Source organism: Bacillus sp. FSL W8-0223 (assembly GCF_038006805.1).
In the GTDB taxonomy this organism is placed as follows: domain Bacteria; phylum Bacillota; class Bacilli; order Bacillales; family DSM-4216; genus Bacillus_O; species Bacillus_O smithii.
Map to the genome: position 1 here is coordinate 372,056 of NZ_JBBOVX010000001.1, position 57,671 is coordinate 429,726.

General features: G+C 40.0%; 55 protein-coding genes, 1 tRNA gene and 4 pseudogenes (2 of these 60 running past the window's edge). 47 read left to right on the plus strand and 13 right to left on the minus strand.

Features of this window, described 5'->3' with window-relative positions:
• The 21 genes and pseudogenes from NST81_RS01950 to NST81_RS02050 form a co-directional block, all read left to right on the plus strand.
• Positions 1 to 256 carry the final stretch of a phage tail tape measure protein gene (locus tag NST81_RS01950; RefSeq protein ID WP_341027993.1) on the plus strand. The gene continues 4,064 nt to the left of window position 1, outside the view, so the window shows 256 of its 4,320 coding nt (coding positions 4,065–4,320); its start codon lies beyond the left edge, outside the window; its stop codon occupies positions 254 to 256.
• Positions 256 to 819, plus strand: a complete 564-nt coding sequence (locus NST81_RS01955) for a LysM peptidoglycan-binding domain-containing protein (protein WP_341027995.1) — start codon at positions 256 to 258, stop codon at positions 817 to 819. Before NST81_RS01950 ends, NST81_RS01955 begins: the two co-directional genes overlap by 1 nt.
• 13 nt (positions 820 to 832) lie before the next feature.
• Positions 833 to 1,195: a phage baseplate plug family protein gene (locus tag NST81_RS01960; RefSeq protein WP_341027998.1), complete on the plus strand. Its 363-nt coding sequence runs from the start codon at positions 833 to 835 to the stop codon at positions 1,193 to 1,195.
• A gap of 14 nt (positions 1,196 to 1,209) precedes the next feature.
• Complete coding sequence (locus NST81_RS01965; protein ID WP_341027999.1) at positions 1,210 to 2,112, plus strand: phage protein; 903 nt, start codon at positions 1,210 to 1,212, stop codon at positions 2,110 to 2,112.
• Positions 2,109 to 2,459, plus strand: a complete 351-nt coding sequence (locus NST81_RS01970) for a hypothetical protein (RefSeq protein ID WP_341028001.1) — start codon at positions 2,109 to 2,111, stop codon at positions 2,457 to 2,459. The genes NST81_RS01965 and NST81_RS01970 overlap by 4 nt, the downstream gene beginning before the upstream one ends.
• The gene (locus tag NST81_RS01975) at positions 2,456 to 2,818 is read left to right on the plus strand and encodes a DUF2634 domain-containing protein (RefSeq protein ID WP_341028004.1); all 363 of its coding nucleotides are present in this window, start codon (positions 2,456 to 2,458) and stop codon (positions 2,816 to 2,818) included. The genes NST81_RS01970 and NST81_RS01975 overlap by 4 nt, the downstream gene beginning before the upstream one ends.
• Positions 2,811 to 3,989, plus strand: a complete 1,179-nt coding sequence (locus NST81_RS01980) for a baseplate J/gp47 family protein (RefSeq protein ID WP_341028007.1) — start codon at positions 2,811 to 2,813, stop codon at positions 3,987 to 3,989. The genes NST81_RS01975 and NST81_RS01980 overlap by 8 nt, the downstream gene beginning before the upstream one ends.
• The gene (locus tag NST81_RS01985) at positions 3,982 to 4,611 is read left to right on the plus strand and encodes a hypothetical protein (protein WP_341028009.1); all 630 of its coding nucleotides are present in this window, start codon (positions 3,982 to 3,984) and stop codon (positions 4,609 to 4,611) included. Before NST81_RS01980 ends, NST81_RS01985 begins: the two co-directional genes overlap by 8 nt.
• Positions 4,612 to 4,947: 336 nt before the next feature.
• Positions 4,948 to 5,016 (plus strand): annotated as a pseudogene (locus tag NST81_RS17570) (hypothetical protein); the annotation flags it as partial.
• A gap of 69 nt (positions 5,017 to 5,085) precedes the next feature.
• Complete coding sequence (locus tag NST81_RS01995; RefSeq protein WP_341028012.1) at positions 5,086 to 5,391, plus strand: hypothetical protein; 306 nt, start codon at positions 5,086 to 5,088, stop codon at positions 5,389 to 5,391.
• Positions 5,391 to 5,711, plus strand: a complete 321-nt coding sequence (locus tag NST81_RS02000; RefSeq protein ID WP_341028014.1) for a hypothetical protein — start codon at positions 5,391 to 5,393, stop codon at positions 5,709 to 5,711. Before NST81_RS01995 ends, NST81_RS02000 begins: the two co-directional genes overlap by 1 nt.
• Before the next feature lie 3 nt (positions 5,712 to 5,714).
• Positions 5,715 to 6,068 carry a hypothetical protein gene (locus NST81_RS02005; RefSeq protein ID WP_341028015.1) on the plus strand — a complete coding sequence of 118 codons (354 nt, stop codon included), beginning with the start codon at positions 5,715 to 5,717 and terminating at the stop codon, positions 6,066 to 6,068.
• Positions 6,069 to 6,079: 11 nt separating this feature from the next.
• Positions 6,080 to 6,508 carry a hypothetical protein gene (locus NST81_RS02010; RefSeq protein ID WP_341028016.1) on the plus strand — a complete coding sequence of 143 codons (429 nt, stop codon included), beginning with the start codon at positions 6,080 to 6,082 and terminating at the stop codon, positions 6,506 to 6,508.
• 12 nt (positions 6,509 to 6,520) lie between these two features.
• Positions 6,521 to 6,868, plus strand: a complete 348-nt coding sequence (locus tag NST81_RS02015; protein WP_341028019.1) for a hypothetical protein — start codon at positions 6,521 to 6,523, stop codon at positions 6,866 to 6,868.
• Between the two features lie 12 nt (positions 6,869 to 6,880).
• Entirely contained in the window at positions 6,881 to 7,021 is a 141-nt protein-coding gene (locus NST81_RS02020; protein WP_341028020.1) for a hypothetical protein, read from the plus strand.
• A gap of 119 nt (positions 7,022 to 7,140) precedes the next feature.
• Positions 7,141 to 7,404: a hypothetical protein gene (locus NST81_RS02025; RefSeq protein ID WP_341028022.1), complete on the plus strand. Its 264-nt coding sequence runs from the start codon at positions 7,141 to 7,143 to the stop codon at positions 7,402 to 7,404.
• A gap of 5 nt (positions 7,405 to 7,409) precedes the next feature.
• Positions 7,410 to 7,625 carry a phage holin gene (locus NST81_RS02030; protein WP_341028023.1) on the plus strand — a complete coding sequence of 72 codons (216 nt, stop codon included), beginning with the start codon at positions 7,410 to 7,412 and terminating at the stop codon, positions 7,623 to 7,625.
• The gene (locus tag NST81_RS02035; protein ID WP_341028024.1) at positions 7,612 to 8,799 is read left to right on the plus strand and encodes a GH25 family lysozyme; all 1,188 of its coding nucleotides are present in this window, start codon (positions 7,612 to 7,614) and stop codon (positions 8,797 to 8,799) included. The genes NST81_RS02030 and NST81_RS02035 overlap by 14 nt, the downstream gene beginning before the upstream one ends.
• Positions 8,800 to 8,911: 112 nt before the next feature.
• Positions 8,912 to 9,751 carry a DUF3800 domain-containing protein gene (locus NST81_RS02040; protein ID WP_341028027.1) on the plus strand — a complete coding sequence of 280 codons (840 nt, stop codon included), beginning with the start codon at positions 8,912 to 8,914 and terminating at the stop codon, positions 9,749 to 9,751.
• 223 nt (positions 9,752 to 9,974) lie between these two features.
• Positions 9,975 to 10,199 carry a hypothetical protein gene (locus NST81_RS02045; RefSeq protein WP_341028031.1) on the plus strand — a complete coding sequence of 75 codons (225 nt, stop codon included), beginning with the start codon at positions 9,975 to 9,977 and terminating at the stop codon, positions 10,197 to 10,199.
• Positions 10,200 to 10,201: 2 nt separating this feature from the next.
• Positions 10,202 to 10,555: a YolD-like family protein gene (locus NST81_RS02050; RefSeq protein ID WP_341028032.1), complete on the plus strand. Its 354-nt coding sequence runs from the start codon at positions 10,202 to 10,204 to the stop codon at positions 10,553 to 10,555.
• A gap of 664 nt (positions 10,556 to 11,219) precedes the next feature.
• Here NST81_RS02050 and NST81_RS02055 read toward each other — a convergent pair.
• Positions 11,220 to 11,447 (minus strand): annotated as a pseudogene (locus NST81_RS02055) (tyrosine-type recombinase/integrase); the annotation flags it as partial.
• A 63-nt stretch (positions 11,448 to 11,510) separates the two neighbouring features.
• On the opposite strand from NST81_RS02055, the pseudogene NST81_RS17575 reads away from it, so the two are divergent.
• Positions 11,511 to 11,938, plus strand: a pseudogene (locus tag NST81_RS17575) (phage terminase large subunit); the annotation flags it as partial.
• Between the two features lie 490 nt (positions 11,939 to 12,428).
• On the opposite strand, the gene NST81_RS02065 reads toward NST81_RS17575, so the two are convergent.
• Positions 12,429 to 12,932: a hypothetical protein gene (locus NST81_RS02065; protein ID WP_341028034.1), complete on the minus strand. Its 504-nt coding sequence runs from the start codon at positions 12,930 to 12,932 to the stop codon at positions 12,429 to 12,431.
• A gap of 87 nt (positions 12,933 to 13,019) precedes the next feature.
• On the opposite strand from NST81_RS02065, the gene NST81_RS02070 reads away from it, so the two are divergent.
• From NST81_RS02070 to NST81_RS02115, 10 genes are all read left to right on the plus strand, one after another.
• Entirely contained in the window at positions 13,020 to 13,568 is a 549-nt protein-coding gene (locus tag NST81_RS02070; RefSeq protein WP_244878030.1) for a hypothetical protein, read from the plus strand.
• Between the two features lie 81 nt (positions 13,569 to 13,649).
• On the plus strand, positions 13,650 to 13,997 hold the full coding sequence (locus NST81_RS02075; protein WP_341028036.1) for a S8 family serine peptidase: 348 nt from the start codon (positions 13,650 to 13,652) through the stop codon (positions 13,995 to 13,997).
• A gap of 510 nt (positions 13,998 to 14,507) precedes the next feature.
• Positions 14,508 to 15,743 (plus strand): purine-cytosine permease family protein, encoded by a 1,236-nt coding sequence (locus tag NST81_RS02080; protein WP_341028037.1) that lies wholly within the window; start codon positions 14,508 to 14,510, stop codon positions 15,741 to 15,743.
• A 144-nt stretch (positions 15,744 to 15,887) separates the two neighbouring features.
• On the plus strand, positions 15,888 to 16,748 hold the full coding sequence (locus NST81_RS02085) for an acetamidase/formamidase family protein (RefSeq protein WP_341030465.1): 861 nt from the start codon (positions 15,888 to 15,890) through the stop codon (positions 16,746 to 16,748).
• A 386-nt stretch (positions 16,749 to 17,134) separates the two neighbouring features.
• Complete coding sequence (locus NST81_RS02090; protein WP_341028038.1) at positions 17,135 to 18,415, plus strand: right-handed parallel beta-helix repeat-containing protein; 1,281 nt, start codon at positions 17,135 to 17,137, stop codon at positions 18,413 to 18,415.
• Positions 18,412 to 18,894, plus strand: a complete 483-nt coding sequence (locus tag NST81_RS02095; RefSeq protein ID WP_341028039.1) for a nitrous oxide reductase accessory protein NosL — start codon at positions 18,412 to 18,414, stop codon at positions 18,892 to 18,894. The genes NST81_RS02090 and NST81_RS02095 overlap by 4 nt, the downstream gene beginning before the upstream one ends.
• Before the next feature lie 160 nt (positions 18,895 to 19,054).
• Complete coding sequence (locus NST81_RS02100; protein WP_048622511.1) at positions 19,055 to 19,867, plus strand: ABC transporter permease; 813 nt, start codon at positions 19,055 to 19,057, stop codon at positions 19,865 to 19,867.
• The gene (locus tag NST81_RS02105; protein ID WP_327798056.1) at positions 19,867 to 20,586 is read left to right on the plus strand and encodes an ABC transporter ATP-binding protein; all 720 of its coding nucleotides are present in this window, start codon (positions 19,867 to 19,869) and stop codon (positions 20,584 to 20,586) included. Before NST81_RS02100 ends, NST81_RS02105 begins: the two co-directional genes overlap by 1 nt.
• A gap of 139 nt (positions 20,587 to 20,725) precedes the next feature.
• Positions 20,726 to 21,280 carry a glycerol-3-phosphate responsive antiterminator gene (locus tag NST81_RS02110; RefSeq protein ID WP_003353108.1) on the plus strand — a complete coding sequence of 185 codons (555 nt, stop codon included), beginning with the start codon at positions 20,726 to 20,728 and terminating at the stop codon, positions 21,278 to 21,280.
• Positions 21,281 to 22,182: 902 nt separating this feature from the next.
• Positions 22,183 to 23,379 carry a trans-sulfuration enzyme family protein gene (locus NST81_RS02115; protein ID WP_341028042.1) on the plus strand — a complete coding sequence of 399 codons (1,197 nt, stop codon included), beginning with the start codon at positions 22,183 to 22,185 and terminating at the stop codon, positions 23,377 to 23,379.
• Positions 23,380 to 23,482: 103 nt separating this feature from the next.
• Here NST81_RS02115 and adhP read toward each other — a convergent pair whose 3' ends face one another.
• A complete protein-coding gene (gene adhP / locus NST81_RS02120) occupies positions 23,483 to 24,499 on the minus strand; it encodes an alcohol dehydrogenase AdhP (protein ID WP_048622515.1) in 1,017 nt (338 codons plus the stop codon).
• A 1,266-nt stretch (positions 24,500 to 25,765) separates the two neighbouring features.
• On the opposite strand from adhP, the gene NST81_RS02125 reads away from it, so the two are divergent.
• From NST81_RS02125 to NST81_RS02140, 4 genes are all read left to right on the plus strand, one after another.
• On the plus strand, positions 25,766 to 26,596 hold the full coding sequence (locus NST81_RS02125; protein ID WP_048622516.1) for an MIP/aquaporin family protein: 831 nt from the start codon (positions 25,766 to 25,768) through the stop codon (positions 26,594 to 26,596).
• A complete protein-coding gene (gene glpK, locus NST81_RS02130) occupies positions 26,596 to 28,089 on the plus strand; it encodes a glycerol kinase GlpK (protein ID WP_048622517.1) in 1,494 nt (497 codons plus the stop codon). The genes NST81_RS02125 and glpK overlap by 1 nt, the downstream gene beginning before the upstream one ends.
• A 143-nt stretch (positions 28,090 to 28,232) precedes the next feature.
• The gene (locus NST81_RS02135; protein ID WP_048622518.1) at positions 28,233 to 29,906 is read left to right on the plus strand and encodes a glycerol-3-phosphate dehydrogenase/oxidase; all 1,674 of its coding nucleotides are present in this window, start codon (positions 28,233 to 28,235) and stop codon (positions 29,904 to 29,906) included.
• Positions 29,907 to 30,131: 225 nt separating this feature from the next.
• Positions 30,132 to 30,219, plus strand: a tRNA-Ser gene (locus NST81_RS02140).
• Between the two features lie 833 nt (positions 30,220 to 31,052).
• Here the strand turns inward: NST81_RS02140 and NST81_RS02145 are convergent.
• On the minus strand, positions 31,053 to 32,348 hold the full coding sequence (locus NST81_RS02145; RefSeq protein WP_156179195.1) for a D-alanyl-D-alanine carboxypeptidase family protein: 1,296 nt from the start codon (positions 32,346 to 32,348) through the stop codon (positions 31,053 to 31,055).
• Positions 32,349 to 32,633: 285 nt separating this feature from the next.
• Between NST81_RS02145 and NST81_RS02150 the strand changes: the two genes are divergently transcribed.
• Positions 32,634 to 33,389 carry a sulfite exporter TauE/SafE family protein gene (locus tag NST81_RS02150; RefSeq protein WP_004439552.1) on the plus strand — a complete coding sequence of 252 codons (756 nt, stop codon included), beginning with the start codon at positions 32,634 to 32,636 and terminating at the stop codon, positions 33,387 to 33,389.
• A 172-nt stretch (positions 33,390 to 33,561) separates the two neighbouring features.
• On the opposite strand, the gene NST81_RS02155 is transcribed toward NST81_RS02150, so the two are convergent.
• From NST81_RS02155 to uraA, 3 genes and pseudogenes are all read right to left on the minus strand, one after another.
• Complete coding sequence (locus NST81_RS02155; protein WP_155814572.1) at positions 33,562 to 33,723, minus strand: hypothetical protein; 162 nt, start codon at positions 33,721 to 33,723, stop codon at positions 33,562 to 33,564.
• A gap of 435 nt (positions 33,724 to 34,158) precedes the next feature.
• Positions 34,159 to 35,348: pseudogene (locus NST81_RS02160) on the minus strand (ISL3 family transposase).
• A 475-nt stretch (positions 35,349 to 35,823) separates the two neighbouring features.
• On the minus strand, positions 35,824 to 37,092 hold the full coding sequence (uraA, locus tag NST81_RS02165; RefSeq protein WP_004439556.1) for a uracil permease: 1,269 nt from the start codon (positions 37,090 to 37,092) through the stop codon (positions 35,824 to 35,826).
• Positions 37,093 to 37,309: 217 nt separating this feature from the next.
• On the opposite strand from uraA, the gene NST81_RS02170 reads away from it, so the two are divergent.
• The 6 genes from NST81_RS02170 (at position 37,310) to ltrA (ending at position 45,676) form a co-directional block, all read left to right on the plus strand.
• The gene (locus tag NST81_RS02170; RefSeq protein WP_048622531.1) at positions 37,310 to 37,888 is read left to right on the plus strand and encodes a hypothetical protein; all 579 of its coding nucleotides are present in this window, start codon (positions 37,310 to 37,312) and stop codon (positions 37,886 to 37,888) included.
• Positions 37,889 to 38,949: 1,061 nt separating this feature from the next.
• Positions 38,950 to 40,383, plus strand: a complete 1,434-nt coding sequence (locus tag NST81_RS02175) for a putative bifunctional diguanylate cyclase/phosphodiesterase (RefSeq protein WP_048622532.1) — start codon at positions 38,950 to 38,952, stop codon at positions 40,381 to 40,383.
• A 469-nt stretch (positions 40,384 to 40,852) separates the two neighbouring features.
• Positions 40,853 to 40,990 (plus strand): hypothetical protein, encoded by a 138-nt coding sequence (locus NST81_RS02180; RefSeq protein WP_004439564.1) that lies wholly within the window; start codon positions 40,853 to 40,855, stop codon positions 40,988 to 40,990.
• A 428-nt stretch (positions 40,991 to 41,418) separates the two neighbouring features.
• A complete protein-coding gene (serC, locus tag NST81_RS02185; protein ID WP_048622534.1) occupies positions 41,419 to 42,528 on the plus strand; it encodes a 3-phosphoserine/phosphohydroxythreonine transaminase in 1,110 nt (369 codons plus the stop codon).
• A complete protein-coding gene (locus NST81_RS02190) occupies positions 42,515 to 43,690 on the plus strand; it encodes a phosphoglycerate dehydrogenase (RefSeq protein WP_048622535.1) in 1,176 nt (391 codons plus the stop codon). The genes serC and NST81_RS02190 overlap by 14 nt, the downstream gene beginning before the upstream one ends.
• Before the next feature lie 723 nt (positions 43,691 to 44,413).
• Complete coding sequence (gene ltrA / locus NST81_RS02195; RefSeq protein ID WP_327805004.1) at positions 44,414 to 45,676, plus strand: group II intron reverse transcriptase/maturase; 1,263 nt, start codon at positions 44,414 to 44,416, stop codon at positions 45,674 to 45,676.
• A 124-nt stretch (positions 45,677 to 45,800) separates the two neighbouring features.
• Here ltrA and NST81_RS02200 read toward each other — a convergent pair whose 3' ends face one another.
• The 4 genes from NST81_RS02200 to NST81_RS02215 all read right to left on the minus strand — a co-directional run bounded on the left by NST81_RS02200 (position 45,801) and on the right by NST81_RS02215 (position 50,126).
• A complete protein-coding gene (locus NST81_RS02200; protein ID WP_244878059.1) occupies positions 45,801 to 46,106 on the minus strand; it encodes a PqqD family peptide modification chaperone in 306 nt (101 codons plus the stop codon).
• Positions 46,107 to 46,132: 26 nt separating this feature from the next.
• Entirely contained in the window at positions 46,133 to 48,019 is a 1,887-nt protein-coding gene (locus tag NST81_RS02205; protein ID WP_048622537.1) for an OPT family oligopeptide transporter, read from the minus strand.
• A 224-nt stretch (positions 48,020 to 48,243) separates the two neighbouring features.
• Complete coding sequence (locus tag NST81_RS02210; protein ID WP_048622538.1) at positions 48,244 to 49,449, minus strand: efflux RND transporter periplasmic adaptor subunit; 1,206 nt, start codon at positions 49,447 to 49,449, stop codon at positions 48,244 to 48,246.
• A 17-nt stretch (positions 49,450 to 49,466) separates the two neighbouring features.
• A complete protein-coding gene (locus tag NST81_RS02215; protein WP_004439591.1) occupies positions 49,467 to 50,126 on the minus strand; it encodes a hypothetical protein in 660 nt (219 codons plus the stop codon).
• Positions 50,127 to 50,378: 252 nt separating this feature from the next.
• Between NST81_RS02215 and NST81_RS02220 the strand changes: the two genes are divergently transcribed.
• A complete protein-coding gene (locus NST81_RS02220; protein WP_341028058.1) occupies positions 50,379 to 50,942 on the plus strand; it encodes a 3D domain-containing protein in 564 nt (187 codons plus the stop codon).
• A gap of 1,103 nt (positions 50,943 to 52,045) precedes the next feature.
• A complete protein-coding gene (locus NST81_RS02225) occupies positions 52,046 to 52,975 on the plus strand; it encodes a 3D domain-containing protein (RefSeq protein ID WP_174521032.1) in 930 nt (309 codons plus the stop codon).
• Positions 52,976 to 53,388: 413 nt separating this feature from the next.
• Here NST81_RS02225 and NST81_RS02230 read toward each other — a convergent pair whose 3' ends face one another.
• Complete coding sequence (locus NST81_RS02230; RefSeq protein ID WP_048622541.1) at positions 53,389 to 54,543, minus strand: MFS transporter; 1,155 nt, start codon at positions 54,541 to 54,543, stop codon at positions 53,389 to 53,391.
• A 123-nt stretch (positions 54,544 to 54,666) separates the two neighbouring features.
• Entirely contained in the window at positions 54,667 to 55,077 is a 411-nt protein-coding gene (locus NST81_RS02235) for a helix-turn-helix domain-containing protein (protein WP_048622542.1), read from the minus strand.
• Between the two features lie 221 nt (positions 55,078 to 55,298).
• Between NST81_RS02235 and NST81_RS02240 the strand changes: the two genes are divergently transcribed.
• Both NST81_RS02240 and NST81_RS02245 read left to right on the plus strand, forming a co-directional pair.
• Positions 55,299 to 55,796 carry a hypothetical protein gene (locus tag NST81_RS02240; protein WP_341028062.1) on the plus strand — a complete coding sequence of 166 codons (498 nt, stop codon included), beginning with the start codon at positions 55,299 to 55,301 and terminating at the stop codon, positions 55,794 to 55,796.
• Between the two features lie 330 nt (positions 55,797 to 56,126).
• A protein-coding gene (locus NST81_RS02245; protein WP_341028065.1) for a penicillin-binding transpeptidase domain-containing protein crosses the window boundary here: on the plus strand, positions 56,127 to 57,671 show its 5' portion. 480 nt of this gene lie beyond the right edge of the window; 1,545 of the gene's 2,025 nt are visible here — the first part of the coding sequence; it begins with the start codon at positions 56,127 to 56,129; the stop codon falls past the right edge of the window.

Here is a 57,671-nt window from a genome sequence, read left to right on the forward strand (position 1 = left end):
AGTAATCGTTGGAGAAGATGGGCCGGAAATTGTTGATCTACCTTTTGGAAGTCAAATTCATAACAATAGAAAAACTCAAGAATTACTCAAACAAAAAGGAAACATCACGATCAATTTTGCTCCTGTCATCAATATTAAAATTGAGGGTAATAGTAACGATACAAACGAATCTAAAATTCAACGTGCTGTTAATGCGGCGTTAGAAAAAGCGTTTAAAGACTTTAGAGGTATCCTGGATACGGGGGTGGTGTATTAATGGGAAAATTAGCAGGTTATACAATCGCTAATATACAAGAAACCTTTACAAACGCCGTTAATGTCACCTCTTATCCGACCGAAAAAGGGCTGCCTATTACGGATTCCGTGCAAAGGCAGCCCAAAACTTTTACTATCACCGGTAAAATTCTCGGAAAGACCGATGTAGAAGCAATGAATATTTATAACGCTCTTGAGAAATTACAAAATGCCGGAACAGTCGTCACTTATGTTGGAAGAACTACTGCAAAAAATGTGGTCATCACTAGCATGCAGCCAACATTTGATTCAACAATCGGAAATGGCATGGGCATATCAATTGAGTTGCAAGAAATTCGTATAGCGAATAGTCCTTACATTGTGAACAAAACAACTACAACTACAGCCGGGAAAAAGCAGGTCGTTAGCCAAAAAAGTTCAACGCCGGTTTACCACATCACGAAAAAAGGCGATACCTATTGGGGGTTGTCAAAAAAATACGGAACATCAATTGCCCAGCTGAGGGCATGGAATAAGTATCCTGACACCAAAATCCCCATCGGGGTAAAGCTTCGGGTTAAATAAGTTAGGTGATCATATGGCCAAAAGAGATTACATCGATATTGATAAAGAAGAAGTGCCCGTTGTGTTTGATATCGACTTGGCAGAAGATACATTCACAATGGGCATTAATTATAATCAGACGAATGATTTTTTTACCGTAGATTTGTGGGACAGCGAGGGAAATGTCATTGTCCGTGGTGAAAAGATGGTGTTAAATCGTCCTCTTTTTGAGGATTTAGTCGATGAACGATTGCCGGCACCTACACTCGTGCCGATGGATGAGGCCGGCAGAGAAGACCGTATCACCTATGAAAATTTTGGTGTTACGGTTTTTCTTTATATTGATGACATTGGGGACGAGACAGATGAACCAGATCCAGATGATTATGCGAACTGAATGGGATGATTTTTATGGCTACTAGTCCTTTGCTGTATGGAAGAATTATCAAAGTAACTATCGATGCTCCGGGCGGGCATCTTACCTTTACAAATGACGATCTTGAGGTTCGATTTGAAGTGAACTTTGATGATGACGCAAAGCCAAATATCAGCACGGTGCAAGTATATAACTTAACGAACCAAACCATTAATAAGATTCAAAAGAACCAAAATATAACCGTAGTTGCAGGATATAAAAGCGATTACGGTGTTTTAACCGAAGGCAAAATCACTTCTGTTATTACGAAATATAGTGGAGTGGATAAAGTGACCACTATCACCTTTAAAGAGGGCACAGATTACAGCGGAATTAAGGTCACGCCGGATGTGGCGGACCCTGCTGAAAAATATTATGTGAAAAAGAAAGTCAATGGAAAAACAGTCAAAGTGGCCAAGTATCGAAAACAGACAATGCAAATCACCTTTAAAAATGGCGTGAGGGCTTCGCAAATTATCAAACGACTAACGAGTATTTTGGGTATTAAACTGGCCACATTTAGTTTACCGCGGGACAAGGTATATAAAAGTGGATATAAAGTAACTGGCTTAATCGAGAATAACTTGGAAACGGTCGTGAAAGACTGCGGTGCTAGTATGTACTGGCGCCGAGGAAAGATGGTCATTCGTTCGATAGAGGTCGGAAACGACGAAAGATTTACTCTTTCTGAAGAGACAGGACTTATCGAACCGCCAGAGCAATTTGAAGATGATGAACAAAATGGATATACAGTTAGGTGCCTTCTTCAACACAGAATTACTACTGCTTCTATCATAACGATTAAAAGTTCCACAGCTAACGGGACTTACCGTGTAAGAAGCGGCAAGCACTATTATGACGGAACGGACTTTCTCAGCGAATTTGAGGTGATCTCATGAGCGAAATGGCTAAGACTTTCGAGGCATATAAGAAAAATATTTTGCTTAACATCCACACATTAGCGCCGGCTAAGGTTCTAAGCTATGATTCTGGCACTCATAGAGCTAACTTACAACCCTTATTTTTAACATCAGACGAAAGTGGAGTGGTTTATAAGCAATCACCAATCAACGACGCCCCTGTTTTGAAGCATTGCCAAGATGATATTAGGGTTGGGTGTTTAGTCTTTTACATGTGTGCTCAAAGATCACTGGCAGATTTAAATGGTACAAATTTCATTGATCCGGATTCGGAGAAATTTTTTAGCGACAATGATGCGGTCGTTGTGGGGGTGTTTGATGGATGAAAGGACTAAAGCTAGTGAATGGAGATCTAGTTTTTGATGAAAACGGCGAGTTAGAAATGGTCAGCGATGATGAGGAATTTAAACAAAACCTAGAAATGATTTTAAAAATACAACTTGGAGAATTCCAGTTGGATGAAACAATCGGATTAGATCGTAGCAATATTTTAACCAAACAATTTGATGAAAAAGCTGCCCACTATGACATCGTTGAAGCTTTAATGCAAGAGGATCGAGTTCAAGAAGTCCGTGATGTTACATTTATCCCGGATAAAGAAAATCGTCTTATGACCGTAAATGTAACGGTCGTTAAGACCGACGGGACCACCGTAACCGTGGAAGGGGTGCCGATCAATGCTTGATGAAAATGGTTTTTCCAAGAAAACCTATAGCGACCTCCTTTCGGAAATGGAAGCAAAGGCGAAGGAATTGTTCGGAGAGGATGTAAATACCAAAGCTTATACACCACTTGGAATTATTCTTCGTATTTTTGCTTGGTTTCTATCAATTGTTTGGGATAATATCGAAAGAGTATATAACAGCCGTTTTATAAAGAAAGCAGAGGGCGTTCAATTAGACTATCACGGCGGAAACCGAAATTTGCCGCGTGAACCTGCTACAAATTCGTATACTACTCTTCAATTTACTGGCGTGCCTGGGTATCTAATTGAAACAGGAAGAGAGTTTTCAACTAAAAGTGGTATCTATTTCATGCTGATTGAAGATGTAACGTTGGATTCCAATGGTAATGGTAGTGGACAGGCTGTCAGTGTTGAAACTGGAAGCAGCAATAATGTTGCTGCTAATACAATCACCGAACAAGCTGAACCAGTTGAAGAAATTATCTCTGTCACAAATCCAGTTCCCGCAACCGGCGGAACAGATAAAGAAACAAATGATAGTTATAAAAAGCGTCTATTACAGGCGAATGAAGGGGGCGGTAAATCAACTGCAAATGCAGTTATTTCCGCCCTTTTAAACGTTCCTGGAGTTCAATCGGCAACAGCCGTATTTAACAAGACTATGGACGTAGATGCCGATGGTAACCCTCCCAAATCGGTCCATGCCTATGTATTAGGAGGAACGAAAGAAGATATTGCTACAGCACTGTTTGATAGTGTTAGTGGAACAAGCCAAACTGTTGGACAAGAAGAAGTTATTGTTAAAGATATCTCTGGTGACGATCATGTGGTTCGATTTGATTACGCTGAGGAAGTACCGATATATGTACGTTTGAGTATTAAAACGAATCCAAAATTTGAAACGGATGGAGTCACTCAATTAAAAGATTGCATTGTTGGTAAAATCGGAGGGACCGACAGTAAGGGTGTTATTCAAAATGGTTTGGGAATGGGGCAAACTGTTGTTATTTCCCAGCTTTATAATGCTGTCTACCAAGTTAACGGGCTTGATGATGTGACCATAGAGATAGGAACCGATTCTACAAATCTAGGAACTTCAAATATCACGATAGCAAAGCGACAAGTTGCCCGTGCTTCTTTCGATAACATCGAGGTGATCACAAGTGCTTAAAGATCTATTGAGTATGCTCGTGGATGCCATTACGAAAAATGGGGATTCCAATATCGGGAAACTCTTTACTATTGTTGATGAGCAGTTAACCGATATCGATAATACGTTGAACACAATGGAAGAATGGATTCAGATAGATAAAGCACAGGGAAAAGCCCTGGATGACATAGGAGAGGACTTAAACCAATATCGAGGTAAGGCAACGGATGAAATTTATCGTGTTATGATCCGAGGGAAAATGGCTCGGAGTGTGAGTGATGGAACCATTAATAGTATGATTGACGCTTTATCCAAGACGTTGAACTGTAAGCCAACTGATATTCAAATTGCTAGTTCCATTGAATTAGGAGAAGGAGAACCTAATTCAATTGTGGTGAAAAAAGCTCCGTTAGAAGCATTAAATAAGATTGGTTTAAGTGCAAATCAGTTTGTCCAGTTCGTTGAGCAAGTGGTTCCTGGTGATGCATCTGTTGCAAGAGTTAACTTAGAAGGAACTTTTTCTTTTGCTAGCGGAAGCACAGTGGAAAGCAGTGAGTTTGGATTTGCTGATATAGACGGGACAACCGGCGGCACTTTTGGGGGAGTCTTTACTTCATCAGATGACTATATATTACCAATTTAATAAAGAGAGGTGAAACATATGCCATTTGACCAAAACCAATTACCAACATGGAACAAAGAAGGAGTGGAGCCACCGCAATCGTTAAAAGATGAAGGTTGGCAACCAAGCCAGAAACCGCCTGCGGACTATTTCAATTGGTTCTTTAACAAAACCTTTAAAGCACTGCAATCACTATTTTCAAGCGCCCAGCACAAAGAAGAAAAAGGCCAACCCAACGGTTATGCCGCATTAAATGCAGACGGAAAAGTGGTAAATGCAGATGGAAGTCTTCCTGGCGGCGTTACGAGCGTCAACAACAAAACGGGAGCCGTTACCCTTTCGGCCTCTGATGTGGGGGCGGAAACACCGGCGGGAGTGCAGGCAAAAGCGGATCAGGCGGAAGCCAATGCAAAAGCTTACACCGATCAACAACTTGCTGCACATTCTGCACAATCAAATGATTTAGAAATAATGTACTGGATGGGGGCGATGTAATTGGCGGCAAATCCAAAACGATTGTATAAAGGAACATCTGATACGACTTCAACTACTGCTTATACCGTACCCGAAAATACAACAACAATTGTAAAAAATATTGTGCTTACTAACAAAACACCTAGTGCTGCGACAATCACGATTGCGGTTGCAGGAACAGAAGTGGTTTACGGATATTTCGTTGCGGCAAACGATACGGTTGTAATTGACTTGTCTCTTGTCATGAACGCAACAGAAACAATTACCGTGCAGTCAGATACAGCTAATGCTGTTAATATATATATTTCCGGCGTGGAGGTGGCGTAATGTCAATTTCCAGTTTACAGAAATCTACTGCTAGGAATGTGCACGAATATTTTGAGTCGAGTGTAGGAACGACAGAAGTCGTTTACGATATGGGAACGCGAAATTTGACCAAAATATCGTTTCTCTCAAATGACGATCTGTCCAATGATTTATTTGTGTCGTTTGATGATATCGCGGCGACCACGACCCCCGGAAATGGTGCCAACGGGGTGATACACCTTCTACCGGGTGAGACCATCAACGATTTAGGAAGAAAATGTTCCAAAATTCGCTTTATCCGGGCGGCAGGGAATGGAAACGTCCGAATGTTAGGGGTGTAGGCGATGGCACTTGAAAAACCGAAATTGAATGTAGGGAAAAAAGTAGCAAACGGTTCCGGTATAACCGCAACTAGTAGTCCTTATGTGACGACCGTTACTGGATTATCATTTCAGCCACGCCTTATTGTTGTAACAATCAATTCGGGAACTGTTTATAATAGAATCGTATATGCCGACCCTATTCTTAATACTGACCATGATATTAATGACTTAATAGGATCAATAGATACATCAGGGTCAGGCAGTCCTATAGCAAACACTCAATATTCTAAAATATGGCAGGTAACATCAAATTCATTCTCTTTTCAACAAGGTCTTTTAAATGGATGTAATTTTACATGGATAGCCTATGAATAGGAGGTGCAACGGTGGGATTACGAAAATTTACGGGGACGATCGGAAAGAAATGGGCGAGTGGAACGGCTACGCTATCATCTGATACAACGAATTTTAAATCTGGTGATGGAAGCACTGTCATTACAGGCTTGCGATCAATCACCGTGTCCGGTTTATCCTTTACCCCAAGTATCATCATTTTATTTAAAAATGAAAATTCTGTTGTTAGTTCTAGTATTTACGGAAACTTTTCCATTTATCTAAAAGACTTAGATTTATCAAACTATCCCGGTGCGGATATTTTAACAGGTTATTTACAACCGAATGGAAATATCGGAACCATACGATCATATGCCGCTAATTTTCCACCTGTTTCCGTAACCAACAATGGTTTTACATTACCCTTTGAACAGACCAACTATAATCAAATAAACACCGTGAAATGGATTGCCATAGAATAGGAGGAATGTGAAATGAGCCAAATCGGACGAAAAATATATTATGATAAAGCGACAGGAAATGTTCTATTGATTACAAGCGAAATGGTGGGGGACGTAAAGGAAACGTCGACGGAACAAGACTTTGCCACCTATACAGAATTAAAGGACCGCGTACCGGATACGGTGGGAGTCATTCAATTAGAATATGGAGAACTAGCTGAATCCTTTGCCAGAACGGCCAGTGTTCGAGTCGAAAATGGAGAATTGATTTTTACCTACCAAGACCCGACACAACCGACAGGGGAAACATCCCCAAGCCCTAGCTTAGAAAGCAGAATATCAGCTGTTGAAGATGCTATTAACTCTTTATTAGGTTTGTAAGGAGGTTATAACATGTCTTTACTATATAAATTCATTCTCAACCAATGGATTATGGGAAAAGACGAAACCTACGTTAACAATGCAGTTGCAAAGGGGTATATTACACAGGATGAGGCTAATACCATTTTAACTACACCCAAAGCAGTTCAATGAACAAATAAGGTTGTCACGAACACCACTGAAAAGTAGGTGTATTTTTTATGGTTTTAAACAGAGAAGGAGCCACTTTTTCAAAGTAGGCTCTTTTGTTTTTTATGAGAGGTGCTTAAAAATTGGAACAAAAAGAAAACGAAAGAATTTCCGTATTAGAGACCCAACTCTCAGCCCTTACAAAAAGTGTCGATAGAATCGAAACGAAATTGGATTTGCTAACTTCCACTTTTATTACAAGGAATGAAGCAAATTTACGGTTTGACAGCATGGAAAAAGAGATTACAGAACAAAAGCAAAACAAACGTGCAAATATTTCATTGACAGTGAGCGTCATATCTGTGGCGGTCACTTTTATTTTTGCACTAATTAACATTTTGAGGTGATAAATATGAAAATGGATAAAGCAACTTTAGCAAGAACAATTGTATTGATTGTAGCTTTATTGAACCAAGTGTTGACGTCTTTTAATCTCAACCCACTGCCTTTTTCGGATACTCAAGTATATGACGCAGTGACCGTTGTATTTACAGTCGTAACATCTTTGGTCGCTTGGTATAAGAATAATGAAATTAAGAAAAAAGGTGATACAAATGCGCAAAACTAAAGCTATCACAGCGCTAGTCCTATCATTGGGGCTGGCGTTTTCTTTTGGATTCAGTGCGTTTGCGGATCAACCCAAAGTTGACTTCATTGATGTTTCTCATTGGAATGCTCAAAATGGGTTACCCCTATCCTTCTATCAAACTTTGAAGGCTGACGGAATTAATGCAGTTGTCGTTAAGGTAAGTGATGGACAAACAGTTCTTGACCCTGCTGCAAGTGTAAATATTGCTAATGCAAAACAAGCAGGGATGGCAGTACATGCTTACCACTATGCTAGATTTAAAAGCAATGCCGATGCTGTGGTAGAAGCGAAATGGTTTGATAAAAAATTAAAATTAACTGGGTTTGATAAGAAGAAGGACGGTCAAGTTGTTGTTGATGTCGAGGACAATTCTTTAAAAAGTATTAGTCCATCTAAATTGACGGAGTACACTAATACATTCGTTAAAACAATGAAGGATTTAGGATACTCAAAAATCGATCTTTACACAGGATCAGCCTTTTATAATGAAAATCTTAAACCTAAGAGTCTATCCGTTTCAAAGCCTTGGTTAGCGAGATATTCTGCTTCAAATTTATTACCTAATTTCTCAAATGGTAAGGGAGCATGGCAATGGTCACAAACTTACAAATTCATTGGAATTAGTGGTTATTTTGATGTATCGCAAGATTTTGCAGGTAAATTTACAAACGTATCAACTGTTCCAAATGCTACCCAAGGAGTGAAAAAGATCGGTTCAGTATCGTTAGTAGATTATATGAAATCAAAAAATATGGATGCCTCCTTTAATGCTCGTAAAAAATTAGCAACGCAATACGGAATCACCAATTATACTGGCACTCAAGCGCAAAACTTAGCTTTGTTGTCCAAGCTAAAAAGCGGTGTGAAACCCGCAAAGACAAATCTAAGCAATAGCAAGCTGATTACAACTACGAGCGAAGTTGCAAAAGAAACGAAAAAATTCCGTCTGATTACGGGAACATTCAAGAATAAAACCGATCTCCATTCCGCAGCGGGTAAACTCAAAAAAGCCACAGGTTGGGCAGTGTATGAAAAGGAAAGCGATGGCTTGCGACTAATGACTGGTACATTTACAGGAAAAGCAGAAGCAGAACAGGCGGCGGCTAAAGTGAAGAAACAATTCAGGTGGATAGTCTACGTGAAAGAAGTGTAAAATGATGCCCTTCTCCTTATGGAGAGGGGTATTTTTTTGTTTAAAAAGGTAAATAGTGTTTTTGGCATAGGAAATAATGTATAATTTTGAATAGTAAGAGGAGGGGAACTTTTTGGAATACCTTATTTATTGCGACGAATCAGTTAAACGAGGAAATTTATTTAGCAATTTTTATGGTGGAGCCCTTGTTAAATCTATTGATTTAAATGAGGTTGTTTCCCGCCTTAATCAATATAAAAATGAACATAATATAAATGGTGAAATGAAATGGACAAAAGTTACAGCTCAATATTTAGAAAAATATATTGGAATTATGGATGTCTTTTTTGATTTAATAGCTGAGAATAAAGTTAAAATGAGAATTATGTTTCAACAAAATTCAGTTAGCGATAAAGTTACAAGTAATTTTACAAAGGAAGAGCATGAAGAATCATATTTCAAGCTTTACTATCAGTTTATCAAACATGCTTTCGGATTAAAATATTCCAATAAATTAGGTGAGGAAATTAATATAAGATTATTTTTTGATCAATTTCCAGATAAAAAAGAAAAAATAGAAAGATTTAAGGAATTTATCTTTAGGTTACAATTTTCGGATGATTTTATGCATGCAAACTTAAAGATAAGATATGATGATATCGTAGAAGTAGTATCTCATGATCATGTAATATTGCAATGTGCGGATATTGTTACAGGAGCTATTTTTTTTAAATTAAATAAACTTAATCTGGAAAAAAATCCTGAAACCAATAGAAGAGGCAAAAGGACAATTGCAAAAGAAAATCTTTATAAGCATATCTACCGAAGGATATGTGAAATTAGACCACGTTTTAACATTGGTGTAAGCACTGGTATTGATGGGGATAGTTATAATAGATGGGAATATCCGTACCAACATTGGTTGTTTACGCCCTCAGAATTAAAAAGAAATAAAAATTTATTGCATTTTTAAATGTTATTTTCTATAATGAAATTAGAAAATTTGAAAAAAGCCCTGTCGATCCGAAGGCTTGCGTGCCTACGTGAGCTACTTATGTAGGTGAGATGGGGCGTTTTATTTTATACATAAATGAAAATGAGTAATGCTCCTCCTGTAGAGGAGTTTATTTTTTACCTTGAATAAGAACTTATGTTCGTAATATAATAAGAACAAACGTTCTTATTGGAGTGGTTCGATGAAAGGGTTGCTCTTGAATGCTAAAGAGAATGGAACACCTTTGCTGATGGTCTATATGAATGATCAAGGAATTATTACTGAACGATTTATTACTATAAAGGATTTTGATGAAATTCATATAAAAGCTTTTTGCCATTGGAAAAAGCAGTACCGTACATTTAAGTGCTGCAACATCCTTTCCATCGGACCAGGTCGACAAAGACAAAGAAGAGTGGGAGCTTAAAAATGGATACAAGATATCTTAATTACGATCGAGGGAACAAGAAATGGACATCTCTTATGATACCGGAGCACGTGGAGATGCTGCGGCAATTCGCCAATGAGGAATACTACAAAACGCCCAAGCCAATTATTGACGAATATCAGCTACAGGAGTTTGAAGAGAAGATCCATTACGCAATGGAGTATCATTATCCCATAAAGTTTGGAGTTTGGTATGACGGATTTGTAGAAGAAGTTCGTGGATTCGTGTATTATTTGGATCCAATTCGAAAAGAGATCCGCGTTAAGGACAATGAAGGAAATATAGAGTATGTGAAATTCGAAAACATTGTAAACGTGGAAGTAGAGGATACATAAAAAGCATCTCTTTGTGAGATGCTTATTTTTCAAGGAATATTGACCTACTCCTAGGTCATGCCCGATAAATTGTAAGTCGAGCACTAAACCTAGAAGTTGAGGTTCCACAACATAGCTGAAGTTATGCATGTCTATTGTATAATGTTGGTTTTTGATTGACAACCATTTTTTGGTCCTTTTGTAATAGTCTTTTAATCTTAATAAATTTTGTCAGATGTATGTCAATTCATTCCTTGGTAATTGACAAAATAATGCGATAATTTATAATGGAATTAATTAACCACTTTTTTTCAAAGAGCTTTTTTGGCCACTGGATCAGTGGCCGTTTTTTATATATAAAAAATCCTTCCCATTTAAGATATATTTTTTGCAAACAAAAATGCAAACATAACTGCTAACACAGTATGGAAAAAACGACTTGTACATATTAAAACGATAGTTATAAATAGAGGAAACAATAACTATTTGGAGTTATAAAAATGCATTAAATTATAACACTCCGAACTCGTAATGAAGGGGTCGCAGGTTCGAGTCCTGTCACCAGCATAAGAAAAATGTTGATATAACGCGGTTTCTCATTAACTGAGAGACCGCGTTTCTCTTTTCTAAAATAAAGTTGGTGACCAATTGGTGACGAAATCATATTTTTACTCTTTTTTTCCTCTTAAAATGGCTTCAAATTTTTCTGCATTGTTGTCCTAATATCAGCATGACCTAAACGACTACTAATTATTTTGGCATGTACACCACGATTAATTAATAAAGTAGCGGATGTGTGGCGTAAATCATGGAATCGAATAAATCGAAACCCGGTTCTTTTAATAAATCTTTTCCACCATCTTGTAGCAGCCATAGGAGTGTAAGGTTGTCCATTTAATTTGGAAAATACAAAATCATATTCACCGCCTTCCCAAAAATCGCCTAATTTTTCTTTTTCTCCAGCCGGGGAGGGATTTTGAAATCATCGGTCATTTCTTTGAAATTGCTGACTGATTTGGCAATGTGGTTGTCTTGCGGAAAGTTGGAAAATACCTTTCAACATCAGTTTATGAGCAAATTAAATGGGCTATCTACATGTGAAATTGGAGAATGAATTCTATTTTGGTAAATCTCCTCTAATCATTAGACACAAAAGAACAAACACAGCTTTTTATTTCTACTGTGTGGATGACCCGATGAAAATTAAATCAGCGAAGATTGCTAAAGGCTATGTTATGGATTCGAAAAATTGAGAAGTACAAAGAAAACGACTACGACTATTGGCGATGGATGTACAAAGGCGAGGTCATCGTGCTTGGCGACATGGTTTACAATATGAATCTTTTCTACTGGATTGATGAAATGCCGAGCGATGATGATCTGTTGTTGATTGACATTGCTATTTAGAGTGGTTACCAAACGTCAGCAATCACATTGCTGTCGAAACTACAAAGCAATACAAAGCCGGCCAAGACAAATCTAAGCAACAGTAAATTAACCACAAATCCAAGTGTAGTTTTGGGTAAATTCCGTCTGATGACTTGTACATTTAAAAATAAAACTAATCTTCACAATACGGCATTAAAGTTGAAAGCTAAAGAAAAAATTGCGGTTTATGAGGTCGACAAAAATGGTTTACGATTGATGACTGGAACCTACTGAAAAAGAAGATGCCGATCAGATGGTAGTCAAAATTAAAAAGGAATTCGGATGGGTTGTATATGTGAAAGAAGCGTAAATTAGACAATATTAATGCGAAAAAGCGAGCAAGACAGTTAAGCACTAACACACTGTCTTTAATAGAGTGTTAGTGCCCTCTCTATAATACATAATAAAAATGGTATTATATTGTCCCGATTATTACATTTGTCTTTTAGACTAAGGGAATTTTTAATTAAACATTTTTATTGTTGTGTTTATTTTGTATACGATTAATCATAATTGTATACAGCTTTTTAGATGCTATGTAAATTAAATGCAACGTTAAATACAAAACTAGTAAGAATAAAGCAACGTACAAGTTACCATTATGTTTTATGATGATATCATCATTTACACGACAATATATCATGACAAATAAATAAAAAACTAAAAACATTAGGGCTACTTCGGACAGAGTATTAATAACTCCACTTTTTGTTTTAATTAGCTGAGAAAAAATAACATCTACAATACCTGTAATAACAATTGTAGTAGCAAAAAACTTAAAAATAATCTTCAAAGAAGAAAAAGTACCCGATGCATTTATATCTACATCTGGGGTTAAAGAGATACAATACAATACAAAATAGAAACATAGAAATGGTATTGAGATAATTACTAAGCACATTAAGGTTACAGTAGTTATAGCAAAAACATGATCCGATACAGTATATTGTTCCCGGCTATTTTTTGTCATTTTTTCAAAATTCTCCTTTTCCTTTCTTTTTTATATGGTAACATTTTACATGTGATAATACCATATTTTTGAAAGGAAGGGAATTATATGGAAAGTAATCGTTTTTTTAAAGGAATTGTTTTAACAACCTCTTTATCAATTCTAATAACAGGTCTAGCACCCGTAACAGCGACATTCGCGGAAGAATATGATAATACTCCTGTTGTGAACAGCAACCAAAATACAACAACGCCGAAGTCACTTTTAGACTACATATACGCTGAAGGGCAACCAACTAGTGTTGAAGATACTAGAGACTTTATACAATATGCTTCTACTACAAAAGAATTTAAAAGCTATATTGGAAAAGATCAAGAAGATGCTGTACATGCTTCTGGTGTTGTTGGTGCTTCCTTGAAAGCTATTAAAGCATTTGGTTGGATTTGTAGAGTAGGCGGCAAATCTTTAAAATATGCAATTAAACCACTTTCTCCATCAAAAGCAAGATTAGTTGATCACTATGCTAGACAAATTGCTTATGCAACAGAAAGACTAAACAGCGCTACAAAAGGTGCTTTAGTTAAAGCTCTACAAGCTGCCGGAGTACCTGGCAAAACTGCTGAATCTTTAGCAGAAATCATTTTATGGTTAGTATAGGGTTCAGGGTTCCCGATGGCTCAAGTTAATTTTTGAGCCATTATTTTTTATATTATTTGATTTTCCATTAAAATTAAAGAGGTGATTATCCTGATTAAAGGAAAAAAGTACATATTAGTATATACTTCACTATTAGTTTTAGTAGTATCCATTTTTTATATCCAAAATATGCATAAACAAAAGGAAATAGAAAGTAATACTAAACTATTAAAAGATACAACAAAGAAAACTACAGACTTAGATATATTAAAAGAAAAAAATTATAATCAAATACAAACTTGGGGATATAACAAAGTAATAAACTCAAATGTTGGTAATAATGGAACGGGAGTTAAAGTAGCCATTTTAGATAGTGGAGTAAATAAAAACCACGAAGACTTAAAAGGACAGATAATAAAAGAAATTAATATCCTAGAAAAAGGAACTTAGAAGCCTATCGATACATTACGATAGATAATATAACATAAATGTTTTGACAAATCTTTGTCCAATAAAATTATATGGTGAATTTAAAGGTGTTTATAATTTTATGTAATAAAATATAACATATATTGTTGTTGAATGTAACAATATTCAGTATAATGAAAATAGCAAGTAGTTGATCTGAACCAATCATCATAGTAAACACAATTACAAAAAGGAGGAGAGAGTTATTTCATCTAATGTAAAAAAGGGGGATTAAGTTGAGCAAATTTAAAGAATGGTTTCAAGGTCCGGAAAATATCACCAAAGCTGAAGCGGTTGAAGATTATGCTGTTGGTCGTGACCGAGTCGATATCGTTGGCCGATACCAGCCATAATCCTAGTACTTTTAGGAAATTCAACGGCCATGTTTTTTTTAGTTTCGGTGCGAATTTAAGTTATCAGGTAGGATGGCCGATGGTTATATGACCTATTTTGTACATGCTCATCGGGACAACGATAATAGGCTCTTGTACGATGAAAATCGCAAGTAAAGAGGGGTTATCACTAAGCTTGCTTACTAGAGGTCTAGGCTTTGGATACATGGGTTCTGCCGTTACGTCATTGATTTACGCCGTAAACTATATTTTCTATTTCTTATTTGAAGGAACTATAGTTTCGCATGCTATTGCAAATTATGCGGGAATTGAAATCAATTCCCCTGCCGGTATCACAATCTTTGCTATCATCGGTTTGATCACGATATGGTTTGCTTGGAAAGGAATGACTTCCATGCAATTTCTGCAAACATGGGGCGTTCCGATTTTTTTGATCCTTTTCCTATTTGGTCTCTATGAATTATCGGTAAACTATTCTATTATCGGTCCAAAATCTTGGATGCCAAAAGATGAAATAACGGCTGCCTCTATTTGGACAGTCATGAACATGGCGAATGGCCAAGTTGCTTTCCAAGGACTGATGGCAACGGATTATGGACGTTTTGCTAAACCTACCATCACTTATAAAGGAACTGCAATAATCATGATTGGAATGCTAGTTCCGGCTATTCTTGTAATGTTGTTTGGAACTATGCTAGCCTATACATTAATTCCTCATCTCGGAAAAGCAAACGCTGCCTCTTTGGCTTCAGATCCAGGATTTACATTTCCATTTATAATGGGCTTTATGGGAATGGTATTCGCCGTAATTACTCAAATTCGAATCAATGTAATGAATCTTTATTCAGGTTCACTTGCATTATCGAATACGATGGATATGGCATTAAACTTTCGTCCGGGACGACAATGGTGGATGCTTTTAGTTTGGCTGCTGGGAGTCATATTCTATGCGTTCAATGTACCCCAATATACAAGTACATTTTTGGCTATAACAGGAATACTGACAAATACATGGGTATTTATAATCTTAGCAGACTATTACATTTGTAGGAAATGGTTGAATCTTGTTCCGTCTGATTTCGTGGAATATCGCCGTGAATATCTTCGTTCTTGGAATCCCTCGGGGATTGTATCTTTGTTGATTGCGGTTGTCATTGGGGCAATGGGGGTATTTGAGTTGTACCCAATTTATTATGCCTCCTTCTTATCAATGATTATTGGGCCGATTTTACATATTTTCATTACAAGGGCAACAAAGGGCCGCTATTATTTTAGTCAATTTCCTACTGATATGAAAACAACATGGATTCCTCCTTATTTTTATGAGGAACCACATCACAGAAAGGAACTTGTTAAACGTTCGGTAACTAAATAATTATATTATATTTTTACTGAAAATTCATATTATTTGTTAATTTGATAAACAAACGAGGAGTATAAATATGAAAAATATAAAAAAATTCAGGAAATCAAACAAACCAGTTCTTATAACTATTCTATTGGTCCTTATTCTACGCCCATTGTAGAAATTGCACCTGGGGAAATTTTCAAAGTCTATACTGATGATGCTTTTGAAAGTAGAATAACAAAAACATCGGATTTGCCTAGTGAAAAATTAAAAGATATTCCTAATTTAAACCCAATGACCGGACCTATTTATGTAAAAGGGGCAGAAAAGGGAGATTCTATTATCGTTGAAATCATTGATATCCAGCCTGCCCGAGACTTTGCTGTTAGTGCATTGATTAAAGATTTTGGTGGATTGACAGGAACGGATATGACAGCTCTTTTGAATGAACCACTTCCAGAAAAGGTTTGGGTTTATCCAATAAGAAACGGGAAAGTTTGGTACAATGAGCAAATTGGCATTCCGTACAAACCGTTTTACGGAAGTATTGCAACTGCCCCCGAAAATGAACAAATTTCTTCTTTGGCACCTGGCAATTACGGAGGAAATATGGATTGCCCTGATGTTTGTGTAGGGAATAAAATTTGGCTCCCGGTAAATGTAGACGGTGCTTATTTTTATGTTGGAGACGCGCACGCAAATCAGGGTGATGGTGAACTTTGTGGGGTAGCTTTAGAACATACTGCCGTTGGGACTTTTCGAATTGAATTAGTCAAAGGGAAGAAAGTCGCTTGGCCACGTGTTGAATCGAAAGATGAGATTATGGTCATAGGCAGCGCTCGCCCGATGGAAGATGCGGCAAGAATAGCTTATAAGGAATTGATCATGTGGATGCAAGAGGATTATGGATTTGATCCTCTTGAAGCCTATCAGTTGTTAACACAGGTAGGAAAACTCCACGTTGGAAATATGGTAGATACTTTTTATTCATTAGTTGCTAAGTGTCCTAAAGAGTATTTGATAAGCAAATAATGAAAATTTCATCAGTGAATACATTGGGCGGCTATAAAGTCCTATAGGATGTATGATTTATCTTAAGTTTTACAAACAAATATGTAAAATAAAAGCCCTAGCAATTCAATTACAGTCGGGATGTTCTATCATGATTAATTCAATAATTGTGAATAAAAATGCGGTTTTCCCCAAGGAAGAACTGCATTTTTTAATGAAAAAATTGGGACAGCAAACAATGGGAGCTCTTTTGTGGGCTTGTATAGTAAGGTTCCCATTTGGGCAAAATAACATATTAACGATTACTTTGCACCTATGTTCACAAAATTTCCACAACCGTTGCAATTTCTTGAATTCTTGGTTGGTATAATAAAATTGTCAATAAGAAAAGTTAAGGGTATGGTGAAATGAAAACAAGAATTTATGTTGTTTTTTTCCTTTTGTTGTGCTTTTTGTTTCCGAATTCGAAAGTTCATGCGGAACAAAATTTGCAATCCATGATTCAGCAGGCTAAGCCGGGTGATGTGATTCAACTGAAGGGAAAGACGTACAAAGGACCTATTACGATTTCAAAGCCTATTACCCTTGTAGGCCAAAAGAACACGGTCATTCAATCGAACGGTAAACGTCCGACCATTGCTTTAAAAGGAAACTCCATTCAGTTGAAACAGTTAACCGTTCAACAGCTGTCAAAGGACCCCAAAATTCCTGCCATCTCTGTAAAGGGGAACGGTCATCTCATAGAAGGAGTGACGGTCCATACGAAGTCGTTAGGAATCGATATGGAAAATGTCCACCGCTCCAAAATTGCCCGCGTCACCATAAAAGGCAGTGGCAAGGAAAACGGGATCATTGTTTCGAAATCTTCCGAAAATATCATTCAAGATTCGTTTATATCCCGTATGCTGGATGCCATTTATATTGAAAACAGCGATCATAACCGTTTCCTGAGAAATACATTGGAGAATTCCCGATACGGTTTTCATTTGATGTTTTCCAAAAACTTAACCATAAAAGAAAACAAATCAGAGAAAAACTATATTGGGGCTATGATCATGGAGACGGCGAAAAGTACTATTGAAAACAATACGTTTTCTTACAATGCGCAAAATGTGAATTCCTACGGCTTGCAATTGTTTGACACCACTTTTACGAAAGTGGCTCATAACGACTTTTCTCATAATAGAATCGGCATGAAAGTGGAAAAATCGGAATACAACCAAGTATTTCAAAATACGGCATTATCCAATTTTATTGGTATTCAATTTTATAAAGCCCATTCTAATACTGTGACGAAGAATACATTTGTAGGAAATGTGAATGATATTCAAGCAGTGAACAGTAAAGAAAATGATGTTAATAAAAACTATTGGGATGGTGCTTGGAAGCTGGATATTCGAAATTCCGGTGTCAGTATGATTCCGTATAAAGCAGATCCTTTTTTTCTATCCTTAACTGAGGAAGTTCCTGAATATCAGATTTTTTTTCAATCGCCCGGAATGATCCTTTTGCAAAAGATGCTGAAAAGCCCGGATCAATTGGTTTTATCAGATCATGCGCCTTTAATGACAGCCCAACTGAACGAAAGCAAAAATACTTCCACCTCTCCTATAGGGGTATGGATCGTTAGCATTGCGATGATAACGATTAGTTTTTCACTTATTACATTAGGGAGGAAATCAATATGAAAAAAGTATGGTATGCGATAGCGTTATTAGGTTTGTTTTTGATCATAAGCGGCAACGGGAAAAAAGCCGAACCGGTGGCCATTAATCCAAAAACGGATACTTGCGAATATTGTCATATGGGTATTATGGACAACCAGTATGCAACAGAGGCTGTGCTAGCCAATAATAAGACGATGAAATTTGATGATCTTGGCTGTATGTATAAATGGATAAGCGAAAATAAAGATCAAAAGATCCAGGCGAAATTCGTTCGTGATTTCAATACGAAGAAGTGGCTCGAAGCTGAAAAGGCTACCTATGTTTATGCAAAATCCTTGAAAACTCCTATGTCTTACAATGTCGTTGCTTTTAAAAATAAAAACGATGCCCAATCCTTTGCAAAGAAAAATAACGGAACAGTCTTATCCTATGATGACCTGAATTCTCATAAATGGGTAAAGAATAAAGATATGATGAAAAAGATGAAAGGCAATATGTGATCATACGTATGACGAAAATGGCCATGCCTGCCAAAGGCTTCTTAACGGGTTTCATCATTAATAAAAACGGGCTTTAGTGTAAAAGACAATCGAAAGGTTGTCTTTTACACTATTTGTATGTAAGAAGAAAGATTATGTTCACCTGAGGGGAGTGAGAATCATGCGGAACATTTGGCGCTCAGAACTTATGTTATCGTTCAGACAGCGAACGTATTATTCTTTTGTGATTTTGTGGGTGGTGATTCTCGGGTTTTTATTTTTGCTTCAAGGGACGTCCCCTGCTTTTAGCGGATATACCAATATAACCGGAACGATCATGAACCTTCTTCTCTATATCATTCCGTTGTTTATGCTGATTAACGGGTCGTTCTCGATCGCAAACGAAATGGAAAATGGCCAATTTCGCTTATTATCCACCTATCCGCTTTCCAGTATTTCTTATGTCATTGGAAAAGTGGCGGGCCAATTTACTTCGCAGTTGCTGATTTTTACCTTAAGTTATGGGATAAGTTTGATGATTGGATTGATTTGCGGAATACCCTTTTCCATGAAATGGATGCTTGCGCTCTATTTTTTTGCCGTGGGTCTTATATTTTTTTTCCTCCTGATGGGGATCGTCATAGGCTCTTTTACTTCAACGCGATGGCAGGCATTGTCAATTTCGGTTTTTGTCTGGTTTTTCCTTATCATGCTGTGGCCTACAGCTTTGATTAGTGTGTTAAACCACATCCCTTATCAGATGATTGGTCTCGTTCTAAAAAGCCTTCTTTTTGTGAATCCGGCTGAACTCATTCGATTCATTTTTGTGATTCAGCTAAATGGAGGTTCTATTTTCGGCCAAGCATATGACTCGCTTGTGTCCTTCTACGAACATTGGCTGTCATGGGCGGTGCTTTTCTATTACACTGTAGTGGTTTTGTTTATCAGTATAGTAGTTTCTGATACCAATCTAACGATGAGGAGAAGAAAATAATGTTTGTTGTCCAAAACATATCGAAAAAATATAAACATCATGTCGCATTGGCTCCTATGTCTTTTGAAGCCGATAGTGGAGATTGCGTTGTACTTTGTGGCGGCAACGGTGCGGGAAAAAGCACACTGATTGATATGTTGTCTGGAATCTCTATTCCTTCCAGCGGCACCGTTTCATTCAATGAATTATCTTTGGAAAAAAACCGGAAGGAATATTTGTCTCAAATCTCTTATATGCCGGATGATTTTTTTGCACAAGGCCACTTGAAAGTGAAAGAATTTCTCTCATTTTACGGTTCTCTCCGAAAAATTCCAACAAACAGAATAGACGAAGTGTTATCGATTGTCGGGCTGCTGGAAAAGAAGAACGTGAAAGTCAATCAATTATCAAAAGGGATGAGGCAACGTCTATTATTTGGCCAAGCGCTGTTGCCCGAGGCGAAAGTGATCTTGTTGGATGAACCGACAAACGGTTTGGATCCATATTGGATTAACCAATTTGTTCAAATTATGAAAAAGCTGAAAGAACAAGGAACGATTATTATTTTTTCTACGCATATGATGGATGTGGCGGCCGAATTAGGAGATCGGATTATCTTTCTGGAAAGCGGTAAGGTAGTAAAAGAATTGGAAAATCCTCATGATAACGTTCAAGAATTTACGTTCAAACTTCTTACGATGTATCGGGAAATGAAAGGCGGCCCTAATACGGTTAGCTGAAAAATTTTTTGAAAAACAAATTTCCATCTATGAAAAAATGCGTTTCCTGTGATTTTGAGCTCTTCTATATTCTAAATGGTGATGTTAAAATGAGTCAGAAAAGAATAATTTGGAATTAGGGGATGTAGGAGGCTTTAGCATGGGATTTCATGGGCAAAAAATTTTACCGGCGATTCGTTCCATGAAGGATTTTGAAAAAATGCTGGAGATGCCGTATCAATATGGGGTATTTCTTGACCTTCATCTTGGAATGGTAAAAAGCGTGTATGAGTATGCACGCCGATACGACAAAAAGATGTTTTTACATATTGATTTGATACATGGTTTAACGAGCGATGAAAATGCGACGGAATTTATCGTCCAGTACGCCAAGCCTTACGGGATCATCTCCACAAAAGGCAGCGTCATTTTGAAAGCAAAGCAAAAAGGGATTTTCGCGACACAACGCGCTTTTATCATCGATTCCAGCGCTCTTGAGAGAAGCGTTAAATTAGTTGAAAAAACCAATCCGGATTACATAGAAGTGCTTCCCGGTGTGGTGCCGAAAATTATAAAGGAACTGCATGTAAAAACAAAAAAGCCAATATTTGCCGGTGGGCTGATCGAATCCGCGGAAGAGGTGGAACAGGCTTTAGCAGCAGGGGCTTGTGCGATTACGACTTCCAATGTGGATTTATGGAAACAATTTATTTAGGGCGGCTGAAAAATGCCGATCGGATTGCCCGAACGCCTTACCGGAGGACATACACAAATTCCTTTGGAATTAGTGTTTCCTGGTGAAGACGAAGTCAATTAGCGGTATCGGATTTATTTTTCCTATTTATTTCCGACATCTCAATCTAGCCTTATCTAGCGGCAATATTAAATTTATGAAAATGACGTAAAAAAGTTTCGTATAAGCAAGCAACCTTGAATGATGTCCGTTCTTTTAAGCACTTAACAAGTGCATATCCTAAAAAATTTAAGGGTCGAAAAAAAGAAAGCAGTCTGGACCTTCTTTAATTCAGGTTTTAGGCTGCTTTTTAATCCATTTCCTACTCTTCTATTGAAATAGTAAAGCATTTAATGAATTTTGTTTTTATCTGTTCATTGTCCATGCCATGCTTTAAAGAGCGTATAGGTATTATGTCAAGAAACGGACACGTTAAATCGAGAATCGCCTCTCGTTATCTATTGATTCCATTGCGTACTAGCTTCTTCATGGTTCATCTCTCTTAATTCTGTTGAAGCGATTTGGTGATCGATCAATGATCACGGAAAAGGAACTGTTTCTCGTTTTGGATGAGGGTTTTCCGCTCCAAAGCATGAAAAAAAGGAAGGTTATGAGCATTCGTGCAGAAATATGAGCCGTTATTTTCATGAATGAGCCTCTATTCAAGAATATGAGCTTCATTTTTCGAAAAAACGGGCTTTTTTTATTTCTTTCGCTTTGCCAATGAACAAAATCATTTTTATTCTCGATTTCCAACCCGTTAACGAATACACGAACTTTGAAAGTTGAGTAATTAATAGTATAATTTTTATATTATTTATTATATTCTTAATTTAAGGATAATTCCCGGAATGTTATTAAGAAAAATAAAGAGGAGGGGGAGTATGAATAAACGTAAAGATCACAATCTCGAGGAACTTCAAAATGAAACTTTGGCCGTACATGCTGACGACTGGGTGACCAATGATCGGACGGTAGCTCCGGCTATTTATTACTCTGCTACTTTTCGTGCAGATAATGCCTCCGAATTTGCTGATATGGCGGGTACGCCGCGCCATCCGCAATATTACACGCGTTACGGCAATCCATTGCATGAGCGTGTAAAGAAAGTGATAGCTGAGCTCGAAGGTACAGAAACCGCACTTGTAACAGGTTCTGGGATGGGAGCGATTGCTACGACGCTTCTAGCGCTTGTCAGTGCAGGCGACCATGTGGTTGCACAGACACGCCATTATATGAGCACTGCCAAAATTATGGATGAGATGCTGCCGCGGTTTGGTGTCGAAGTGACGGTTGTGGAGCAATCTGATGTGGCAGCTTTTGAAAAAGCCATTCGCCCTAATACAAAGCTTATTATGATTGAAACTCCGGCCAATCCGACGTTGGTGTTAACCGATATTACCGCAGTAGTAGAGTTGGCCCGTCCACTGGGCATTATCGTCGTGGCTGATAACACATTTGCATCGCCGATTAACCAGCGGCCCCATGATCTGGGTGTCGACGTGGTTATCCACAGCGCAACAAAATATTTGGGCGGACACCATGATTTGACCGCCGGCGTCATTTGCACAAGCGAAGAATTAGCTGAACGTATTTGGCACACGCATATCTCAATCGGTTCTGTGCTCTCGCCAATGGACGCATGGCTGCTGTTACGCGGTTTGCGTACACTTCCGATGAGAGTTGAACGCATCAACGCCAATGCCCTCGCCTTGGCCGAATTTCTGGAGAAGCAGCCGCAGATTGAACGGGTGTATTATCCCGGTCTTGCCAGCCATCCGCAGCATCAATTGGCGAAACGCCAGATGCGCGGTTTCGGCGGAATGATCGCTTTTGCAGTCAAAGGCGGTTATGAAGAAACTCAGCGCTTCGTTTCTGCTTTAAAACTGTCGCTTAACGCAGTCAGCCTCGGTGGGGTCGATTCACTGGTTGTACATACAGCTGCGATGTGGGAAGGCGTGATGAACGAGGAGCAAATGCGGACTGCCGGGATCCCATCTAATTTCGTACGCTTTTCGGTTGGCATTGAGCATATCGATGACTTGAAAGCGGATATTTTGCAAGCTTTGCAGGCGATATAAAAGTCGATTCACGAGGTGCAAAAAGAGGCAGAATGAATAGGAAAGATCCCCTTAGACAACTAAGGAGACCTTTCCCTTTCATAAAATATGAAATTCCTTTGTGTTATTTTGTCATATCAATCACAATGCGTCCATTAATTTTGCCCTTTAACATGTCATCAAAAATATCATTGATTTCCTCTAGCGTACGGGTTTCAATGATCGTTTTTACTTTTCCTTCTGCGGCAAATTGCAGAGCTTCTTGCAAATCCTTACGCGTCCCAACAATAGAACCGACAACTTTGGTTCCATTTAAGACTGTATCGAAAATGGGGACATCTATTGATTCTGGTGGCAGTCCCACCATGACGCAAGTGCCTCCGCGTCGAATCGAACGATAAGCTTGATCGAATGCTTTTTTCGCAACAGCCGTACTAACAACACCATGCACACCGCCAATTTCTTTATGGATCCACGCTGCTGCATCCTCTTTTGCTGCATTGACCACTTTATCAGCACCTAGTTTTAAGGCAAGTTCTAATTTTTCATCATGCATATCAATGGCCACTACATTCATTCCCATAGCTTTAGCATATTGGACCGCAAGATGACCTAATCCGCCGATGCCAAAGATGGCTACCCATTCACCTGGTTTGACATCGGATACTTTCAATGCTTTATAGGTAGTCACTCCTGCACAAAATATAGGAGCGGCTTCTACAAATCCTAAATTGTCAGGAATCTTTACTACATAATCGGCAGCTGCGACACAATATTCTGCATAGCCGCCGTCTACTGAATACCCTGCATTTTCTTGGTTTAAGCAAAGAGTTTCGCGTCCTGACAAACAATATTCACAATGCCCGCACGCTGAATAAAGCCAAGGAATACCCACTCGGTCACCGACTTTTAAGTGAGTAACACCTTCTCCTACTTCTTCTACTATTCCGACACCCTCATGCCCTGGAATGAGAGGCAGCTTTGGTTTCACCGGCCAATCTCCATGAGCGGCGTGCAAATCTATATGGCATACGCCGCATGCTTGGATATGGACTAATATTTCATTGAAACCTGGCTTTGGCTTAGGAACGTCTTGCACTTCTAACCTTTCCTTAAATTGTTTTACTACTGCCGCTTTCATACTCCCACTCCTTTTAGAAAATCTTTCGAAATGGACGTTGCATTCGAGTTTTCCGTGATTAGTAGAATTCTACCTTTGTTAAAAAGCAGTGCTAAGCAGTTTCCATTTTTTTAGTTCAAATAATGCCGGCTACACTTTGAAATAATGTGAAATATTTCACAAATATAAGGGTAAATGAAAGCAAGAATGTTAGGTTCTTGCTTTCACATTATGTGCGCCCGGCATGTACATGAACTATAGGGTGTAAGTCCCGAACCCCGAAGACAGAAGTAGAGGTTAGCCAAGAGCAAGGGTGTCCGTGGTGACGCGGAATCTGAAGGAAGCTGGAGGCAAAACACCGGTCCGAGGAACACGAACCTCATATAAGGCTAGGTATGATTGAGTGAGTTTGCATAACAAAACAAAGCTCTTTCTGTCGAAGGTCATATCGAGTAAATGAGGCGGATAGATGGTGTGAAAGTGCATGTACTTACCCGGGGAGGTCTGGCGGATATGTGAAGTACTCTTCATAACCTACTTAGTGATAAGTAGCTGAACCGTCAGAAGTCAGCAGAGGTCATAGTATTAGTTGGTCTAGAACAACTAAGAAGGACCGAACAATTAAGAGAGAATAGCCCTTGGTATTCAGTGAGTCATGATGAACACAGAAAACGTAGTACCTCACTTGAGGGAGGAAGCGGTGAATCCCGTGGGAGACCTCTTGGAGGGTGGAGTGACCACTGGCATAAAGAGAACAGCTATTCACGGAAGTTATAAAGACTTGCGTCAATTATCTTAATTGAACCGCCGTATACGGAACCGTACGTACGGTGGTGTGAGAGGACGGGAGTTAATCGCTCCCTCCTACTCGATTAATATAAATCAGTTTTTTGCAAAAATGTATGACAAACTTGTGAAATATTTCACAAATTAAAAGGCAATATTTGCTTGCAGGCTGATCGAATCCGTGGAAGATGCGGAACAGGCTTTAGCAGTTGGGGCTTGTGCGATTACGATTTCCAATGTGGATTTATGGAAACAATTTATATAGGGCGGCTGAAAAATGCCGGGAACGCCTTAGACGGGAAAAGAAAGGCATTCCGCATTTTTTATAAAAAGTAGATTGAAAATTTCAAATTACCGTTGACAACGCTTTCATCCGTCGTTATGATGGAGTTAAGTTAATAAATCGTGACGGAGAAGAAGAGACTCACAAAATCCTCATATGAATGGGTGATTTCGTGGGTTTTTATTTTTTTAAAATGAAAATGTAAAGGGGATGATGGGATGTCATATATTGGCGAACTAGTAGGTACGGCCATCCTGATCATATTTGGAGCCGGTGTATGCGCCAATGTGAATTTGAAGAAAACATTTGCTCACAATGCGGGTTGGCTTGTTATTACTATTGGTTGGGGGCTTGGTGTCACAATGGGGGTTTATGCGGTTGGAAAATTCAGCGGTGCCCATTTAAATCCGGCGGTCACCATCGCCTTGGCCTTCAATGGAGATTTTCCGTGGTCCAAGGTGCCAGGCTATATTTTGGCTCAAGTCATCGGAGCCTTTATTGGAGCCTGTATAGTGTATCTTCATTTTCTGCCGCACTGGAAGGTGACGGAAGATCCCGCCGCGAAGTTGGGAATTTTTGCAACGGGGCCGGCGATTCCCAATATTTTTGCTAATTTATTGAGTGAATTTATCGGAACTTTTGTATTGATGCTAGGAATTTTGACAATCGGAGCTAATAAATTTACTGATGGATTAAATCCGTTGTGTGTTGGGCTTTTAGTTGTAGCCGTCGGGGTTTCTCTCGGAGGAACAACTGGGTACGCGATCAACCCGGCGCGCGATTTCGGACCGAGGCTTGCTCACTTTTTGCTGCCCATCCAAGGAAAAGGCTCTTCTAATTGGGGATATGCCTGGATTCCCATTGTCGGTCCTATATTAGGAGGTTCTGTCGGAGCTTTATTCTATCGAGCTGTTTTTCTAGGAGAAGCAACAGGGGCCTTATGGGGAATGTTGGCTGTATCTGTGATTCTATTATTCAGTTCTTTTTTAGCAGAGAAAAAAAGAAATCACCGCATCCAAGTAAAAAGTGAAAAATGGGAGGGAATCTAATGGAAAAGTACATTTTAGCATTAGATCAAGGAACGACTAGTTCCAGAGCGATTTTATTCGATAAAGAAGGGAAAATTGTCCATACGGCGCAGAGAGAGTTCCATCAACTGTTTCCGCAGCCGGGCTGGGTCGAGCATAATCCTAATGAAATATGGGGTTCTATTCTTGCTTGCATCGCAGCCGTACTCTCCGAAGCAGGGATTGAGGCAAATCAAGTAGCGGGGATTGGGATCACCAACCAACGGGAAACGACGGTCGTTTGGGAGAAGGATACCGGAAAACCGATCTACAATGCTATTGTATGGCAGTCAAGGCAAACAGCTGACATATGCGAACAATTAAAGGAAAAAGGGTATAATGAGCTGTTTCATAAAAAAACGGGATTATTGATTGATCCGTATTTTTCCGGAACAAAAATCAAATGGATATTAGATCATGTGGAAGGTGCGCGCGAACGGGCGAAAAAGGGAGAGTTGCTGTTTGGAACGATTGACACTTGGCTGATTTGGAAACTATCCGGCGGAAAAGCCCATGTGACGGACTATTCGAATGCTTCCCGCACGTTGCTTTACAACATCCATGAGCTGAAGTGGGATGAAGAGCTGTTGGAAATTCTGGACGTGCCGAAAGAAATGCTGCCGGAAGTCCGACCGTCATCGGAAGTTTATGCCAAAACGGTTTCTTATCATTTTTTTGGCGAGGAAGTGCCGATTGCCGGGGCTGCCGGGGACCAGCAGGCAGCGCTGTTCGGTCAGGCATGCTTTGAAGAAGGGATGGCGAAAAACACGTATGGAACCGGCTGTTTTATGCTCATGAATACAGGCGATAAAGCGGTAGAATCGAAACATGGTTTGTTGACGACCATTGCCTGGGGGATCGACAATAAAGTCGAATATGCGCTGGAAGGCAGTATTTTTGTAGCCGGTTCGGCCATTCAATGGCTTCGGGATGGATTGAGAATGTTAAAAAGTGCTCCGGAAAGCGAAAGTTATGCGACTCGTGTGGAATCAACGGAAGGAGTTTATGTCGTACCGGCTTTTGTGGGTCTCGGAACGCCCTATTGGGACAGCGATGTCCGGGGGGCTGTCTTCGGGTTGACACGAGGTACGTCCAAAGAGCATTTTATTCGGGCCACGCTGGAATCGCTGGCTTACCAAACAAAAGATGTACTGACTTCCATGGAAGCAGATTCGGGAATCTTCCTGAAAACGCTCAGAGTCGACGGGGGAGCAGTCATGAATAACTTTTTGATGCAGTTCCAAAGCGATATCCTTAATGTACCTGTCGAACGGCCGATTATTAATGAAACAACAGCCTTAGGAGCTGCTTATCTGGCTGGGCTTGCTGTTGGCTTTTGGAAAGATCGCCAAGAAATATCTTCTCAATGGAAACAGGATCGGCAATTCTCGCCGACAATGGCTCAAGAGACGCGTGAAACATTGTACAACGGTTGGAAAAAAGCGATTGAAGCGGCACAGGCTTTTAAATGGTAACAAAGTATGCTATAATGAAAACAAGTTAATAATAAGTCTAGAGATTAGGAGAGACCAAGAAGCATTATAGGTTGCTGTAATGTTTTTTTGGTCTCTCCTTTTTTATGGGCTTATGTACATTCGGTAAGGGGAGGGAGCTGTCCATGATTTTTTCCTCAGAAAATCGTGACGAAGTGATAGAGAAGATGAAAACAGATACATTTGATTTGCTAGTGATTGGCGGCGGAATTACCGGCTGCGGGATTGCTTTGGATGCTGCCGCAAGGGGAATGAAAACGGCATTGGTCGAAATGCAGGATTTCGCAGCAGGAACGTCAAGCCGTTCTACCAAACTCGTGCACGGCGGTTTGCGGTATTTAAAACAATTGGAAGTAAAAATGGTGGCCGAGGTCGGGAAAGAACGGGCGATCGTCTACGAAAACGGGCCGCACGTGACGACACCGGAATGGATGCTTCTTCCTTTTCATAAAGGCGGGACGTTCGGTGCGTTTACGACAAGCATTGGGCTGCGTGTTTATGATTTCTTGGCAGGGGTCAAAAAATCGGAAAGAAGGACGATGCTTTCCGCTGAGGAAACCTTGCGCAAGGAACCTCTCATTAAGAAAGAAGGCTTAAAAGGCGGTGGATATTATGTTGAATATCGCACGGACGACGCCCGGCTCACCATTGAGGTAGCGAAAAAAGCAGTGGAGAACGGCGCTTGCTTGCTGAATTATGTCAAAGCGGAACAGTTTTTATACAGCGGCAAAAAAATGATTGGTGCCCGCGTAAAAGATTGTGTTACAGGAGAAAGTTTTGAAATTCGTGCCAAAAAAGTGGTCAATGCCGCCGGGCCGTGGGTGGATGAAGTGCGAAAAAAAGACCATTCGATGAATGGTAAACATTTGCGTTTGACAAAGGGAGTTCATATTGTCATCGATCAATCTGTATTCCCGCTAAGGCAGGCGGTATACTTCGACACCCCTGATGGTCGAATGGTGTTTGCTATTCCACGAGCAGGGAAAACGTATGTTGGTACAACCGATACGTTTTATGACGGCGATGCTCGCTATCCTAAACCGCTTAAAAAAGACTGGGAATATTTGTTGAACGCTATTCATTTTATGTTTCCGGATGTCCAAGTAAACGAAAAAGATATTGAATCCAGCTGGGCAGGAGTAAGGCCGCTTATATACGAGGAAGGGAAAGACCCTTCGGAAATTTCCCGCAAAGACGAAGTATGGGAAGGAGACAGCGGCCTGATTACCATCGCCGGTGGAAAATTGACCGGATACCGCAAAATGGCGGAAACCGTGGTAGATCTTGTGGCAAAAGAATTAGCGTCAGAAGAAGGAAAAACGTTTAAGCCTTGCCAAACCCGCTATTTGCCGATTTCCGGAGGTGATGTCGGCGGATCGGACAACTGGCCGATTTTCGTGGCGCAAATGGCAAAAAAAGCGACGCAGTATGGCTTGAAAGAAGAGGAAGGCCGCAGACTGGCACAGCTGTACGGTTCCAATGTCGAAATTTTATATAAGATAGCCAGTGAATATCAAAAAGCATCCGGTGAAAAGCTGCTGCCGGCTGCTATATACGCTCAGCTCCTGTATGCCATCCGTTATGAAATGGCTGTAAAACCTGTCGACTTTTTTATTCGAAGGACTGGATCTGTTTTCTTTGATATAAAATGGGCAAAAAAATGGAAAGAACCAATTGTAGCGACGATGGCCGAAATTTTTCATTGGGATGAAGAAACGAAAGAATCTTATATGGAAGAATTGGAAAAAGAAATCACCGATGCCGAAAGACCGGTGGATGCAACGGACATACACAGTTAAATCGATTTTGAAATCGAAATCTTTGGATTAGAAAGGGCAATGGAAATTTGCTTCATCCTGCCCCGACACAACTTCTTATAAGTCGGGGCTGCCTTAATTGCGTGGAATGACAAGTTTTTGCCTTTTCGACAGATTAATAAGAATTTTTCGTCATTTATTGAAGGGCTGTACAAAATAGCTTTGTTTCGTATATAATATATTTTGCGCTAATGAAAGAGGTCATATGGAGAAGTACCCAAGCGGCTGAAGGGGACGCACTCGAAATGCGTTAGGACGGGTGACCGTCGCGTGGGTTCAAATCCCACCTTCTCCGTTACCCATTTGACAAGAGGTTCTCGGGTTGATCCCGGGAACCTTTTTGATTTTATGACATTAGTCAGTTGAGCTTGCGATATTGTGCGAAACAATAAACCACCTGCTATGCGGTGGTGCCGATTTATACTAGATCATATAAAGAAGTCCCTCCTGCATTGTCAAGGAGGGACTTCTTTATGTGCGCCCGGCATGTACATGAACTATAGGGTGTAAGTCCCGAACCCCGAAGACAGAAGTAGAGGTTAGCCAAGAGCAAGGGTGTCCGTGGTGACGCGGAATCTGAAGGAAGCTGGAGGCAAAACACCGGTCCGAGGAACACGAACCTCATATAAGGCTAGGTATGATGGAGTGAGTTTGCATAACAAAACAAAGCTCTTTCTGTCGAAGGTCATATCGAGTAAATGAGGCGGATAGATGGTGTGAAAGTGCATGTACTTACCCGGGGAGGTCTGGCGGATATGTGAAGTACTCTTCATAACCTACTTAGTGATAAGTAGCTGAACCGTCAGAAGTCAGCAGAGGTCATAGTATTAGTTGGTCTAGAACAACTAAGAAGGACCGAACAATTAAGAGAGAATAGCCCTTGGTATTCAGTGAGTCATGATGAACACAGAAAACGTAGTACCTCACTTGAGGGAGGAAGCGGTGAATCCCGTGGGAGACCTCTTGGAGGGTGGAGTGACCACTGGCATAAAGAGAACAGCTATTCACGGAAGTTATAAAGACTTGCGTCAATTATCTTAATTGAACCGCCGTATACGGAACCGTACGTACGGTGGTGTGAGAGGACGGGAGTTAATCGCTCCCTCCTACTCGATGGAATTCATCACTTTAAAAGATTCCGTCCATGAGGGCGGCAAACCAGTTTTCCTTCTGAATTTCTTCTTTTACCGTTGCTTTTACTTGAGCCTTTTTCTCTAATTTTGTCGTTAAATATCCGTAAGAACCATCCCGCAACGTAATTTTCCCAATAACGGTCCCTTTTTGAATAGGAGATTTAAGTTTCTTTTGATCTGTTAAAAATTTAGGCATAAGCGTCAGCTTGGCTTTGATCGAATGGCCGTTTTTAGGAACCAATTCAGTAACGGTTGTTTTAGATGTAATGGCTGCTTTTTCTTTCGTCCCGTTTTCTACGGGGATCTTTTGCTGGTTCGTTGGTAAGAATTTTTCCGGTGAAATTTTTTCATAGTCCCAATGGGTAAAGCCGTAGTCCAGCAATTTTTGAGCCTGCATGTAACGGGCTTTTGAAGATCGTTTTCCTTTTTTATTTTTGGCGTCTATGATGACGGCAATCAATTCGCGTTGCCCTCTTTTAGCTAATGCTACGATGCCGTAGCCTGCTGCGTCATTCATGCCCGTTTTCAAACCGATGGCGCCTTTATAAGGATATTTGCCATTTGGCAGCAATTGATTTTTATTGCGAAGAGGGATGCTGTACGAATCTGTAACAGGAAACTGATCAAGTTCTTTTTTTTCGATATCCATTTCATTTGGGAAAGAATGAATGAAATGGTATGCCAATAAAGCGAGATCACGGGCTGACATCTTATTTTCGCCATCGGAAGCTGTTCCTTTCACTTGGTACGGAGCAAGATCCTGGTTGTTTAATCCGGAAGTATTCACAAAAGACGAATGTTTCAAGCCAAGCTGTTTGGCTTTGTTATTCATCATTTGGACAAAGTGCTTGTCCGATTTGCCGGCCATTCGACCAAGAGCACGGCTGGCGGCGTTGGCCGATACCAGCGTCATGGCATTATATAAATCACGCACGGTGTACGATTGCCCTTGATACAGAGGAACATTTCCCAGCCCCGGCCTAGTGGACAAGTCTTGGTCGGTGGCATCCGCATGGTAGACATCATCCCATTTGAGATCGCCTTTTTGGATTTTTTCTAAAATGAGATATTGCGTCATCAATTTAGACATGCTAGCGACCGACAGCGATTCATCCATATTTTGGCCAAAAAGAATTTTTCCGGACTTTGCATCCACTAAAATCGCCGCTTTGGCATGAACGCTCATGTCACTGGCTGCTTCTGCTTTCGAATGGCGGCCGCTTGGAAACGACATACTGATCCCGGCGACAAGAAGGATCGCTACCAAATACATATGTACATATCGAATCATAAAACTTCCCACTCCTTCCCCCTTATTATATCTCGTTTTCTGTATAGCCGAATAAAAAAATAGAAGTACTTGTTCTCCTTGCTCCCTTTGCTTTCCAATTGTCACAAGGATTCGCCGCTATTTAGGAATAGCAAGAGAAGGTTTGCGGGAAGAAAAACAGCCAAAAGAAAAAATCCATTTTATAGAGAAGAGTGCTCTTGGAAGTTTGTGAAAAAAATGAAACTAGTATACCATAATAAGAAACATGATCTTTGGGAATGTGGAGAAAGAAGGAGGAAACAGAAGTTGGCGATTGTTTTGACCATGTTTGCCATGGGGCTCTTGCTCGGTTTTATAGGAGCAGGGGGGTCTGGCTTTATTATTGCTATATTGACTGTTCTATTTAACATCCCAATACATACGGCGCTGGGAACGTCGCTTACGGCAATGGCGTTTACCAGTTTATCAGGAGCTTATAGCCATTTTAGAGAAGGCAATACAGCTGTCGGTGTCGGACTGGTTGTCGGAATTTTTGGCGCGATAGGTTCTTACATCGGATCTAAAATTGCGACTGTTATCCCTGCCGGTGATCTTCATTGGCTGACAGCGGGAATGCTGTTTTTATCCTCCATTTTACTGTTAGTCCGTTTATCTCTGTCTAAAAAGGCCGAAGAGACAAAAACGAAAGAAGTGAAGTGGAATCAGCCGCTGACAATGATAAAGGCGATAATACTTGGAATAGTGGCCGGAATTTTATCAGGAACATTTGGAATCGGAGCCACTCCATTTATTCAGTTGGGTCTCTTGACGATGCTTGGTTTGACGATCCGCCAATCGGTCGGGACTACTATGCTGGTGATTTTGCCGATAGCGATTGGAGGCGGAACGGGGTATAGACAGGCTGGATACTTGGACTGGATATTGCTGTTGGAAGTATTGGTAGGTACCATGACGGGGGCTTATGTAGGAGCTAAATTTACCAATTTAGCCCCGAAAAGTGTTTTAAAAGTAGCCATGGTTTTAACGCCGGCCGTAGCAGCGTTGCTGTTGTTAATACAATAGTTTCACAGATTGCTTTTAATGGATTTATAAGGGTTCATGAAGCGGAGAGCGTTTTTATTGGATGAACCGGAATTCTGCCTATAACCTTAGTTGTTCCCTTCTATAGGAAAAATGAAGAAAAAGTGTATGAAAAAACGGACTCCCTTCAAAAGAAGTTCTGTCCGTTTTTTCATTAGTTTTCTTTTGTTTGTAATTTCCGCAAAAATTGTGCTTCTTGAAACTGCCTTCTCAGTTTTTTGGTGTCATAAAAATTTTTCAACTTTGGATACACGATTGGAGCAATCAGTGCACCATATAAGAGCCATTTTTTTGCTTTTGAATTGGCCATATTCATCATCCCTTTTCCTTTGAATTCTCGTTAAATAACGCTGTGCTTCAAAAATTTTCATCCAACGGTTTGAAAACCGAAAGAAGGAAGCCAGGACCTTATTTTCCTTCGGCAACTTTAAACAAGCCATTTTATTAAATACTGTTCCGAATTAAATATACTATAAATATAGTTGGAATAAAAGTATGGATGTTTTTAAAAGTGTGATAATTTTTAAAATGAGTATAATCAGGATAATGTTGATAAAAAATGAGTCTCATCACCATATTCTGTGATGTTCACACAATTCCGGTAATAAGTTAGCGAGATTGATACTCAATCTAGAGTAGCTCCTTCGTCAGCTTGCAGACCACTAAGTGGGTAGAATGGAAGAGGTCAAGCGCTTTCCTTGACGGCTTCCATTCTAGCCACTACAATGCGGAAAGCTGATGAAGGGCATGGTTAAGCAACCTGATTTTTATAAGTTTTACCTGTACATTCCAAAAATACACGTAGTCGAAATCTTTCAAGGTTTCTGAAGCCAAAAGCACGTCTTTTGATGTTCTTAATCTTATGGTTTGTACCTTCAATCCGGCCATTCGTAAAAGGGGTAAGAAAATATTGTAAAATTTGTGCCTTCCAATTTTCTATCGTCTTGGCAACTTGATGAAATGAAGGAAATGGGCTGCTCCATGCGAGTTGAATCCATTCTTCTAAGAGTGAATCAGCTGTATCATAGTCATTCACTTGGTATATTTCTCTAAAGAGTTCTTTTAGAAAATAGGCATATGACAATTCTGAATGCTCTTTGAGCATCTCATCTAATTGTTGTTTTTCATTAGCCGTTAACTTTTCAGAACCTTTCAAGAGTTTAAACCGTCCCTTTTTTAGTCCAGGAGTTTTCTTTCTAACTTGGTCAAGTGCATGTGTCACCTTTTGCACCACATGATATTTATCAATGACGATACAGGCCTCTGGGAATATAGATTTAACAGCTTTATGGAAGGGATCCCACATATCCATAACAACGGTATGAACGCATTTATCAGACAGAATCTTCTTGGCAAGTAAGATCTGAGTTGAACGATAACTCCGTTGATGTTCCATACCAAGCACACTCCCGGATTGGGTATCCATAAGAACTGTTTCATATCGGTGACCCTTTCGGACAGCGATCTCATCAAGGCTAAGGATTAATTCATTGTTTTCTAAAACACTTTCAAGAGTTTCTACATGCTCCTTCTCTTTTTCTTTAGCAACGGAATAAAATATTCTTTCAACAGTTGTATAAGGTATTTTTTCCTTTCGACTCACTTCTTGGATAGTAGAGCCAATGCACATTTCGTACAGATATTCTCTGTACCGATTGGTCTGATGCTTATTAGGACTGATAGATTCAAATGTTTGTGAAAATACCTCATTACAGTTGTGACAACGGTATCTATACACTCTGACAAATAAGAAAAGGGGCTTACCTAATACGGACAAGTCACGAACCTTTCTTGTCCGCCAGTCATGGACATGACTAGAAAAAAAACCGCAGTAAGAACAGCGTTCTTCTGTAGTATTTTCTCAACATGTAACAAATTGCAATCTTCAAGAAACACTTGTTTAACAACTTCAAATTGCAAATCTAGTGATACGGAAAACACTTTAGAACCTCCTGTTATGTTAAGTGACGCTAACATTACTGCCAGGAATTCGTGAGTGTTTTCCCTATTTTTGGGTTAAATCACAAAATGTGGTGATGAATCAAAAATGATAATCGCTTTAAAGTTCGTGCAGCCTGTTTGCTTTACGTCCATCAGTCAGAGATGAACAAACGATTCCTTTTTTAGCTAGTGCCTGCATTTGAGATGAAGCGGCGAGAGAGTGTGATCTTCAATTCAATGCTGTAAGATAAACTGAAAAAAGGATGAGAGGAACATTAATATTCCCTTTCATCCTTTTTTCATTTTCGCCTTTTCTTTTTATTTTTGAGGGTCTTTTTGAAATGTATTTGTTTGGAAGTGTACATTGATGATAACGTCTATCCGATTTTCATTCATTGCCCCGAAAATTTTACATATCGCCTGTCGCCAAGCAAAAAGATTGGTTGGGGGATCACTGTTTGAATACTAGATTGTTTTAATCTTCGTTCGAAATATGCAAGATTTCGAACAATTTAAAGAGCAAGCTTAGTAGAACGGCCACGACTGTAGCCAATGCCATGCCTTTTATCGAGAAAGATCCCCATGTAAAAGTCGTTCCGCTGATCCCGATCACAAGCACGACCGCTGTCAAGATCATATTGATCGGTTTGGAATAATCGATTTGCGATTCGACCAGCATTCTCAATCCAGAAACGGCTATTACTCCAAACAATAGCAAGGAAATACCGCCCATAACGGGTGTAGGGATGGACGAAATCAAGGCAGCCAGTTTTCCGAAAAAGGACAGGAGAATGGACAGAACGGCAGCTCCCCCGATCACCCAAGTCGAGTACACTTTCGTCAGTGCCAATACACCAATGTTTTCCCCATAAGTAGTATTAGGCGTGGATCCTACAAAGCCTGATAAAGTGGTGGAGATTCCGTTTCCGAGAATAGAACGGGCAAGACCGGGGTCTTTCAATAAGTCTTTCCCCACAATATTTTGCGTGACCACAAGGTGTCCAATATGTTCAGCGACAACTACTAGAGCGGCTGGAACGATGATGGCGATGCTTGCCCAATCCCATGATGGAGCATAAAAATCAGGGATCGCAAACCATTTCGCTTCTTTGATCGGTTGAAAATCGACCATTCCAAGGGATAAGGCGCTGATATAGCCAACCGTGATTCCGATCAGAATAGGGATGATTTTCAAAAAGCCGCGGAGCACTACGTTTCCAAGAATCGTCACTCCTAACGTCAAAAGAGAAACGAAAATGGTTTTTCCGTCCGGCGACCAATGAGCGGGTGGATGGCTTAAAGGTTTAATCAACCCCGCCATGTCAGCCGCGGTAGGAACCAGTTCTAAACCGATAACCGTAATAATGGCTCCCATCGCTGCCGGCGGAAAGACGACATCGATCCACTTTGTTCCGGCCAGATGAATGATAAGGCTGATCAGAATAAAAATAATTCCTACTGCTATAAAGCCACCCAGTGCTTCATGATAGCTCTTTTCTCCCAAAACAACAAATACGGGTGAAATAAAAGCAAAGCTGGAACCTAGAAAAGCCGGTATCTTGCCTTTCGTAATGAATAAATAAAGTAAAGTGCCGATTCCGTTCATCAGCAAAATGGTGGCCGGGTTGACATGAAACAAAATAGGCACCAACACAGTTGAGCCGAACATCGCAAATAGATGCTGCAGACTCAACGGAACTAGAGCTGCAAAAGACGGCCGCTCATCTACATCAAATGTTTTCATCGATTGATTAAGCTCCTTTTGTATAAAAATTATGAAGATAAATTTCTTGTACTATTATACGACAAAATTCGAACAATTCCTTGTCCAAATGTGAAAGAAGTCGATTTCCTTTATGTGCCACTGACAAAACTTCTTATGAATCTCCAAAGTTAGTGAAAGGCTTTTAGACGGCTTTGTTGAATATCCTTATTTAGAAGGAAAAACGGGAGGGAACAATGTGGAGCAGGCATATTTTAGTTCGAAAGTAGCAAAAAGCTTAGGGATCGGGGCGAGCACACTTCGCAAATACGCTTTGGCTCTTGAAGAGAATGGCTATCATTTTGAGCGAGGCATCAACCATTCACGTGTCTTTTATCCGAAAGATGTGGCAGTCATTCAGCGGATCATTGAAGCGATCACAAAAAATAACGTTTCCTTTGAAAAAGCGATTCAAATGGCGGCCGAACAAAGCCGGGAGCAACAAGAAAATCAAGCGATTGAGTCTCCAAAACAGGAAATTCATGTTCAAAGTCAAGATGTTTATGAACGTTTGCAGCAGTTGGAAGAAGGACAAAATCGACTCATCGAGATTAATCGTGAGCTGATTTGTAAATTAGAACAGCAACAATTGTGGATCAAGCAAAAAATGGAAGAAATCAAAATTGAAGAACGAGACCGTCATTTAATTCAGAGCTTAGGGACAACGCAGGTAAATAAATCAAAAAAATGGGTTCGCCCTTTTGAAAGTTTAGCCACCGTGTTGTTTGGAGAAAAAAAGAAACGCAAGCGAAATAAAACAGGGCTTTCGATTAGCTGAGGATGCAAGTCATTAATCGACATGGACAAATGTTAAAGACATTTCAAGGGAAAAAGCTGGAATGAAATTTACAAAAATACTGGGATTCTCCAGTGAACGTGGTTAAATAAGAAAACCCGCCGAGGTTGATATTATCCCTCTTGTGTAGACAGTTGGAAAAAAACCCATACTGTTTTGCATAGGAGGGATTTGTTTTGGCAAAAAGGGACCAAAATTCATAAACTATTCAGTTGAGTTCAAACTATTCGCTGTAAATAAGTATTTTGAAAGGGAAATGGAATACAAGGCTTGTTTCAGAAAGTGTATGGGTGACGGCAACCCACCAGAATTGGATGTTTTTCATTTGTCAAAGTTAAGATTTTACTGTGATCGTGAAAGTGACGAGATTTCTGCGGAAAAGCGAGTCGGGCGAGACCCTACTGCGGGGGACAAATAAGAGGCTTCGGGACCGCCCGCGGAAAGCAATGCCCGATATCAATCTTTACATGAATAAAGGGATGCACCGGGAGCGATTATGAATCGTCGGACAGCCTCGGATTTGTGATGGTATTGAAAAAATAGTTTTGATAGGAGATTTTGATGATTTAATAAGCTGTATGGGGTGGCAGCAGAATGGCATGGATCATGCTGTTTCGTCAAAGTGGGTGCCATTCTTTTAAAAATAATTAACCATATTTTAACGGAAAATTAATAATATTTTAATATAATATTTTTTTGTCTGGCTGCCGTTTTTTATAGAAACGTCTTGGGACTGGATTACAACTATTTACAGCCATATTCGAAAAGGGGCAACTTGACATTTTTTCCATGCAAAGCACCAAGTTCATACCATATTTTGTAGAAAATTGGATGAACTGAATAGGAGAATTACATATTGAGAAAATAAAAATAATAAAAAAATCAATGAAGAAACAGAAAATCAAAGGGAAAATTTGTATAAATATGTAGATTATTAGATGTTTTTTTCCTATAATAAGTAAATGGAGGGAATCTTTTTCATAGCAAGAGAACTGCAAAAAGATTCGTCAAAAAAAGTCGTGCCAGGAAGGAAAACGGTTTAAATGTCCATTTTTTTTGCAGAAAATTATGAAGACATGTCGATAAAACAAATGGCCAGTCACGACCTATTGACAAGGCTCCGCAACCGAAATGCTTTCATGGAAGATTTGAATAGATGGATCGATTGCAACGGTGGGATGTTTGCTGTTTTTTGCTTCGATTTGGATAGCTTTCAAAAAATGAATGATGCACTAGGTCACAGGATCGGAGATAAAGTGTTGGAAAAAATAGCCGAACGGTTGCAAGAAGTCATCGGGAAACATGGGACGGTCTATAGGGTCGGCGGAGACGAATTTGTTGCTCTAGTGAAATACGGAGAAAAAAGGGAACCGTATGTTCAATTAGCGCAGCAAATAATGGAAGTGATTGGCAGAAAAATGGAAGTGGAAGAATACGAACTTTTTATCACTACCAGCATTGGATTAAGTTTTTATCCTAACGATGGTGAAGATCCTGACACATTGTTTCAAGTCGCAGAAGTGGCTTTATCCCGGGCAAAAGAGTTCGGTAAAAATAATTGCCAAATCTATGTTTCGTCTATGAAAAGATCGACGTTTAAAATGTATCATCTAGAAAAAGAGCTGCGCAAAGCTTTAAAAAACGATGGCTTATCGATCGAATATCAGCCGCGTATAGAAGCCAACACGAATCAAATTGTTGGTGCAGAAGCTCTTTTGCGTTGGCACCATCCTGAATGGGGGACCGTGCTGCCATCGGAGTTCATTCCGTTGGCGGAAGAAGGAGGATTAATTAACGAGATCGGCGACTGGGTGATAAGGAAAGTATGCGAACAAATCCATGAATGGCAAAGCCAAAACATTGAAGTTCCAACGATCTCTATTAATATATCAGCAAAACGGTTTTTGAAAAAAGGTTTATATGAAACGATCCTGCAAGCAACGACGGACCACCAAATCGAACCTTCGCAGCTGGAAATGGAAATAACGGAGTTGTCTTTACTTCTTTTGAATGACCTGGTATTGGAACAATGGAGAAAAATACAAAACTTAGGAGTGCGGATTGCTTTAGATGACTTTGGCACAGGGTATTCTTCCATTAATAGCTTAAGAAAATATCCGATTGATACATTAAAAATCGACCGTTCTTTTATCCAATATTTAGAGGAGAACGTTATTGATCAAGCCATTATAAAAGCGTTGATCGAGATGGCGCATGCAATGGGAACGCGCATCGTGGCAGAAGGAGTAGAGACAAAATCGCAGTTGCAGTTTTTGCAGCAATGCCGTTGTGATGAAATTCAAGGATTTTTATTTAGTAAGTCGCTGCCCGGCAAGGAGATTGGACAGTTATTTATCCAAAAAATGGTTATTCCGCAAGAAATGATTTCTAGTGAAAAAAGGAAAAACATTCAATCCAATCCATCGAATTCTTTTGTTTGTTACTTGTCAGCCAATAAAACAAACAACGGACAATGAATAATAGATGTCTTGTCGACGATCAGGGTTTATAGAGGATGGCTCGTTCATAAGCGTAGTTCGTGAAAGAATGGGTTGTCATAGAGTGAGAGATTGGACGAGCCTAATTTTCAACTTTAAGGCGGAGATCATTTCCTTGGCTGTTCATCGAGAGACATAGAAAAACATAGTAGTGAAAAAAGGAAAAAATATCGAATCCATGAAAGCATAGGGCTTGCTCAAAAGGGAGTCAACCTATAATGAGCCGGCTTTTTTTGCTTTTTAAAGGATCAATTGGACGAAAAAAGATCTTTTCTTCGAAAGGGGAAAAGTACAGACTTTTTACGCATAGATTGTCGATTTGCCTTTCTCATTCTGTTTTATGCTTAGTTAAGGTTCATAATGCAGAGAAAATTCTTGTAAATCAGTCAAAAACAAACTATGATAGACACGTATTGACAAACATTTTAAGTTGAAAGGATGGAGGGATATGACAAAAGAACAGCAAATGTTTTTATCGATTTTAAAAGCAGCTTATGAAGAAGGATATAAAAAAGATAGCAATTTGGAAAATATTTTAAACTTGATCAAAACACAGATGGTGAAATTAGAATCGAACAACTCTTAAATGAAACAGGGTATTTACATAGAAAAATAGAGTGCAAAAAAGAGACCGGTTTGGAAGAAAAGGAACCGGTCTCTTTTTAATCTAAAAAAGTTGGAAAAGATTCCATTCTTTTCAGTTGCGGGAAGAAAGCAGCCGAGCGATCTATTGGCAAGGCAGCAGATGGAACACGATATTTGTCCGTTTTGGATTGCAAAAGTAAGCAGATGGCTTCCGAATCTGGGCATGATGAAAGCCGCCTTTTCGGAAGAAATGGGAGGGAGAAAGTTTCCTATAAAAATAGACATCCGTTTCTGCTGTGAAAGCACAACTAAATGAGTTTTCTTGCAAGTGGATCTTGATAGTTGGAGTATTTTGGCGTATAATTTTTAAATATTATTATAGTATAAATTTTCAGAATTGAAATCACAAGTAAAACGAGGAGAAGTGGAATGGAGAGAGTCTTTAATTTTTCTGCAGGTCCGTCGATGTTGCCGTTGCCCGTTTTGGAAAAAGTCCAAAAAGAATTGCTCAATTATCGTGGAACTGGGATGTCTGTAATGGAACTCAGTCATCGATCCAGTGCATTTGAAGAAATTATTCAGGAAGCAGAAGTTTTGCTGCGTGAATTAATGAGCATTCCTGACAATTACAAAGTGTTATTTTTGCAAGGGGGCGCTTCTTTGCAGTTTGCGATGATCCCCATGAATTTGCTTGTGAAAAATAAAAAAGCGGATTTTGTACATACAGGATCATGGTCGAAAAAAGCCATGGCGGAAGCAAAAAAATTCGGCGAAGTTCGTGTTGTCGCCTCTTCAGAAGATAAGAAATTCAGTTATATTCCATCCTTGGATCCGGCTATGTTTTCCGAGGATGCAGATTATGTCCATATTACGACGAATAATACCATTGAAGGAACTTGTTATTTCTCAGTTCCGGATACGGGAAGCATCCCTCTCGTTGCGGATATGTCTTCCAATATTCTTGCACAGGAATATGATGTGTCAAAATTTGGTCTGATCTATGCGGGAGCACAAAAAAACATTGGCCCTGCCGGTTTGACCGTCGTCATAATACGGGAAGATCTCATTGGAAACGCACCTGAGAATTGCCCCGTCATGTTAAACTATCAGACCCACAGTGATAAAGGTTCGTTGTATAATACGCCGCCGACGTTCAGCATTTATGTGGCAAAACTTGTTTTTGAATGGTTGAAAGAACTGGGCGGGGTATCCGTGATGGAAAAAATCAATCGAGAAAAAGCCCAGCTGCTTTACGAATTCTTGGATCAATCCGAGCTATTCCATTCCCCTGTGGAAAAAGAAAGTCGCTCATTAATGAATATTCCTTTTACACTGCCTTCTGAAGAATTGAACGCTCAATTTATTAAAGAGGCAAAAGAGCAAGGATTGGAAACATTAAAAGGCCACCGTACCGTCGGAGGAATGCGTGCAAGCATATATAATGCAATGCCGATTGAGGGAGTAAAAAAGCTGGTGGAATTTATGAAAAGCTTTGAGGCAAAAACAGCTAGGAGGAATAGAAGCAATGTACACAATTAAAACTTACAACAGCATTGCCGAAAGTGGTTTAAATATTTTGCGCCAAGAAAATTTTACGATTAACAATGATGCCGACCAACCGGACGGCATTATATTGCGTAGCTATAATTTGCATAATGTTGATATTCCGAGGAGTGTAAAAGCCATTGCGCGTGCAGGTGCGGGGGTGAACAACATTCCGGTGCAAGCTTGTTCAGAAAGAGGAATTGTGGTTTTCAATACGCCTGGAGCCAATGCAAATGCTGTGAAAGAACTGGTATTGGCTGTATTGCTTGCTTCCTCACGGAACTTATTTGATGGCGTGGAATGGGCGAAAACGCTTCGGGGGCAAGGTGATCAAGTTCCTTCCTTGGTGGAAGCAGGTAAAAAAGAGTTTGTCGGAACAGAGATTAAAGGGAAAAAATTAGGGATTATTGGCTTGGGTGCCATAGGGGCCCTGGTGGCTAACGATGCCCTCGAACTCGATATGGAAGTCATTGGATTTGATCCGTTTATTTCCGTCGATACGGCTTGGAACTTGTCGAGAAACGTCCAAAGGGCTATGAACATTGAACAAATTTTTTCCGCATGTGACTATATTACCGTTCATGTGCCGCTTACGGATCAAACGAGAGAAATGTTCAATCGAGAAGCATTTAGCCAAATGAAGCCAGGGGTACGGATTTTGAATTTTTCTCGTGGAGAACTAGTAAACGAACATGATTTGAATGAGGCGATTGAAAAAGGGATTGTGGCTAAGTATATAACGGATTTTCCAAATGACCGCATATTGGACATGAAGAACGTCATTGCAGTCCCGCATCTCGGAGCTTCCACGAAAGAATCGGAAGAAAATTGCGCCATCATGGCCGCCAAACAGTTAAAGGATTATTTAGAAACAGGGAATATTAAAAATTCTGTTAACTTCGCCAATGTAGAGCTCCCTTATGTCGGCAGAAAAAGGATTACGGTGATCCACCAAAATATTCCAAATATGGTGGGACAGATGACTTCCATTTTAGCAGAAAGCCATCTCAACATTGCCGATATGCTGAATCGAAGCAAAGGCGAGTGGGCTTATACGTTGATTGATATTGACAATAAAGTGAATGGCGATGTGCTGCCAAGTGTAGAAGCAAGAATAAAAGAAATCAAGGGAGTTGTGGCTGTTCGGTCCATTTGATCTGCCAGTTTAAAAGATTTTAGAAAATAGAAAATAACCTAAAGGCGACGTCACGATCGATGGATAGGGAGTTTCAGGCTTAAACTGTTATTCTAGTATTCTTTCTTTTAATCTTTCGAGGTTTATTAGCAAAAAAGTTCACGGAACATATGGATTCCGTGAACTTTTTTGTATGTGCGCCCGGCATGTACATGAACTATAGGGTGTAAGTCCCGAACCCCGAAGACAGAAGTAGAGGTTAGCCAAGAGCAAGGGTGTCCGTGGTGACGCGGAATCTGAAGGAAGCTGGAGGCAAAACACCGGTCCGAGGAACACGAACCTCATATAAGGCTAGGTATGATGGAGTGAGTTTGCATAACAAAACAAAGCTCTTTCTGTCGAAGGTCATATCGAGTAAATGAGGCGGATAGATGGTGTGAAAGTGCATGTACTTACCCGGGGAGGTCTGGCGGATATGTGAAGTACTCTTCATAACCTACTTAGTGATAAGTAGCTGAACCGTCAGAAGTCAGCAGAGGTCATAGTATTAGTTGGTCTAGAACAACTAAGAAGGACCGAACAATTAAGAGAGAATAGCCCTTGGTATTCAGTGAGTCATGATGAACACAGAAAACGTAGTACCTCACTTGAGGGAGGAAGCGGTGAATCCCGTGGGAGACCTCTTGGAGGGTGGAGTGACCACTGGCATAAGAAGATAAGCTATTCACGGAAGGAAGAATAACAATGCTTTTGAATCAAATCCTGTCACGGGAGAATATGCTTTTAGCTTTACAAAGAGTAGAAAAGAACAAAGGTAGCCATGGAGTAGATATGATGCCCGTACAAAACCTACGTCAGCACATAGTCGAAAACTGGATATCCATTAAAGAAGCTATTCTCAAGGGTACCTATGAACCAATGCCTGTTCGAAGAGTCGAAATCCCGAAACCTGATGGCGGTGTTCGGTTACTAGGTATTCCAACCGTAACAGACCGTTTGATTCAACAAGCAATTGCCCAAGTATTATCGAGGATATATGACCCTATGTTCTCCGAACATAGTTATGGGTTTCGTTCAAATCGAAGTGCTCATGACGCAGTTAGGAAAGCAAAAGGCTATATCAGAGATGGTTATAGATGGGTAGTAGACATGGATTTAGAAAAGTTCTTCGATCGAGTGAATCATGACAGGCTGATGAGTACATTAGCCAAGACTATTAAAGAAAAGCCACTATTGAAGCTAATCCGCAAATATCTACAAGCTGGTGTCATGATTAATGGTGTGATATCTAGGACAGAAGAAGGGACGCCGCAAGGTGGCCCCCTAAGCCCTTTACTTTCGAATATTGTACTAGATGAACTAGACAAAGAATTAGAGAAAAGAGGGCATAAATTTGTTCGTTATGCCGATGACTGTAATATTTACGTGAAGTCAAAACGGGCTGGTGAAAGAACCATGGCTAGTGTCAAACGATTTATTGAGGGAAAACTTCGTCTAAAAGTCAACGAGAAGAAATCTGCGGTTGACCGACCATGGAAACGAAAGTTTCTAGGATTTAGTTTTACACCTTCAAAAGAGCCAAAAGTTCGGATTGCCAAGCAAAGTCTAAAACGAATGAAGAAAAAGGTGCGAGAAATCACGTCAAGAAAAATACCATACCCAATGGAATATCGGATTAAGAAACTTAACCAATATCTACTTGGATGGTGTGGATATTTTGCATTAGCAGACACAAAGAGTATCTTTGAAGATTTGGATGGCTGGATTCGACGAAGACTCCGGATGTGTTTATGGAAAAACTGGAAGACCTCAAAGACCAGGATACGCAACCTCATAAAACTAGGAGTTCCTGAATGGAAAGCTTATGAATGGGGGAACAGTCGTAAAGGTTATTGGCGAATCTCAAAAAGTCCCATATTACACAGAACCCTTGGAAACTCCTATTGGAGTAACCAAGGGCTTAAAAGTCTACAGAAACGTTATGAATTCTTGCGTCATTTATCTTGATTGAACCGCCGTATACGGAACCGTACGTACGGTGGTGTGAGAGGACGGGAGTTAATCGCTCCCTCCTACTCGATTTACTGATCAAAATAAAGGAGAATGCCTTCGCACTCACATAATATGGATACTATTTTTCTTTCCATTTGAGCCAGTCATAGGATTCCAAGATGGACAGGAACGTGACTAAGCGTTCCAAAACGGGGGAGGCTTTGTCCCCCAGCTTTGTTTCTACGACATTCGCAAGCTCTAAAACTGTGCTTTTCCCGTCTATATGTCGGATGACAAAGAACCCTAAGTCATCCAATTGGATTTTTCTTTCTGACGGCTGCTTTAAAAATCGGACGGAAAATCGTTCGATCAGATTAGTACGTGGAACGATTAAACTCTGATTTTCATGGTCGATCTTTAGATTGTCTTTCAGTACCGGCACCATTTCCAAGAGATTTTTCTTCCGCCGGATCATTTTTTAGCCAGCCCTTTTTTGCTGGTAGAAGCCATGTATAACATCACGCATATGATGATAAATAAAAGAAGAGGCAGCCATTGGTTTTCGGTTGCTACATTTTCAGGAACCGGCACCTTCAGCCAAATTAAAATTGCGATGATCACGCCGACGAGAGATTCTCCCGCAATCAGACCGGATGCAAAAAGAACTCCTTTTTCGCTGCGTTTTTCTTTTTCTTCTTTCGATTTTGAAAGTACTTCTACAAGCCAGCGGACGATTCCTCCTGCCATAATCGGAACGCTTGTGTGAACCGGCAAATAAATACCAACGGCGACGACAAGGGAATTCAATCCTAAAAATTCAATCACGATTGAAATGGAAGCACCGATTAATATCAGTTCCCAAGGCAAGTTTCCACCCATAATTCCTTCTACTAATATTTTCATCAACATAGCTTTTGGAGCAGGCAGAGCAGCTGACCCCATCGTATAGGCTTTATGCAGCATCACAAGGATGAAGCCCATTACAAGACCGGAAGCCAAGACACCGATCATCATGGCAACTTGTTGTTTCCACGGTGTTCCTCCGACAAGATAACCGGTTTTTAAATCTTGGGAAATATCACCTGCTACGGCCAGTGCCGTACAAACAATGGCAGCGACAGTAAGGGCTGCAACCATTCCTTCTTTTCCGTGATAACCTGTCAGTTTAAAAATAAGCGTGACGATGAGCAGTGTGGCGATCGTCATCCCAGAAACCGGAGAAGAAGAACTTCCAACGATTCCGACTATTCTGGAAGCGACAGTTACAAATAAGAAGCCAAAAACGGCGATAGCCAGCGCTCCGAGAATTCCTACCTTTACAAACGGGTCAAGAGCAATGATAACGATGAGAACCAGTGCACCTAAAATTACGTATTTCATCGGCATGTCCCGATCGGTTCTGTCTAAGGACGCTTGGCTATTCGATCCATTGGAAAGATTTTTAAATGTGGCAGCCGCGGTTTGATATAATGTCGGGATTGATTTGGCCAATGTAATAATCCCGCCGGCTGCAACCGCACCTGCACCAATATAGCGGATGTAGTTGTCCCAAATTCCCCACGCATCCAAATGTTTAATCGGTTCTGTCGATGGGAAAATGGCATGGGTGCTATCTGCACCGAAAAATCCGATGAGAGGAATGATGACAATCCAAGCAAGCAATCCTCCCGCCAACATTTGACCGGATATACGAGGACCAATAATATAGCCAACACCGAGCAGAGCTGGATAAACATCCGCTCCCACTACCGCATTTTTAAATTTATATATGCCGGTTTCAATTTCTGTTTTAAACAGCTTAAAGCCGTCTCCCAAAGCTTTCATCAAACCGCCGATCAAAAGACCGGACGCAACCATGATGGCATTCGATCCGCCTTTTTCACCTGTGATTAACACTTCGGCACAGGCTGTTCCTTCAGGATAAGGCAATGTTTCGTGTTCTTTGACAATTAACATACGGCGCAGTGGAACCATCATAAAAACGCCTAAAAAGCCCCCTGTCAGAACAATGAAAATCAGCATGGACTGACTGATGGGGATATCCCATAAAAAGAGTGCCGGAATGGTGAAAACGGCGCCCGCCCCAAGCGCTTCACCGGCAGTTGTCATGGTTTGCACGATATTATTCTCTAAAATAGAATCTTTTCTGAAAATTCCGCGCAAAATTCCCATGGAAATGACAGCTGCAGGGATGGAAGCTGATACTGTCAAACCAACTTTTAAACCTAGATAAGCGTTCGCGGCTCCGAATAAAATGGATAAAACAATTCCTAATATAATCGCTGTGACAGTAAGCTCAGGCAGCGACTTTGACGCCGGAACGTAGGGGACGAATTTTTTTCCGTTTTTTTCAGACATAGACAAACCCCCTGAATATTAAATTTTGTTAAAAAATTAAAACGGATTTTAACCTAAAACGGATATAATTATACTCTTTTTTCTTCTTTCAATCAAGACAAGCGTCTCGACATGATCATTTCCATTCATAACAGGAAAGTCGGCCGTCAACATGTTATATAGAAAAATAGATTTCTTTCATTCTATATAACATGTTTTGACTTGGCCAACCATTCATCATTATTTTAGGAAAGTACACCTAACATAAAATACAGGAGCATATCTTTTTTGCGTACGTTCTGAATCGCTTTTTTATCTGTATCAGAGAATTTAAACGGTGTAATAAAAGGAGAGTTGACTTTCTGAATATCCTGTGGATGTGGAAGGACCGCTTCTCCTTGTTTTACACCTCGAATGATTTCTTGTTTTTGTCCGACATGAATTCCCTTCGTTATTTCACGTTTTTCTACGATTCCTTCTCGGTTGAGAACAAGTACGTAGTTTTTCTTATGATCTTGAAAAACGCTGGATGATGGCACCATTAACGTACTTAAAGATTCTTTCGTTATGATGGTAATGTTTGCTTTTGAACCGGGTAGAAGAGGTTCGTTTGAATCTTTTACATTGAACAATTGGGCTTTAAAAGGATAATAGCTATTTTTATGTACAGAAGGTTCATTTTCCGGATAAGAGTCTACTTTTATGATTTTTCCTGTATATTGTTTTTTCTTTGTATCAACAGAAACTTTGACTTTTAATCCTTCTGTTACCTTTTTGCGCTGCTTTTCGTTCAATACCCCTTGAACGGCTGGTTTCAAGGAGCGGATCGTTACGATTGGGTTGTTTAATCGATCGTCGATTTTTTCTACATAGCCTGCATAAGGACTTTTTACAGTAAGTTGTTGTTTTCTTTGATCAAGTTCGCGGAGAAGAGTATCATACTTTTTCACTTCTTCTTGTAATTTGCCGATTTCCGCTTGCTGTTCTAATATTTGACTTTTAACTGTTACCTCAGCAGCGCTTGGCGTTTGATCAGAGCTTTTTAGAGAAGATTGTATGTTTTGTAACTTTTGCACTTCCTCCGTGACCAGATCTATTTCTCTTTGTGCCTGCTCTTTTTCTGCCAGCCATTTTGCTCGTTCTTCTTCTATTTCAGCCGGCGAATATTGAAAGAGTTCCGTCCCGGGAGAAACTTTATCCCCTTTTTCTACTAAAAACTTGCTGAATTGCCCCATGGAAGGATCGAAATAGACCGGATATTCCTCTTGTGATGTAATAACGCCCGATGTATGGAATGTTTCAGCCAGATTGCCGATTTTGACCCGCGCCCATTTGTCTATCCACTGCGTTTTCTCGATTTTGCTATCTTTTTTAAAAATCAAGTAAAGATTGCCTGCTATTAAACAAGCACACAAAACGGCGATGATCATATTTCTCGTTGTTTTTCGCACGATTCTGCCCTCCTATCTTAAATAAGTTTTTCGATATGTATGGAAGTGAAGAAAGCGGTAAAGGCCCAAAAGACAATAGATAATCCTGCGATCACAGCCGCAATATAAAGCGGTTTATGATCCGTCATTCTTTTTAAGAATCGATATTGCAGGACTAATGTCCAAATTTGGAAAAGAGAGATGCTTCCAAAAAAGCGAATAAGGATCGAATGATCGGTCAAATAGCGAATCGCCGTTCCTAATGCGAAAGGAGAATAGTACCATTTCAATCCGTATAGAAACTCAAATGGCAAAAGAATAACCCTTTCTCCTATCAGAATGGTTAGAACAAAAAGCTGCAAGACAAGTGCTTTGCGGAAGTCTACTTCCATTAAGCCCCAAAATAACAATGACGGAACGACTAACACTAACAAAACAAAGAGGATGCCCCAAAACACGCTTCCTAAAACAAAAAAGACTTTTCTTGCAGCCAATTCATTTGCGGTCCAATCCGCTAATCGATGCGAAAGGTCTTCACTTCCAATGCCAAGGCAGCTGCTTACAGCCGATAGAATGACGCTAATCACCAGCAAGATGATGATTCGACTGCTTAACCCTCGGATGGTTTCAGCTTGTTCCAGCTCATAAAGCACATTCCGAGTCTTAAAAACTCCCTTCCAAAGCTTTACTTGATACATAGTTGCAACATCCTCCATAACAGGTTATAAATAACAGCAATTATTTATTATATAGAAACGGCAAGACACATACCAGACGAATATACCATAATCTCTGTGTGTGACTGCCTCCTCTTTCTACTATTATAACCAATTATTCTATCATGTTAAGAAAATGAAACATTTACGTAATAAAAAGATAATGAACTGTAAAATCACTAGTAGTTTAGTCATGATAGAATGATACTCGTTAATAGAAAAGGAGGTTATGGTGTGAAGAAAGCAATTGCCGCTCTCTTTACTGCAGTAGTATGTTTCAGCTTTGCTCATTCCTCGAATGCGGCAAGCACGACATATACTGTCAAAAAGGGAGATACATTATGGAAGATTGCCAATGCTTATAAAACGACTGTCGATAATATAAAAAAATGGAACCATCTAACATCTAACAACATTACAGTAGGAACGAAATTAATCATTCAATCTAGTTCGACCGCAACAGCCAAGAATACGTCTACAACATCCGCCGTAAACTCTACTGCGGGAAAGAAAGTGATCGTCGTTAAGGCCACTGCTTATACAGCATCTTGCAAAGGATGTTCCGGCGTTACAGCGTTGGGAATCAACTTGAAAAAAAATCCGAACGCGAAAGTGATTGCAGTGGATCCTAAAGTTATTCCGCTCGGTTCAAAAGTATATGTGGAAGGATACGGCCAAGCAATCGCAGCCGATAAAGGATTTGCTATTAAAGGAAATAGGATCGACGTGTTTGTTCCATCCCTTCAAAGTGCACGTAATTGGGGAGTAAGGACAACGAAGGTGACGATCTTACAATAAATTTTCTCCGTTTATCTTGATCGTGTTAGCTCATTTCGTGTGAAATCTTGGCTTCTCACGAAATGAGCTAAATTGTTGGGCGAACTCCTGCCCACGGGAGTGAACGCAGCAGAGAAAACCTATTAAAAATCGAATTTCAAACGTCTGGAAGCAACAAAATTCCAGACGTTTTTATGTGCGCCCGGCATGTACATGAACTATAGGGTGTAAGTCCCGAACCCCGAAGACAGAAGTAGAGGTTAGCCAAGAGCAAGGGTGTCCGTGGTGACGCGGAATCTGAAGGAAGCTGGAGGCAAAACACCGGTCCGAGGAACACGAACCTCATATAAGGCTAGGTATGATGGAGTGAGTTTGCATAACAAAACAAAGCTCTTTCTGTCGAAGGTCATATCGAGTAAATGAGGCGGATAGATGGTGTGAAAGTGCATGTACTTACCCGGGGAGGTCTGGCGGATATGTGAAGTACTCTTCATAACCTACTTAGTGATAAGTAGCTGAACCGTCAGAAGTCAGCAGAGGTCATAGTATTAGTTGGTCTAGAACAACTAAGAAGGACCGAACAATTAAGAGAGAATAGCCCTTGGTATTCAGTGAGTCATGATGAACACAGAAAACGTAGTACCTCACTTGAGGGAGGAAGCGGTGAATCCCGTGGGAGACCTCTTGGAGGGTGGAGTGACCACTGGCATAAAGAGAACAGCTATTCACGGAAGTTATAAAGACTTGCGTCAATTATCTTAATTGAACCGCCGTATACGGAACCGTACGTACGGTGGTGTGAGAGGACGGGAGTTAATCGCTCCCTCCTACTCGATTTTTTCATCAAGTAGAAAAGGCATTTCATCTACTAATCTGTTTGGAATGACCATGTATTACCAATTACTTCTTTTTCCATCTGAGTTATATCAATCCATAATCATTACATGAATGTTACAAAGAAAGGGGAAAAAGGGGAAGTGAAATGATCGCGTAACATAATGGCAAGGAAACGTAATCGGTTTTTAAAATCACAGTGCTGTTTTTCATGTTAAAATGAACCTCGTCAGTGAATAAAGGAGGTTAATTACGTGAAAAAATCTGTAATTGCTCTAGCAGCCGCAACGATGTTATCAGGTGCTTTTGTTGCCGATGCATCTGCTGCTTCGTACAAGGTGGAGCGAGGAGACACATTATGGAAGATTGCACGTGAACATCATACTACTGTAGATAAGTTAAAGGAAATGAATCACCTTTCCTCTGATTTAATCTTCCCAAATCAAGTCCTAACTACTTCGGATATACCTGAGTATTATACAGTTCAAAAAGGAGATACATTAAGCAAAATCGCCAAAGCTTACGGTATGTCTGTCCAAACTTTAAAATCAATCAATCAATTAAACTCTGATCTTATTTTCCCGGGAGATCGCATTGTACTAAACGGTTCAAAAGCAGTTCAGCAGACTGTTGAGAATAAATCGGTACAACAACCTGTTCAAAGTCAGGCTGCACAGCAACCTGTTCAAAATCAACAAGCTAATCAAACCGGTCAAACTGAAACAAAAGCGACAACAGCAGCTGTTCAACAGCAAAATACAACGGCACAACCAAGCCGGTCTGTACAGCAATCTGAACAGCCGGCACAAAATGCTCAACAACCGGTACAAAAATCTCAACAACCGGTACAAAAATCTCAACAACCAGCTCAGCAAGTTCAATCTCAGCCGGCACAGCAGTCTAATACACAACCAGACAATGCTGCTCAAGGAGAAACCTTTACTATGACGGCCACAGCTTATACAGCTAATTGCGGTGGTTGCTCCGGTGTAACAGCAACGGGAATGAACTTAAAAGCCAATCCGAATGCGAAAGTCATTGCGGTTGATCCGAGCGTCATTCCATTAGGAACAAAAGTATATGTTGAAGGATATGGTGATGCGATTGCCGGGGACACTGGTGGAAGCATTAACGGAAACAGAATCGACGTTTTCGTTCCAAATGATCAACAAGCTCGTAATTGGGGAGTTAGAACGGTAACAGTAAAAGTACTTAAATAATAAGGAACTTAAATTGGGGGGAGGAACCATGCCCTCCTTCGAAATCATTTGAGATGACACCCTTGATAGATGAATTGATTTTCCTGTTGGCACATGTGTTCTATTGTAGTAAAAGAGTAGATTTTGAAGCAGAATAAAAAAGACCAGTCACGCTGTTTGTATATGGATAAATGAATGAGAATACTCGTCCTTTTTGGATTCTCAATGGATAGCCACAAGGTTTAGGTTGGCTTACTATTGAGAGTGGCGAAAGGACGAGTTTTTTTATGGAATCCTTTTGATCGAAACAGAACCTGTAAAAGCAGCCTTTTAGATGAAAAACGAAACTTCAAATAGGCTGCTTTCAAAATTCCATTGGAAACGTAAAATCGAGCCGGGGGGCTTAATACTTTATTGATTTCACAATTAATGTTTTATTCTTTCACGGGATGCATTTCGAATTTTCGGTTCATCATCAGTGCGATAAAGAGAGAAGGTATGACCGCTGCTGCCATTCCGGCAAACGCCAACCCAGCCGACTTGGAGTAGAGATAGCTTCCCAGAAAAGTGAAGACGCTGATGCTTAGCCCCATAGCTAGAGAGGCATAGATGCCTTGAGCCGCCGGAATGAGTCGATTGTCTAATTCCTCATGAAGAAGGCGTATAAATGCGTAATGGGCAAGTGCAAATGTAAGAGAATGCAGAAACTGGGTGAAAATAAACATCCATACCGTTGGCACAAGATAGACAAGCCCCCAGCGCACGATCGAAGCCGCCGCGGAAATGGCAAACATGCGAGAAGTGGAGACTTTTTGAAAAAGGCGATCCGCCGTCATAAAGAACAATGTTTCAGCAAGGACGGCCAAGTTTAAAATCATGCCACTCCAAAAATCTCCGGCATTCAATTTTTGTAAATAAATAAATCCGTAATTATAGTAAGAGGCGTGGGCTCCTTGAATAAGGATACATACTACCATTGCCGCCATAAACCGTTTGGATCGAAACAGAGGCAGATAGGAAACCGACTGTTCTTGGTGCTTGGCCATAAGCGATTTCGGCGTTTGGACATGAGCCGCAATGGTCATAAGACAACAACTGGCAAACATGGTCCAAAAAATAGAACTCTCACTGTAAAAAGACAAAATTGCTCCGACGGCTACTAGTGCTGTCGCATAGCCGATGGATCCGAAAGATCGGCTGATTCCGTATTGAATTTGATCTGTCTTCATCATGATCGATCCTAGGCTTTCGGAAACCGCCAACATCATGGGATAGATAAAACTGAATAAAATCATGGCCGCCAAAATCCATCGAAAAGAGTGGACCGGCAGAAATAATAAAAGGATTAGTACAGAAAGCAAGGAAATCATTTTCATTTCATGACCGATCGCCATTTTCTTGCTTAAAAATGGGAATACAAAAAATGTACTAAATGCGCGGATCAATAATCCGACCGCAATGATCGTACCGGCGGCTTGAATAGAAAGCCCTTTTTCATTAATCAGCCAAGTATTCCAATAAGGAATAAATACTCCCCAAGTAAAAAAGAACAAGAAAAAATTAATCGACAACCAAGTTTGTGGTTTCAAAAGAATCCAACCTTCCTAGCATACTCTGAAAAAATTATATCGAAAAAGAAAAAGACTGTCATGAAATCGAGAATGTTTCCGAATTGCAAAAAAAGACGGACAAACCGTCTTTTTTAAAGGCTCTTACTTTAAATCTTTAATCGCCTCAAAAATTCTGAAAAGTACTTTAACTTTTTTTCTGGATTCTGCCTTTGGCAAGTAAGAAAGGTTGGTAATCATTTTTTTGATCTCCGGGTATTCTTCTACCATTTTTTCTACGCGCTGAAGTTCTGCTTCTTTTAATTTTTCCCGCAAAACTTCTGGAGTAGTGGAAGAGTATAAGTCTGAGGATTCAAAAAGCATTTCTGCGAAAAGATCAGAAGGGATTTCGTAAGCGGCTTTAAAATCTTTCAGCATGTCCGCGGTAATTTGAGCTCGACCATTTTCATACTTGGACAAAGCGGATTGCGAAAGCTTTAAACGAAAGGCTACTTCCTTTTGAGAAAGTTGTAAAATTTCTTCTCTATATTTCTTTAATTTTTCGTGAAAATGCATAAAGACCCACCTATGAAAGTTTTACCATGATTGATTATTAAGATAGCGATTTTTCTGTAAAAAGAACAAATAGTTTCCGAATTGAAATTATAAAATCCATTCCATTAAAGAATAACGAGCTGCTTCGACATGTTTTTCCTATATGATGGGAATAAAGGAAAATATATCTATTACAAAAGACTTATTTCTCAAATATTTTAAATGGGAGGGGGCGAGATCGAGTGGAAAAGGAGCAATCTTTTCTTATTTTCAATGGAAAAAAGAAAAATAGGGATTGCGTTCAGTTATTGTCTATATGTGGTTTTTACGATGTCATCACCAATATTTACTCTTCTAAGAAATTTTTTTATCGAATCCATAACACGAATTATGTTGAATTGCCTCTTCAAGAAGAGTACGATTCCTTTCTGTTAACAGTGGGATGGGGATTGGATGAGTGGACATTCAAAATGGAGATTTATTTAAATAAAAGGCTCATCAAACTATCAAACTTAAATGAACAGTGGGTCCCGGAAAGAGTAGTAGAAAAGGTATTAACCAGTTTTTTGTTGAAAATTGGAGAAGTTTTCTATTTTATCGCGTATCTTCCTCACCAAAAGCATTGCCTTCAAAGAAAAACCAAATTCCAGCGCCGTGCTTCTCAGAAAGAACCTCACCGTTTATCAAGTTCTATTTATTTATCTTTAAATTTGATAACCCGGAACGATGCAAAAATTTAAAAAGAAACAACAAATTTCTTCAAATGACTTTTCCATTCAGTTCGAAACACAAGCATGGATTTATTCGTCCATCCAATTCTATCATTCCTTTTGGCTGCCAAACAGACAAGACGTTTCGTATGATGTACATAATGGTCACGAAAAGGGATGATTAGTGTTTAAAGCAAAAAATCAATTATTTCTTTAGACGAAAGCAGATATTCACCCGATCATGACACCATTGTCTTTGAACACGAATATTTAAATTTAAAGCGAGGCTGAAAGACGCCTCGCTTTTTTTCCTAGTTCCAGATTTTGATATAATGAAATGGGACGAAGGGGGGGATTAAATTGAAACGCTTTCGAAATCTGACGCCCGTTTTTTTGGTGCTGTTATTCGTTCTTTCCATGGCTGCATGCGAGAAAACACCGAGTCCGGAAGAACGGTTAGCTGATTATGTCAAGCTATGGAATGATCAGAAATTCAGCCAAATGTACCATGATTATTTAACGTCTTCCTCTCAAAAAAAATATAAAATAGTGGATTTCGCAGATCGGTATAAAACGATTTATAGGGATCTAGACGTGAAGCATTTAAAAGTGACTGTGTTATCAGCAAAAGAAAAGGATTGGAAAGATGCTGACCGGGCAGAACTGCCGATTGACGTAAAAATGGATACTGCTGCCGGTCCGATTCATTTTAAAAAGAATGTCCATTTGAAACTGGAAGAAAAAGAAGGAAAAAAGAATTGGTACGTCGATTGGAATACAACCTATATTTTCCCTGAGCTTGGAAAAGGAGACAAAGTCCGGCTTGAAACCGTGGAGGGAAAACGCGGCGAAATCTTTGACCGAAATGGCAATGCCTTAGCCATTAATTCTAAAGGTTATGAGGTAGGGATCATTCCTAAACAATTTGGTCATGATGCCGGAAAAAAAAGTCAGCTGGCTCATTTGCTTGGGGTCTCTGTTCATTACATCGATCAACAGTTAAGTCAAAGTTGGGTGAAACCCGATTATTTTGTGCCGCTGAAAGATGTTTTGTATGATGATGGAAATATCAATCAATTGTTGAGTATTCCGGGCGTGCTGGCCAACGAGAAGCTTATTCGAGAATATCCTTATCATCAAGCTTTGGCCCATTTAACCGGGTATGTTGGTACCATCACAAAGGAGGAATTAGCAAAGCAAAAGCAAAAAGGATATAAGGAAGGCGATTGGATAGGAAAGCGTGGCTTGGAGGAGCTGCTTGAAGACAAACTGCGAGCGACAAACGGCCAAAAAATAGTGATTGAAAAATCGGATGGCAATCAGGTTGTTCTCGCCGAAACGAAAGCAAAGAACGGCAAATCCGTGAAATTGACGATAGACGCCGAATTGCAAAAAGTCATATACAACCAAATGAACGGACAACCGGGGACCGCTGCGGCTATTGATCCTAAAACCGGGAAGGTTCTTGCCCTTGTAAGTTCACCGGCCTTTGATCCAAATGACTTTATTACAGGATTGTCTGAGAGCCGTTATCAACAGATGCAAAATGATCCGGCCAAGCCTTTTTTGAATCGGTTTGCAGCTACTTATGCTCCCGGTTCCTCTATCAAGCCGATTACAGCGGCGATTGGGCTGAAAACAGGAAAGCTGGATCCGTTTAAAGCGCGCAATATTAAAGGGCTCAAATGGCAAAAAGATGCTTCATGGGGAAATTATCACGTGACTCGAGTGACAGACCCGGGGAAACCGATAAATCTGGAAAGTGCCCTCGTTTATTCGGACAACATTTATTTCGCCCAAACGGCTTTAGAAATTGGAAAGCAAGATATGGAAAATGGGTTGAAGAATTTTGGATTTGAAACCAAGTTGCCGTTTGCTTTTCCTATCCGCTCTTCGCAGATATCG

Coding starts and splice junctions, on each gene's coding strand:
- NST81_RS02180 (WP_004439564.1), top strand. CDS start 40,853: ATGACAAAAGAACAGCAAATGTTTTTATCGATTTTAAAAGCAGCTTAT.
- NST81_RS02020 (WP_341028020.1), top strand. CDS start 6,881: ATGTCTTTACTATATAAATTCATTCTCAACCAATGGATTATGGGAAAA.
- NST81_RS02200 (WP_244878059.1), bottom strand. CDS start 46,106: ATGGTGCCGGTACTGAAAGACAATCTAAAGATCGACCATGAAAATCAG.
- NST81_RS01960 (WP_341027998.1), top strand. CDS start 833: ATGGCCAAAAGAGATTACATCGATATTGATAAAGAAGAAGTGCCCGTT.
- NST81_RS01970 (WP_341028001.1), top strand. CDS start 2,109: ATGAGCGAAATGGCTAAGACTTTCGAGGCATATAAGAAAAATATTTTG.
- NST81_RS02000 (WP_341028014.1), top strand. CDS start 5,391: ATGTCAATTTCCAGTTTACAGAAATCTACTGCTAGGAATGTGCACGAA.
- NST81_RS02135 (WP_048622518.1), top strand. CDS start 28,233: ATGATTTTTTCCTCAGAAAATCGTGACGAAGTGATAGAGAAGATGAAA.
- NST81_RS01980 (WP_341028007.1), top strand. CDS start 2,811: ATGCTTGATGAAAATGGTTTTTCCAAGAAAACCTATAGCGACCTCCTT.
- NST81_RS02155 (WP_155814572.1), bottom strand. CDS start 33,723: ATGAATATGGCCAATTCAAAAGCAAAAAAATGGCTCTTATATGGTGCA.
- NST81_RS02215 (WP_004439591.1), bottom strand. CDS start 50,126: ATGTATCAAGTAAAGCTTTGGAAGGGAGTTTTTAAGACTCGGAATGTG.
- NST81_RS02110 (WP_003353108.1), top strand. CDS start 20,726: ATGGGATTTCATGGGCAAAAAATTTTACCGGCGATTCGTTCCATGAAG.
- NST81_RS02030 (WP_341028023.1), top strand. CDS start 7,410: ATGAAAATGGATAAAGCAACTTTAGCAAGAACAATTGTATTGATTGTA.
- NST81_RS02190 (WP_048622535.1), top strand. CDS start 42,515: ATGTACACAATTAAAACTTACAACAGCATTGCCGAAAGTGGTTTAAAT.
- NST81_RS02105 (WP_327798056.1), top strand. CDS start 19,867: ATGTTTGTTGTCCAAAACATATCGAAAAAATATAAACATCATGTCGCA.
- NST81_RS02080 (WP_341028037.1), top strand. CDS start 14,508: ATGAAAATCGCAAGTAAAGAGGGGTTATCACTAAGCTTGCTTACTAGA.
- NST81_RS02050 (WP_341028032.1), top strand. CDS start 10,202: ATGGATACAAGATATCTTAATTACGATCGAGGGAACAAGAAATGGACA.
- NST81_RS02065 (WP_341028034.1), bottom strand. CDS start 12,932: ATGACAAAAAATAGCCGGGAACAATATACTGTATCGGATCATGTTTTT.
- adhP (WP_048622515.1), bottom strand. CDS start 24,499: ATGAAAGCGGCAGTAGTAAAACAATTTAAGGAAAGGTTAGAAGTGCAA.
- glpK (WP_048622517.1), top strand. CDS start 26,596: ATGGAAAAGTACATTTTAGCATTAGATCAAGGAACGACTAGTTCCAGA.
- NST81_RS02100 (WP_048622511.1), top strand. CDS start 19,055: ATGCGGAACATTTGGCGCTCAGAACTTATGTTATCGTTCAGACAGCGA.
- NST81_RS02175 (WP_048622532.1), top strand. CDS start 38,950: ATGTCCATTTTTTTTGCAGAAAATTATGAAGACATGTCGATAAAACAA.
- uraA (WP_004439556.1), bottom strand. CDS start 37,092: ATGAAAACATTTGATGTAGATGAGCGGCCGTCTTTTGCAGCTCTAGTT.
- NST81_RS02125 (WP_048622516.1), top strand. CDS start 25,766: ATGTCATATATTGGCGAACTAGTAGGTACGGCCATCCTGATCATATTT.
- NST81_RS02035 (WP_341028024.1), top strand. CDS start 7,612: ATGCGCAAAACTAAAGCTATCACAGCGCTAGTCCTATCATTGGGGCTG.
- NST81_RS02225 (WP_174521032.1), top strand. CDS start 52,046: ATGTTATCAGGTGCTTTTGTTGCCGATGCATCTGCTGCTTCGTACAAG.
- NST81_RS02235 (WP_048622542.1), bottom strand. CDS start 55,077: ATGCATTTTCACGAAAAATTAAAGAAATATAGAGAAGAAATTTTACAA.
- NST81_RS02095 (WP_341028039.1), top strand. CDS start 18,412: ATGAAAAAAGTATGGTATGCGATAGCGTTATTAGGTTTGTTTTTGATC.
- NST81_RS01955 (WP_341027995.1), top strand. CDS start 256: ATGGGAAAATTAGCAGGTTATACAATCGCTAATATACAAGAAACCTTT.
- ltrA (WP_327805004.1), top strand. CDS start 44,414: ATGCTTTTGAATCAAATCCTGTCACGGGAGAATATGCTTTTAGCTTTA.
- NST81_RS01975 (WP_341028004.1), top strand. CDS start 2,456: ATGAAAGGACTAAAGCTAGTGAATGGAGATCTAGTTTTTGATGAAAAC.
- NST81_RS02045 (WP_341028031.1), top strand. CDS start 9,975: ATGAAAGGGTTGCTCTTGAATGCTAAAGAGAATGGAACACCTTTGCTG.
- NST81_RS01965 (WP_341027999.1), top strand. CDS start 1,210: ATGGCTACTAGTCCTTTGCTGTATGGAAGAATTATCAAAGTAACTATC.
- NST81_RS02205 (WP_048622537.1), bottom strand. CDS start 48,019: ATGTCTGAAAAAAACGGAAAAAAATTCGTCCCCTACGTTCCGGCGTCA.
- NST81_RS02005 (WP_341028015.1), top strand. CDS start 5,715: ATGGCACTTGAAAAACCGAAATTGAATGTAGGGAAAAAAGTAGCAAAC.
- NST81_RS02015 (WP_341028019.1), top strand. CDS start 6,521: ATGAGCCAAATCGGACGAAAAATATATTATGATAAAGCGACAGGAAAT.
- NST81_RS02090 (WP_341028038.1), top strand. CDS start 17,135: ATGAAAACAAGAATTTATGTTGTTTTTTTCCTTTTGTTGTGCTTTTTG.
- NST81_RS02115 (WP_341028042.1), top strand. CDS start 22,183: ATGAATAAACGTAAAGATCACAATCTCGAGGAACTTCAAAATGAAACT.
- NST81_RS02070 (WP_244878030.1), top strand. CDS start 13,020: ATGGAAAGTAATCGTTTTTTTAAAGGAATTGTTTTAACAACCTCTTTA.
- NST81_RS02145 (WP_156179195.1), bottom strand. CDS start 32,348: ATGATTCGATATGTACATATGTATTTGGTAGCGATCCTTCTTGTCGCC.
- serC (WP_048622534.1), top strand. CDS start 41,419: ATGGAGAGAGTCTTTAATTTTTCTGCAGGTCCGTCGATGTTGCCGTTG.